Consider the following 48,377-nt stretch of genomic DNA (forward strand, 5'->3'; position numbering starts at 1 on the left):
CTTATTCCGACGGGAAGCTTCGGAGACGGTATTTCGCGACGATTTTCGTTTCGTGACACCGGCCCCGGGGAAAGGGATAAGCTGCTGAACATGTTGGATGCGGGCCTTTGTCAGCCTGCAAGGAAGGGACAATCCAATGCAAGGTGCCGGCTCCGTTCGGCCGGTCCCCGCAGGTGACGCTTCGGGGCGCTTTGTTGGGTTGAGAATCACAGGTCCGGTGTTCCCGGTCGAGATGGGAAATCGCCCTTGGGCGTTTCAATGGAGCATTCGGATAAAAATACGAGCACTGTCGGGGCAAGGGTCCCGGGTGCTGCCAGATACTCGGGGGGTCGTGCCTGGCATGATGTTTCGGGAAAAGAGGTCAGCAACGATGAACAGTACAGAACCCATTCGTATAGAGGCGGGCTTCATGAATGAAGTCACGGAAAGAAGTGGACAGATGTTCAGCTCCTGCTTTCAATGTCGCAGCTGTTCGGGTGGATGTCCCATGGCTGAGGAGATGGATTACCTGCCCAACGAAATCATTCGCATGGTCCAGCTGGGTTTGAAGCAAGAGGTCCTGGAGAGCCGCTCAGTCTGGCTCTGCGTCGGATGCCTTGCCTGTGTGTCCGAATGCCCCAACGGGATCAGTCTTCCGGAAATGATGGATACCCTGCGCCAGATCGCCCTTGAAGAAAAGGCGGAGGTCAGGGAGCCCGAAGTCGTTGCATTTCATCAGGAGTTTCTCGGTCAGGTCAAGCGCTACGGCAGGCTCTACGAGCTGGGCTTCATGGCGCGCTACCGCATGAAATCCCTGCCTGCCTTACGGGATATTCCCAACTATATGAAGTTTATGTTTTCAGGGCGCTTGAGCCTTCTGCCCGAGCGTATCCACAAGCGCGTGGACATGAAAAAGCTCAATGAGGTGTGTCATGTCTAAGGCGGTTAAGCGCACGATTCCCGTAGGGAAAAGACGGATCTGTATCTACCCGGGCTGTTCTCTGACGGCCAGCTCCAGGGACTTTGCCGATGCCCTGTTCCAGATGGCCAAAATGGCCGGGATGTGGGTGGAGGAACTCAAGGACTGGAACTGTTGCGGCGCTTCACCCGCCCACAGCGTCAATCCCGAGTACGCCACCCTGCTGTCCGGCCGCAACCTGATCCTTGCCCAGAAACAGGGGGTGGAAGACCTGTATGTGGTGTGCCCCAGCTGTTACATCCGACTCAAGGAGTCCATGCACAAGCTGGCCAACGACGAGTCCCTTCGCGACAAGCTGTTTCAGGCCTACGGCACCCGGTACACCGGCGAGGTAAGGGTGCGCTTTTTCCTTGAGGCCCTGGAGCCCGGGGACGAAGCCATCTTCAAAGACCGGATGAACCACTCCCTGGAAGGGCTCAACGCCGTCATCTACTACGGCTGCCTCATGTCCCGCCCCGAGCGTGTCACCGGCTTCGACCTCAAGACCTACGAGTCCAGCATCATCAAGTTCGTTGAAAACACCGGGGCCAAGGTGCAGGACTGGGGCGCTTCCAGCCGCTGCTGCGGGTCCCACCTGGCCGTCTCCCGGCCGGACCTGGCCGACCGCCTTGTGGACCGCATCCTGGAGCAGGCCAACCAGGCCAAGGCCAACTGCGTGGTGACCTTCTGTCCCCTGTGCCAGGTGAACCTGGAGATGCGCGGCACCGCCAAGAACAGGCTCCCCGTCTTTTTTATCCCCGAGCTGGCCGGATTTGCCTCAGGGGAGGAGAAAGCCGAAAAGTGGGCGCGCCGCCACCTGGTGAACCCCATGCCCCTGCTCAAGACCAACCGGATCCTCTGATCCGTTGCGATACCAAACCGTAAAGGAGGTGTCGCCTGGGCGGCATCTTCTTTTATGTACCATGGTTTGAAAGAGACAGACTTCAAGGACCGCTCGTGTCTTTTCCGGATGCCGCCAGGGCTCCGGAAGGCCTCTGATGCGATTTTCTCACCCATATACGCATGCAGCGCCCTGGTCTGTTTTTTTTAAAAAAGCCCCCGGTTTTTAACCGGGGGCTTTTTTGCGTTTGGGTAAAGGGTGCGATGGGGCATGGGGGTGTTGTATGTGGCCTGAATAAGACGGGGTTTACTTGTGCGACATACGGGGAAATGCACGCGAATACGTGATACCTCTCAGAAAACATAAAGGAATTACAGGGGGATTTCCCGGTTTTTGGTGTTGTTTGTTTTTAAGGGGAAGTATTAAGTTTTGCGGCGCGATGCCGATAAGAGAGACATACGACGGGTTTGTTGACGACGACGCAGTGTGTACTGTCCCCGTTTTGTTTATTCTGTGATCGATGTTGTGGTGCCTGAACGGTTGTTCAGTGCGGAGTGCTCGCATTGACAGGGGCATCAGGAGACCGGTGATGCGCCGTCGCCGACAACCCACCTTGGGAACGCTGCAATGGAGGATCATGGATGTTTGAGACAGTCGGGCTTAAGAAGAAGTTGATGGCAGGGTTTACGCTGGTTGTCGGGGTGCTGCTGCTGGTGGGTCTCACGGGGTATTTCAGTCTGAACCGGGTGATCCACAAGGCTCGTGAAGGGAGCATGACCCTGGAGCTGGATGTGGCCATGAATGCCCTGAGCGGTAAGCAGAGCGCCTATACGGCAGAGGGACGGCCCGAACAGTACGATGCCCTGAGCAGGGGAATCGAAAGCACCGGAGAAAAGGTGTGCGGCCTTGAGGAGGCCCTCGGCCAGACCGAAGCGGTCAGAAAGCTCAAGGACGGAGGGGATGCCTACGTCACCCACCTTGCGTCCCTGAAGAAGGCCAAGGAGACCAAGGAGGCCCTGCTCCTAGAGCTCCAGAAGAGTGCCGGGGAGGTCCACGCCGTGGTCACCGGTGAGGCCGTGGCCGCACAGGGGGCCATCCGGAAGGAGGTGCTGGAGAGCAGCTCGTATTATCTTAAAAAAATGGCCTTTTCTTCGGTGCGAAACCTCGTGGACGTTGCCCACGGGGCCGTGGAAAACATGCTCATTTCCGGGCGCCCCAAAAAAGAGGCCCTGAACATGATCCGCAACATGCGTTTTGACGGCAACAACTACTTTTTTGTTGTGGACTCCTCGTACACCCTGGTCACCCACGGGGGCAACCGCGCCCTGGAAGGCATGGATTACTCCAAGATCACCGACCCCAAGACCGGCAAGGCCTTTGTGGTGACCTCCGTGGACGGGGCTGTAAAAGATGGGGTTTCGGTCACCGAGTACCATTTCACCAAACCGGGCATGGGGGAGGCGGTGTTTCCCAAGGTGACGGTGGCCAAATACTTCAAGCCCTGGGACATCGTGATCTGCGCCGGGGTGTACGTGGATGACATCGATACCGCCGGGAAAGAGCTGGGCGGGGTCATCGGCGACGGCTTTCAAAAGCTTCAGGAGATTGACCGGGTGGGAGCCCTGCTCAACGAGGCGCGTCTGGCCGTTCTTTACTACATCGTGGGCGATGGCTCTGCGGACAGGGTCAATGCGCTGCTTTCTGAACTCACGGGGCTTCCCTCGGCCACCGAACCCATGAAAATCGCGGTGCAGGGCTACATGGCGCATTGGGACGGGTATGTGGCGGAAGACCTTCTGGAGGCAACGGTGGGCAGCGATGCCCGGGACGTCATCGAAGAACTCTCGGATAAGATGGGTGCCATGGCCTCGGAAGCCGGGAATGATTTTGCGGACACGGCCGCCAGGGGCAAGCTCGTCATCGCGTTGTTTATCGCTCTGGGACTGGGCCTGGCCGTGGGGGCAGCCGCGTTTCTCATCGTGTCCATCACCACCCCGTTGCGACAGGCCAGCGCCATGCTGCGGGACATCGCCGAAGGGGAAGGGGACCTCACCCAGCGCCTCTCCGTTTCAAGCAACGATGAGCTGGGGGACATGGCCCACTGGTTCAACGCCTTTGTGTCCAGGCTCCAGGCCATGATCGGAGAGGTGGCTGCCAATTCCGGCACCCTGGCCCTCTCCTCCGATGGCCTGACGGCCCTGGCAGCCCAGATGGCAGGCGGGGCCGAAGCCACCTCCGGGAAGTCCCACGCCGTGGCCGCGGCCGCCGAGCAGATGAGCGCCAACATGGAAGATGTCTCCAGGGAGACCGTGCAGTCCGCCTCAGCCATCAACTCCATGGCCTCGGCCACCGAGGAGATGACCTCCACCATCGGAGAGATCGCCCAGAACTCCGAGTCGGCCCGAACCATCACCGGGGAGGCCGTCACCCAGGCCAGGCGAACCAAAGAGAAGGTCGGGGCGTTAGGTGAGGCAGCCCTGGAAATCGGCAAGGTCACCGAGGCCATCGCCGAGATCTCCGAGCAGATCAATCTGCTGGCCCTGAACGCCACCATTGAGGCGGCGCGGGCAGGAGAGGCTGGCAAGGGCTTTGCCGTGGTGGCCGACGAGATTAAAGAGTTGGCACGGCAGACCGCCGCCTCCAGCCAGGAGATCAAGGAGCGCATCGGCGGGGTCCAGGCCTCCACCGACGACACGGTGAACGAGATAGACGCCATCGCAGGGGTCATCGACAGCGTCAACCAGATCGTCATCACCATCGCCGCGGCCATTGAGGAGCAGTCCGCCACCACCGTGGAGATCTCGGGTAACGTCAACCAGACCTCCTCCGGTATCCAGGCCATGACCGAGAAGGTGCAGGAGAGCTCCTGCGTGTCCCGGGACATGGCCCGGGAGATTGCCGAGGTCAACCATACCGCAGGCGAGATGACCGAGGTGAGCGCCAAGGTCAACACCAACGCCGAAGAGCTCAAAGGCCTTGCCGACGAGCTCGGGGAGCTGGTGGGGCGGTTTAAGGTGTGATGTAAGGGGGAGGCTTAAAGGCTAAAGGCTGAAGGGTAAAAAAGCGAAAGGCGAGGGGCGAAGGGATGCTCTTCGCCTTTTGTGTTTTGTGGCAAAAACAGTTGACCCGTGAGGGGCCTTGAAAATAAAGTGGCCGTCATGGAATGAGGCACGGCGAAACAGCCTTTATATAAGGAGATGTTTCACCTGGGAACGATGACAGGAAATCTGGGTGGTAGCGATAACGATGGGTTCGATTTTAACACTGGCTGTCATGCCCGACGGGGGGCTTCTCCTGGAGTGGGCCGAGGCGAAACGATCTGTCCCCAAAGCCGTGGAACGGTTCCAGAAGGACCTTTACCGGCGCTTTGAGGAGGCAAAGGAGAGCTGGCTCTTTACACTGGGGTGCCTTGAGGTCCCGGCCGGGGCCGATCCCTCCCTTTCCTGGGGGGCTGCCGTGGCCAAAGACTATGTGGGAGGGCTGGTGCGCCTTTCCGATCTGGAGACGCTTCGCGAAGCGGCCCGGGTGCCCGCAGAGGCCCATCGCATGGCCGCCCATCTGGCCTCTGTGCCCATGATGGTGGGGGCGGACCGGGTAAACGAGGGCCTGCTGGCGTCCATGTGGGACGAGCTGGAAGCCGGTTTTTCCTCCCTGATGGCTTCCCATGATGGGAGCGTGGCAGAGTTGTTTGCGACCCTCAACCCCGGGATTCACCTTGCCGGCCGGGTCTTTTTCCACCTGGTGGAGAACCGCAACGGCGACGCCCCCTTTGCCTTTATGGCCACCTATTCCCAGGCCGGTGAAAACGGCACCCGTCATTTGCCCATGTCCCGCGCGTTGGATGAGTTCGAGGACGAGGCCCTGGTCTCCCTTCTGACAACCGTCTACCGGGCGTCGGACAAAAGCGAGCTGGTGGCGGACCTCGTGGACAGCGGGGAGCTCTTTTATCCCCTGGCCTGGGGGCCGGACGAGGCTTTCGCGTTTTTAAAAGAGGTCCCCTTGTGCGAATCCTGCGGGGTGATCTGCCGCATCCCGGACTGGTGGAAGCCGTCGTCGTCCCGCGTGGGGGTTCGCCTCTCCCTGGGGGACAAGGCCCCGCCCATGGTAGGGAAGGGGGCGCTCCTTGCCTTTTCGCCGGGCATCATGATGGGAGAGCTTGCCCTCACCGAGGAGGAGGCCCGGGAGATCCTTTTGGAGAGCGAAGGCCTGGCTTTCTTGAAAAATCGCTGGGTGGCCGTGGATCATGCCAGGCTGGCCCAGGCCATTGATGCCTGCGAGCGTGCCCGGGGCCTCGTGGAGAGGGGGCTCACCATGTCCGAGGCCATGCGCCTCCAGCTTCGCCCCGACAGCCTCCTGGGCGATGCCCTGGGCCAGGTGCCCTGCGAGGTCTCCCGGGGGGAGTGGCTGGACGCCACCCTGGCAAGGCTGGAACATCCTGCTCGGGCCCCGGAAACTTCGGTGACGAAAGGGTTTAAAGCCACCTTGAGGGGCTACCAGCAGCAGGGGTTGAACTGGCTGGGGTTTCTGGATCAGCTTGCCTTCGGCGCCTGTCTTGCCGATGACATGGGCCTGGGCAAGACGGTCCAGCTCCTGGCATTTTTGTGCAGCCGAAAAGAGAAAACCGGGCCGTCCCTTCTGGTGCTTCCAGCATCCCTTGTCACCAACTGGCTGAACGAGATCCGCACCTTTGCCCCGGACCTCCGGGTGTTCACGGCCCACCCCGATTACGTGACCGCGCAGGAGGGCCGCACCCTGGCAGCCGAGAAAAAACGGCTGGCAGCAGAAGGGCCGGATGATTTCCACGGCCTGGATCTTGTGATCACCACCTACACCCTGGTGCAGAAGTATGCCTGGCTCAAAGAGCACGCCTGGGACTGCCTGATTTTAGACGAGGCCCAGGCCATAAAGAACCCGGCCACCCGTCAGACCCGGTCCGTCAAAGAGCTCAACGCCCGTCAGCGCGTGGCCATGACCGGTACCCCGGTGGAGAACCGCCTGGGGGATCTCTGGTCCCTCTTTGATTTTTTGAACCCCGGCCTTTTGGGCACGCGCACCGAGTTTGCCGAGTTTTCCAAAAGCCTGAAATCAGACCCCGAGGGCTACGCCCGGCTGAGAAAGCTCATCTCCCCCTTTGTCCTGCGCCGCCTCAAGACCGACACTTCCATTATCTCGGATCTTCCCGACAAGGTGGTGATGAAGAGCTACGCAGGTCTTTCCAAAAAACAGGTGGTGTTCTACCGCAAAGGCGTGGCGGATCTGGCCCATCGCCTGGAGACAGCCACGGGCATCGCCAAGCGGGGTTTGGTGCTCTCCTCCCTGATGAAATTCAAGCAGCTCTGCAACCACCCGGACCAGTACGTGGGCGAGGGGGCCTTTAAGGAGAGCGAGAGCGGCAAGTTCCAGCGGCTCCGTGAGATCTGCGAGACCATCCTGGAGAGGCGGGAGCGGGTGCTGGTCTTTACCCAGTTCAAAGAGATGACCGAACCCCTTCGGGCCTTTCTGGAAGGGGTCTTCGGCCATCCGGGCCTGGTGCTCCACGGCGGGGTGCCCGTGGGCAGGCGGGCCGAGCTCATCGACACCTTCCAGGCCGATGCCTACTGCCCCTTTATGGTGCTCTCCCTCAAAGCCGGGGGCGTGGGTCTCAACCTTACCCGGGCCAACCACGTGGTCCACTTCGACCGGTGGTGGAACCCGGCCGTGGAGAACCAGGCCACGGACAGAGCCTTCCGCATCGGCCAGACCAAAAAGGTGGTGGTGCACACCTTTGTTACCAAAGGCACCGTGGAAGAGAAAATCGATGCCATGCTCGAATCCAAGCGCGATCTGGCCGACCAGGTGGTCTCTCCATCGGGCGAGGCCCTGGTGACGGAAATGTCCCGCGAGGAGCTGGTGGAACTTTTTACATTGGCATCGTAATCTGAACAAAATGGGTACAAGGCAGCTACTCAGCTTGCCTTCTATGGCTAACGCAGGGTCAAGAGGGCTCAGGAAAAACAAAAACAATGCCTCTGGCGGCGAGGTGTGCCACCTCGAAAGCAGGTTGCGAATGTGATGAAACCGAAATTGTTCTTGAAGCCTGTTTATTAAACTTTTTAAAAGTTTAGCCCCCGGCAGGGATGCCGGAGGCAACAGTGACGTGAATAATTACACAAGGGGTCCCCATGGGATACTACGGATTTCCAAAATACGTGTCGGTGGCCGAGAAACGGGCCAAGGCCGAAAAGAAACTCAAGCAGCTGAAGCGCAAACACCCGGATATCTCCCCTGTGGTTATCCAGGGAAAGGCCCTGGCGTCGAGCTGGTGGGGCAAGGCGTGGAACCAAAACCTGGAAGGGTACGCCGATTACGCCAACCGCCTGGGAAGGGGCAGGAGCTACGTGCGGCACGGGGCGGTTCTGGACCTAAAGGTTGAGGCCGGCAAGGTGACGGCCCTGGTCATCGGCAGCGAGCCTTACCCTTATAAAGTGAGCGTCCGCATCCGGGCCATCTCCGTGCCGAACTGGCTGGCCCTGAAGGAGGCCGCCGTGGGCACCATGGACTCGGTGCAGGACCTCATGGCAGGGCGCATGCCCAAGGCTGTAGGGGAACTGCTCACCCAGAAGGGCAAAGGGCTTTTTCCCACCCCCAAAGAGATCTCCTTTACCTGCAGCTGCCCGGACAGCGCCTCCATGTGCAAGCACGTGGCCGCCTGCCTCTACGGGGTGGGGGCTCGCCTGGACGAGGACCCTTCCCTTCTGTTTCTGCTCAGAAAGGTGGAATTGCAGGAGCTCATCACCGAAAAGATGACCCGGGCCAGGGGTGCCCTGCGTCGCAAAGCCGTGAAAAAGAGCGACAAGGCCCTTAAAAAGACCGAAGGGCTCTCGGATCTTTTTGGCATCGATTTAGGCGATGAAGAGGCTCTTCCGGCAGCGAGCAAAAAAACAGCAGCGGCCAAGGCCGGGGCCAGGGTCAAAAAACTGAAGGCCGCATCCGGGAAAAAGACCGCTCCCAAAAAACGTCCGGCCAAAAAGACCACGCTGCCCGACGGCATGACCGCCCCCATGAAGAAGCTGGCAACCCTCTTGCAAAAAAAGACGAACGGCGTGCCCGTGGCCGAGATGATCACCGCCTCGAAGATGGAGCCCCAGAAAGTGCGCAACACCTTGTATCAGATGAAACAAAAAGGGTGGGTGACGTGTCCGTCCCGCGGGGTGTATCGGCTGGTGTAGGGGGATTGATAAGAACAAAAAAAGCCCGGAAGAATAACCTTCCGGGCCTTTGTATTTTTTAGTGGTAGCGGGAAGCGGATTTGAACCACTGACCTTCGGGTTATGAGCCCGACGAGCTACCAGACTGCTCCATCCCGCAACAACGAGGCAGACACTACATGGGGGGCTCTTTGAAGTCAAGGCATTTCGTGGGCACACGGAAAAAAAAAGGTTATCACCCCGGTCGTGGTGTGTCGTCCGTAGGATGGGCAAAGCGGAGCGTGCCCATCTTTTTCACGGAGACCCCGTAGCTTCCCACCCCACAGACCCTTTTCGGCACACGTGATGGGCACGGCACCAAAGGCGTCGTAATCCCAACAGGTGCTGGCTTGCCTTTGCCCATCCCACGCCCCCCGGGTTATTATCCTTATTTGCCGGGTGCCACCCGTAGGATGGGCAAAGCGGAGCGTGCCCATCTTTTTCACGGAGACCCCGTAGCTTCCCACCCCACAGACGCTTTTTGGCACACGTGATGGGCACGGCACCAAAGGCGTCGTAATTCCAACAGGTGCGGCCTTGCCTTTGCCCATCCTACGCCCCCCGGGTTGTTATCCTCTTTTGCCGAGTGCCACCCGTAGGATGGGCAAAGCGGAGCGTGCCCATCTTTTTCACGGAGACCCCGTAGCTTCCCACCCCACAGACCCTTTTCGGCACACGTGATGGGCACGGCACCAAAGGCGTCGTAATCCCAACAGGTGCTGGCTTGCCTTTGCCCATCCCACGCCCCCCGGGTTATTATCCTTATTTGCCGGGTGCCACCCGTAGGATGGGCAAAGCGGAGCGTGCCCATCTTTTTCACGGAGACCCCGTAGCTTCCCACCCCACAGACGCTTTTTGGCACACGTGATGGGCACGGCACCAAAGGCGTCGTAATTCCAACAGGTGCGGCCTTGCCTTTGCCCATCCTACGCCCCCCGGGTTGTTATCCTCTTTTGCCGAGTGCCACCCGTAGGATGGGCAAAGCGGAGCGTGCCCATCTTTTTCACGGAGAACCCGTAGCTTCCCACCCCACAGACGCTTTTTGGTACACGTGATGGGCACGGCACCAAAGGCGTCGTAATCCCAACGGGTGCTGGCTTGCCTTTGCCCATCCTACGCTCCTCCGGTTATCGCTCCCGGTGGCTGTGTGTCATCGGCCCTAATTTGCTGTGAGGTAACTGCTGCACCCCAAACCGTAGGCAACGCTTGTAAAGGCGTCCTGGCTGTCGATTTTTTGGGTGCCGAAGCGGCGCACGAAGAGGTCCCGGATCTTGAGGATATGGGAGGACCCCCCGGTGAGGAAGACGGTGTCGATGTCGTCGGGGCCGAGGCCTGCCTGGGCCATGACGGAATCCACGCAGGCCTCGATTTTTTCCACGTCCCCGTGGATGATTTCATCAAACTCGCCGCGGGCAAGGGGCTCGGAGATGGCCAGCTGACCTTCCTTGAACCGGATCAGGGCGGACTCGTCCGTGGAGAGGCTGCATTTGGTCTTTTCGATGGCCCGGAAAAGCAAATAGCCGTAGTTGTCCTCGATGAGGTTCTGGAGGTTTTCGATGAGCCGGGGATTGTCCGCCCGGTGGCGGATGTCTTTCAAAATGGCCTCGATCTTCGGGTGCCTCAGGTGGGGGATCTGGTGCCATTGCTTGAGCTTGGAGAGAATCAGGGACGAGACGGGCAGGGTGAAGTCGTCGTAGAGGGCCTTGACCCGTACTTCTTTGCCGAAATAGGGGGCCACCTTGTGCCACATGATGGCCGAGTCAAAGGTGTCGCCGCCGATGTAGACTCCGCCCAGGCCCAGCACGTCGTCGCGCCGGTTTTTGTTTTTTCCGGTGTTGCCGCCCCTGGCCCTGATGATGGTAAAATCCGAGGTACCGCCCCCGAAGTCACCGACCAGCACGGTTTTTTCCTCGCCGTCTGCCAGAGTGTTCTCGTAGGCAAGGGCCGCTGCAATGGGCTCCAGCTGGAAACGCACGTCCGTAAACCCGGCCAGCTCTGCGGCCTTTAAGAGCCTGCGGTTGGCCAGTTCCTCGCACTCTGGGTCTTCGGAAAAGACCACCGGGCGTCCCAGCACCAGGCTGTCGGCGGGTTTGCCCACGGCTTTTTCGCCACGCTCCCGGATGGTGCGCAGGATCATGCCGATGAGCTGCTCCAGGGTGTAGGTCTTGTTGCCCACCTCGGTTTTTTCAAAGCTGGCGTCGGGTAAAAAGCTTTTGATGGACTGGATGTAGCGGCCGAAGGCGTCGTTTTCAATGTACTGGTTCACCGCCTCCTGGCCGGAGAAGAACTGGCGTTCTTCGTCATCGTAGTAGATGACCGATTTCAAGGTGTTGCCGGTTTCGTTGTACCGGTCGATGTCGATCATTGAGACCTTGCCGTCGACATTGGCCGAAAGGGCCGAGTTGCTGGTTCCAAAATCCAGTCCGAATACCACAGACGTCATACGCTTCACCTCGAAACATAGGCGCGGGGCTGCCCTGGGGGACGTGCCGCAGGCCTTATCACAAAAAACCGGTGCGCAAGGGAACTTGTGCACCGGCCGGGGGCTTCTTCTTAAATTGAAGATCGGGAATTTACACCAAGCCATGGCAAATGGCAAGCCTTCCGGGGCAAACGCATTTAGATTTTGCCTCCGGCAGCCCTGCCGGGGGCCAAACTTTTGAAAAGTTTGACAAACAGGTTTCGTTTTTACCGAAACGTTTTTGCGGAGCTTTTTTCAAAAAGCGACCCGCCGGAGGCAACTGAATTGTTACATGCGTTGGCCCTGACAAGTCTTCCCTTGTGTGTGCGATACATTACAAGCCCTGTGGCGGGGAACGTGATATGGTGATCCCTCGTATGTGCCTTGTTTCGGACCCTATTGAAAAAATTCATGGAGCCCCCTATGAGACGTGTCAGCCTCGTTGTCTGTCTGTTGTGCCTGTTGGTCTGTTTTCCGGCCCTTTGCCTTTCCGCCCCGCCCGGGGATTTGACCGGCCAGGAGAAGGCCGAACGCCTGGCCGGTGTCATGGCCCCTGTGTTTGATATCCATTTGAGCCAGGATTTTTCCACCATTGAAGAGGGCGGGGCGTTTTCAGACCTTGTCCTGGACGAGGAGAACGAAGAGGCCCGGTTTGAGGCCCGTGAATTTTTCGAGTCCACGGGCTTGAAGCTCTCCTGCACGGTGGGACGGGAGGAAGCGTTCCTCCACCTGCCCGAGACCTGGGACGGTGCCGACCGGGACGTGGTGAAGGCCATCCACAAAGGCCTGGCGTTTTACCACAGGGAAGAAACCATTGACGGTGGCGTGCGCGTCCTCTTTCGCCACGCACGCTTAGAATCCAAAGACGCTTATTATGTGGTGCAGCTGGACATCCGCAACCGGGACAAGGCCACGCCGTCCCTAACCCTTGGCTGCTACCGAAAAGAGCGGAGCCGGTCAACTGCTGTGTTTACGGTGCCCGACGCCGCCTGGAAGTCCTGGAAGCCGGAGGTCAAAGAAGGCGAGACAGCAGCCAAGACCCGTGTGGCGGTGGCCATGTATCGTGCCAAGGACGCTGAAGGGGATGTCTTCGGCACCCACCTGCTGGAGGTCTCCTTTCTCAAGGGGATGCCCTGGCTCTCCTTTCGGCCCCGGCTTTATCCCATGTGGGAAAAGGCAAATCCCGAATCCGCCCAAAAAGGATTTATCAGGGAGCTCACCGGGGTCTTTGTGGACGATACACCCTTTGCAGCCTTTGTCCGGGCCAAAGAGCGGCGTCCGTCATTTATCGGGGACCCACGGCAGCCCTTTTTTCCCCTGGGCCCCGAGGATTTTGCCGCTTTGAAACAAGGCAGTTTTATCCAGTTTGACCTGGTGAGCGTTTTCGGCGAAAAGATGCAGGTGCGCTTTCCCCTCAACGGCTCCATGGAGACCCTCACTCTTTTGGATAACCTGCCGGAAAACAAGGGCAAGCCCACTTTGGACGGGCTGGTCCTGGCCGGGGACCTTTCCGGAGTGGAGGCGGCCATGGCCTCTGGGGCGTCCGTCAACACCAAGCCGTCAGGCGGCATGTCCCCCCTGGCCCTTGCCGTGAAGATGGATGACACGGCCATGGTTCGACTCCTGGGGAAGGCCCCGGACCTTGATACCGAAGAGAAAAACAGCGAAGGCGACGGGTTCCTCCACATTGCGGCCCACTACAAACACGGCAACGCCATGCTTGATGCCCTTTTGGCCATCGGTTGCGACACCGAAATCCGGGACGAAAACGGCCGTACCCCCTTAAGCCGAACGGTCTGTTACGACGGCATGGGCAAGGTCGACAGCCTCCTTGGGGCCGGTGCGCGTATCGACGCCCCGGACGAGGACGGGTACACCGCCCTGCACCACACCGTGAGAAACCGATTCTCTTCCGAGGAGGAGACCGAGTACCTCATCAAGCACGGAGCCGATAAAAACCGGCGAACCGGCGACGGGCATACTCCTCTCATGGTGGCCATTGAGAATCAGTGCTGGGGACATATCCAGAAACTCCTGGCCTTGGACGTCGCCCTTTCTCCCACAAACAACAAAGGCCAGACCGCCCTGGCCATGGCCGAGGGGTACCGGGACAGCAGTGACCTCACCGAGATGATCCCCACCCTGATCCTGGCAGGGGAGGAGGCCGTGAAAAAGACCCATGAGGCCTACACCAACCTGGCCACGATCCTTGAAAACAAGGGGCTGTACCACATCGGGTTCCACAACACCACGAGCGAGACCGTCATGGTAGCCGTGCGCATCAAGGACACGGACGGAGACTGGGTGACCCGATCCTGGGCCAAATACACCCCAGGGGAAAAGGGGATTATGACCCGCAGCCCCAACAGCATCTTTTACTTTTTTGCAGAATCCGAGAGCTGGGTGTGGAAGGGCACGGACAACTATCGGACCATCTCGGGCAAAAAGGTGGGTATGCGTGAGGTGAAGCTGAAGTCCCGGTACAAGGGCGAATCGTACTATTATACGCTCAAATAAAGGTCCCTCAGCCAGGGGGGCCGGCCAAGGCATTTCCATCTATTTCAATTGAAAATCAACGGAATTTAATATAGAATTTCTTCCACATATCTTGGGAATACGACCTGCGTACCCGTCACCGCAACGGTGACCCCGACAAGCATCCGCAAGACGGCGGACTGCTTATGCCCATCTTTTATGGAGGACACTATGATTGAACGAAACCAGATTTTTAAATGTGATTTGTGTGGAAATATCGTTGAAGTGATGGTGGGGGGCGGACCCATCCCCGTCTGCTGTGGTCAGGACATGGCCCTGCTTACGGAAAATACCGAAGACGCTGCCGTTGAAAAGCATGTCCCCGTGGTTGAAAAAATCGCCGGTGGCTTTCGCGTGGTCGTAGGCGAAGTGGCCCACCCCATGCTGGACGCCCATTACATTCAGTGGATCGAGATCCTTGCCGACGGCAAGGTCTACCGCCAGTACCTGAACCCCGGTGACGCCCCTGAGGCGACCTTCATGATCGACGCAGACACCGTCACCGCCCGGGAGTACTGTAACCTCCACGGCCTCTGGAAGAAGTAGGCGGCCGTGACCTTTGGCGGGGGACGCCGCCTGGCTGTCCCCCGCATCAGTATCCCACCCGTTACAAAGGGAGGATGACCCATGGAAAAAAGCTGGAAATGCACGGCATGTGGCTACAGCCTGAAAGACAAGGAGCCCCCTGAGGAGTGTCCGGCGTGCAAGGAAAAATGCACGTTTGTGGACAACATCGACTACACCCAGAACATCGGAGACAAACGACCCGACGAGCGGATTTGATGCGGAGGCATTGGAAGGAGCGAGGATGAGAAGGGTTGGGAGTGTGCTGGCAGCCGTTCTGCTGGTTGGTGTATGCTGCGCGTTTGCCGGACAGGGGAGTGAGTCCCTTGTTCTGCCTGTGGAGGGGAAATACGGAGAGGTGGCCTTCCCGCATTGGAACCATCAGGCAACCCTGGGGGACTGCAACACCTGCCATGGGATGTTTCCCCAGGAAACCGGCGCCATCCATCGGCTCATCGCCGATAATGGCCTGAAGAAAAAACAGGTGATGAACAATTGCCGCGCATGCCATCGCACGACGGCAAAAGCCGGAAACCCAAGTGGCCCCGTCAAGTGTTTTGACTGCCACGCCAAAGGGTAGACAATTTTAAGAACGAAAAACCGCAGTGCCACGCGCTGCGGTTTTTTTGTAGCTATTCAGTTGCCTCCGGCGGCCAGGTTAGCCCGGATATTTCACGAGAACAGCCTCTATTAACACTCTATTACCTCGGTCTGGCCGTTTTCTCATGAAATATCCGGGTTAGGGCAGTTCCACCAGTAGACGCAGATAGCTTTTCATATATGTTAACGGTTCATCACACAAAGCGAGACGCACTGAAACGGAGCGCCGCACTCCAGGGATCAAGGGGATCGAAATGGTGATGAAAATACGCTGATGGTTGAAACGATGATCAGGGCCAAAAAGAAACCTGTCCGGTGGAGGCGTATTGGCACCAGCAGGCGCAGAAATAGACCCCTTTGAGCGGTTAACATTCAAGGCTCCCGTTGGACGGGAGGGGATGACTCGTTCGTAAGACCTGTTTGTCAAACGCTATAAATGTTTGGCCCCCGGCAGGGCCGCCGGAGGCTTTTTTTATGCAAAAACTGATGGGGGAGAGACCATGGTACTTGAGAGCCTGCACGCCGGTGGCGTCGCCTTGCCCGTCCCTGCCTGGATCGTTCGGGGACTTCACCTTGCAACCCTCACCGCCCACGTGGCGGTCATGACCCTTCTTCTGGGAGGCGCCCTCATCTATGCCGCCGGTTTTTTCAGCGGCAAAGGCGAGGCACCGGAGGCGCCCCGCCTGCCTGTGTGGACGGCCTTTGCCGTCAACACAGGGGTTGCACCTCTGCTCTTCTGTCAGGCCCTTTTCGCCCACTTTATCTACACCAGTTCCATCCTCATGGCCGGATGGTGGATCGGCGTGCCGGTGGTGGTCATGGCCGCCTACGCCCTTTCGTACCTGGCCATCTCCCCCGGAACCGCCTCCAATGCCCGGGCAGGGGCCGCCGTTGCCGTGGCCCTGCTTCTCCTTTTTGTCTCCTTTGTCTTTGTCTGCAATATCGACCTCATGGCAAAGCCTGATCAGTGGGAACGGTATGCGGACTCCCCCCACGGCTGGATTCTTTTTGCGGGCGGGGCAGACACCCTGCTGCGATGGGGGCACGTTGTGCTGGCGGCCCTGTTCCATGCCCTGCTCCTCAGCCGGTTACTGGGCAAGGCGGGCTCTTTGAACGGGCGCCCGGGGCTTTATCTGGGGGTAGGTTTTTTTATCTTGTTGGCGGCAACGGGCCTTTCCCATTTTGTCTCCCTGCCCGAGGCCGTGAGGCAGGGGGCGGAGAGCGGCGCGCTCTCAGTTTATCTTTTGGTGGCCTCGGCCCTTGTTCTGGCAGGGCTTCTTCTTGCAGGGCGTCTAAAGGCCTGCGCCGCCTGGGCCCTGGGGAACCTGACCCTCATGATCTGCTACCGCGAACAGGTGCGCACCGGTTTTTTGGCGCCCGTCACCACAACAGGGCCCGCCGACTACGGTTCGTTTTGGATGTTTGCCCTGGCCCTGCTTACGGGGGGCGCTGCCTTTGTATACATGCTGGGCCTTCTCGGCAAAGGAGGTGAGGCATGAGCTACCCGGTACTCGACTTTTTTGCAGGGGGCGGAGGCCTTCTTATCGCCGTCATCGCCGTGACCCATGTCTACGTGGCTCATTTTGCCGTGGGGGGAGGGCTCTTTCTGGTGCTCACCGAAGCCCGGGCGCGAAAACGCGAAAGTGCGCCCCTTCTGGCCTATGTGAAAGGGCACACGAAGTTTTTCCTCCTGCTCACCATGGTCTTCGGCGGCCTCTCCGGGGTGGCCATCTGGTTTACCATCGGCATCCTGAGCCCGGATGCCACGGGCAAGCTCATCGAGGTGTTTCTTTTTGCCTGGGCAGCCGAGTGGGTCTTCTTCTCTGTGGAGATCACGGCCCTTCTTATCTACTGGTATCGCTTCGACTCCCTGTCGCCCACAGACCATCTCCGGGTGGGGTGGATCTATTTCGGGGCGGCCTGGCTCTCTCTTTTCATCATCAACGGGGTGATCAGCTTCATGCTCACCCCCGGGGCCTGGGCCGCCACCGGCCGGTTCACGGACGCCTTCTTTAACCCCAGCTTCTGGCCCTCCACCCTGTTTCGGACCTTTCTGGCGATCTGGGCCGCAGGGCTTTTCGGGTTTGTCACTGCAGCTTTTTCAAAGGATGAAGAGGTGCGGGAAGAGGTGCTGGGCTTTTACACCCTCTGGGTGGTGGGCATGGGGCTTGCCGTACTCGGCTCAGGGCGCCTCTACCTTGCCTGGGTGCCCGAGGCCCACCTCCAGGGACGCTACGAATTTGCCGCCGCCGTTCCCGGCCTTATTTCTGGGTTCAGCGGCCTGACTCTTATCATCATGGCCCTTGCCGCCTGCATGTGGCTTCTGAAACACCGGGGCTTAAGAAAGCCCCTTGCCTTGGGTGTTCTGGCCCTGGGGCTGCTCCACATGGGCCTGTTTGAGATGGTGCGGGAGCACGCCCGCAAACCCTGGATCATCCCCGGGGTGCTCTACGCCAACAACCTCTCGCCCCAACATGCAGGCGAGCTGAACCAAAGCGGGCTCCGAAGCCGCTCCCCCTGGCTTGCCGGCGACCAGCTCACCGGCCGGAACCTCTTCAAAGCCCAGTGTCTTTCCTGCCACAGCGTGGGGGGCCCCATCAACGACATCCGGCCCCTCACCGAGCGCTACACCCCCCAGGGTTTGGGCCAGGCCCTGGCAGGCCAGGGTGTGCTTCACACTTACATGCCCCCGTTTTTTGGGGATGCCCGGGAACGCCAGCTCCTGGCAGACTGGCTGACCCAGGGGCTCCACGGCCCACATACAGAAGCGGCAACGCCGCAAGGGGCTTCAACCGTTTCGTCTCCCCTACCCGAGCCCCGGACCCGAAAAGAGCCTGTGCTTCTGGCCTGGCGCCGGACCCAGGGCAACGGGCGTCTGCAAAGCCCCCTCTTTGTCTCGGCAAAACCCGTGCCCCAGCGCATCCAGGCTGCCATGGTGATGCCCGGGGATTTCCCGGAGGTGGTCCTTGACGGGGCCGAACTCTCCGTGACCTCGGGTGGGGATGCCTATCCCATGGCTTTCGACGATGACCTCGGTACCTGGGTGGCCGAAGCAGGGCAGGGGCGCTTCAACGACTCCTGCCTGGTGACGGCCACCGCTGACGGCCAGGAGCTGAACACTGTCCTGTTGCCCCCAGAACCCGATGCCCCCCGGGGCTGCTATCATTGCCACGGAGGTTCCCCGGACCCGGCGGGCATTGGAGAAGAGACCGCCGCGCAGATCCTGGCCGCCCACGACAAAAACAGCGGAACGTCTCTGGCGACACGGGCCGCGAAAGGCATGTCCATAACCTGCCGAAGCTGCCACAGTGGAAACCGTCCCTCACCTTCGGCTGCCCTCCACGGCTGGCACAACCCCTACATGGCCGACAAAGGCGAGGCCTCCTGCCGCTTCTGCCACGACAGCGGCCCAGAGTATGTCCCCGCTTTTTTCTCCGGTCGTCACAGGGAGCCCCTTGACTGCACCCGGTGTCACGGCACCCTCACGGTTCATACGGCCCGACTTCTCAAGGATCAGCGTGCCGCCGAAGCCGTTCCTTTAAAGGCACCCCTGCAAGCCACCCTGGAGACGGTTTCCCCACGGCAGGCCCACGCCCAGCTTCCCGACTGCCTCTCCTGCCATCAAGACTTTGAACCACCTTCGGAAGGCGCCACCGCCTCCATGACCTCATCCCCGGATGAGCGGTTCAGCGCCATGAAAGACGAGATGGAGGCCCTCTCCTGCGCTGCCTGCCACAGCAGGGCCCATGAACTGCTCCCCGCATCCCGCAAGGGCACCAACAACCAGGCCATCGCATACATGGGCGAACCCGGCGTCATCGGGCGCATCACTTGCACCGTCTGTCACGCCGAAGAACCCGAAGATGAAGGCCATCATCCGGGGATGTTGAAAAACAGATAATTTTTTTGGTAGAAATAGTACCCGCGATTCGGTTATGAACTCTATGGTCAAAGAGAAGGAAAAAATGCCTCCGGCCACCCTGAAACCCTATGGCGAATGCATGGAAGCTCTTCTTTTGCCAACGGTATCAAAGCATTCGCGTGATGTGTGACATCTTGCAATGCTCTTTGCCGGAGAGGCCTGTTTCACTTTTCTTGAAAAACGAAGCACGGGTGCAAAAATGTCGGAATTGTTTCGGCGGAGCCTGTGAACGATTACTTGAGACCTGTTTATCAAACTTTTTAAAAGTTTGGCCCCCGGCAGGGCCGCCGGAGGCTTTTTTGATCTGAATAGTTACAAAAAATGTAACCCATTCGAGAAAACTGGCTCCCCAAGTTCGGCTCGCCCGAAGGGAGAGACAATCGAGCAGAATACAGTGGATGACATGTTGTATTTTGAATTGTCTCGAATTTTCCTGGTAACCCATTGTAATGAGAAAATATATATTTGGTATGGTCGTTTTTTCATGAAATAGTCGGGCAAGGGAGTCCACAAGGATACTTAATTAATAACAATACCAATATTGGGAGATACAGATGCAGAGAATCGTCATTGTCGGAGGAGTTGCAGGGGGTGCCACGGCTGCGGCCAGGGCACGCCGCCTGGAAGAAGACGCGGAGATCATTATTTTTGAACGGGGTGAGTACATCTCCTTTGCCAACTGCGGGCTGCCGTATTATATCGGCGGGGTGATCACGGAGCGTGACGCCCTTCTGGTAACCACCGAGGAGTCCTTCTCCAGCCGCTACAACGTGGATATCCGCAGCATGACCGAGGTAACGGACATTGACCGTGAGAAGAAAGAGGTAACGGTCCGGGACGTCAGGACCGGCAAGACCTCCGTGGAAGGTTACGATCGCCTGATCCTCTCCCCCGGTGCCGAGCCTTTCCGCCCGGCCATCAAGGGCATCGACCTGCCCGGGGTCTTTACCTTGAGGAACATCCCGGATACCGACCGTATCAAGCGCTACGTGGACGCCAAGGCCCCCAAGACCGCCCTGGTGGCAGGGGCCGGGTTCATCGGCCTGGAGATGGCGGAGAACCTTGTGGAGCGCGGGGTGGAGACCACCGTGGTGGAACTCACCGATCAGATCATGCCCCCCCTGGACGTGGAGATGGCCGCCGCCGTTGAAACCCACGTAAAGAGCAAGGGCACCACGGTCTTTACCTCCACATCGGTGCAGGGCATCGAGGCCACAGACGGTGCCTACGATGTGGTTCTCCAGAACGGTAAAGGTTCTGAAACAAGGCGATACGACCTGGTGCTTCTGGCCACGGGCGTGCGCCCGGAAACAAGCCTTGCCAAGGCCGCTGACCTGGCCATGTCCGACAAGGGCGGGGTGCGCGTGGACGCCTCCATGATGACCTCGGATCCCGCCATCCTCGCCACCGGCGACGCCGTCACCACCCTGGACTACGTCTCCGGGGCCGAAGTGGTGATCCCCCTGGCCGGTCCCGCCAACCGCCAGGGCCGTATCGCTGCCGACAATGCCTCCGGCAGGCGCTCTGTCTACAAAGGCACCCTCGGCACCTCCATCGCCAAGATTTTCGACATGAACGCTGCCTCCACCGGTATGAGCGAAAAGCGCCTGAAAGCCGACAATATTCCCTACAAAGCCAGCTGGACCCACTCCGGCTCCCACGCAGGCTACTACCCCGGCGCCGAGATGATGGCCATCAAGCTTCTCTTCGCCCCCAACGACGGCAAGGTCCTGGGTGCTCAGATCGTGGGCGGTAAAGGCGTGGACAAGCGCATCGACGTCATCGCAACGGCCATCAAGGCGGGCATGACCGTTTTCGATCTCCAGGAGCTCGAACTGGCCTACGCTCCCCCCTTCTCCTCAGCCAAAGACCCCGTGAACATCGCAGGTTACGTGGCCGGCAACATCCTCATGGGTGACGTGGAGATGATCGACTACACGGAAACCCTCGCAGCAGACCCGGAAAAAGACCTCATCCTCGATGTGCGTACCGACGAAGAGATCGAAGAAAACGGCACCCTGGATCACGTCCTCCACATCCCCGTGGACCAGATCCGCAACCGTTGCGATGAAATCGACAAGTCCAAGCGTGTCCTGGTTCTCTGTGCCATCGGTCTCCGCGGTTACCTCGGCTACCGTATCCTCAAGCACCGAGGTTACGACGTCAAAGCCGTGGCAGGCGGATACGCCACCTTGCGACACATGCGATAAGGTGCCAGGCAATAGATAAAAGCAATGCCTCCGGCGACAAGGTGTGCCACCTTGAAAGCTGGTTACCGCTGGGCTTTGACCCTTGTTCCTCGGGTTAAAGCCCGGCGGTCTTCTGGCGAACCACTGTATAGTGTTGGGCTTAGGAGATCAGCATCGCTTGATATCCCCGTTTTCGACTTTACCGAGGCGTTCGGGGCATGAGGACGTTGATTTTGGTGCACGGAATATCCCCACGAGATACTGGTTCCGGCATAATCAAATCAAACAAAACCGAACCAAAACCCGCCTCACAGCGGAGGTACCCTGGCTCCATTCGTCGTTTTCCCCCTCTCCTTCATTCTCTCCTGCTCTTCCCGGTAAATGGCCACCATGCGGTCAATCTTGGCGTATTGTCGGGCCAGAAGATCCTCGGTGATGGTTCGGATTCCCCACCGCTTGAAGTCCAGTTGCAGGCCGTTGCCACCCGGATCTTCGGCTCCCTCCAGCTCGGTAAAAAAATCACCCACCGATTTCAACAACCGGTGAACGTCCTTGATGGAATCACACAGCTCGGAAATCTCCGACCCGGAAAACATGCCGGGTGACGAGTGGCTGTTCAATGAGGTCATGATGAAGCCCCCAGTTTTTTGGTGGATAATGGGATCAGTTAATAGGGAATAGGTAAGAGGGCATACAAGGACACAGCCCGGTTTGCTAAGGCCCGGTACGTTGGTAAATGGTGCCCGTGATGAGGAAAAAAAAGCCAATAAGCCACCCATCGCAGGGTGCACTCCGCGCACCAGAAGAACCAAAAAACACCAATGCATCAATACCGCATCGCGTAACGCGTAAACGGTGATCAGCTTATGACCTATAACCTGTTTTCCCTATGACCTTCTTCCCCTGCTTTTTCGGATCAAACACCCCCCGGAAACACTCAAGAGGAAAAGAGACGCAGCTCAACCATTACCCAAAATAGCTTGAAGAGCAAAAAGACATCCGAAGGGCGTTTGACTCCCGTCAATCAGAACCGAGCGTGTTTATAGGGCCATTTGAAACGGCTGTAACGTCGGGTGAATGAGCGCAATGTTGCTCGTGGTGGGGAAAATACGACTTGAAAAGGGGGTGGGTGTGGTGTAAAAAACCGTGTAGCCATGACGACCTCCGTACAAGGTTGTTGTGGTCAGGCCTGGCAGGATGCTCTAACATCCTGTCGGGTCGCTTCATGAATTCCATGATTGCCGCAATAACTAGTTATTACGACCCACCCTAATGCCATCTTTTTGGTGTGTCAATACTTTTTTTATCGAAAAATCCAGCCCTTATTCATTGCCGTTTCCATTGAATCGTCATTTCAAATCCCCATCATGCCCAGGCACCTGTTGTGATCACATGGACCGGCCCGGACGCTTGCCACGTATTTTCAAATATACAAGGCCTTCATCTTCCATTTACACCAATGACAAGGCAATGGCATGGATATCTCCAGAATGCAAAGACCAGCAACCTGTTTGACATCTGGCGCCAAAAATCAGAGAAGAGTGCCATACGTCATTGCCCAGAATTACAAACTGTTGCCAAATGTCCTCTCTCAGGTATCAATTGTTTTTTGCGTTGAAAAACAGAGATTTTATGCGTATGACTAAACCGGCTGTTTACGGATTTCTCATTTAAGGCAAAGGCTGTAAGGGGGATGGGCCGTGACTTAGGCGGTGAATATCTGATACCCCGTTTATATAACCTTTTTATACAGGTGGTACAGGGAAATTTATTATTTATTAGGTATGTTCTTTTTGATCTGAAAATTGATCTTAGCAAAAAAAGAGGATTAAGTTGTCTGAGTCTCAAGCTATTATTGAATTTTTGGCTATGTCTGGTCTCCTGTATATTATCATCGGAGCTATAATACTAATCAGTGTCATTGTGGCAGTGGTCCTATTGATTATTGGGCTTTCAAAAGTCGGTAATAAAAACAAGAAACCCGTAGCAATGCTCGATTTTCAGGAGATTCAGGCGCTTTATTCCAGGAAGAAAGCTTAAACAGTTAAAAAACGATAACAATAAGAAGCCTCGAGCAAGTCGATGCAATTTAACGTTGGTATTTAGTTTGGAGGAACTTTAATTGTGAGCTTTGAATCAGAAAAGAAATATGCTTATGAACGGAAAATAGGCGACAGCCTTCTGTGTGCGATTGGCGGATTTGGGCTTATTGTACATATTTGTAAGGGTTTAACAACAAAACAAATGATAGGTTTTAATGGGGTTTTTTTGATTGTAGTATTCATAATTCACTGTATTTATGGCCTTTACGGTCTATCAACAAGGATTACTGGGCATCGATATATTTATTAGAAGAAGTTGGTGTGACGATACCTCAAGTTGGCTTGAGGAAAAAAGCCACTTATTATTCCTATGAAGCGGTCCATGATTTAGAATTAGAATTAGAATTACCTAAAAAACGCTCATTATCACTACAGATTCCAATTCTATATGCGTTTTTCCCAAATGCTTTTTTAATGTTTATTTATTTCACGATTTTTGTAATAGAATCTCTAAAGCTTCGAATATTGAGATATCTAAAGTTACGTAATGTGTATAATGCAGTGCGTACTGATTTTATGACAATAAACCAATTTGTTATGTGTTGCTGACACCTCATCCTGCATGATTGGTGTTAAGAGATCGCCTGTCCGACAAAGACCTCATCTCAATGGTGATGTTTTGGCTCCATATCTCACGGAGGAAACTAAAGGAGCATGAAAGAAATCAAATTTGGAGGAGATTCAAAAATAAGTTAACAAATGAAGATGCATGGGGTCAGCGATTACCTTTAAACTTGAGAAAAATGGAAATCGCCTGGGAAGCTTCTTCGTGGAGAGCAGTTAGGCTTTAACTATTTCATCAAAAGTATACGTAAACTATTTAGAGAAAGGTATATCCAAAGATGCGGGAAACCGACAATCTGCTATTTATATGCAGCCGAAACAAATGGAGAAGCCCAACGGCTGAAGAGCTTTGGAGAAAGCATCCTGATTTTAATGTAAGGTCTGCTGGTACCAGCCCGAAAGCAAAGAAAACTGTCAGTTCGGCGGACATACACTGGGCTGACATCATTTTTGTCATGGAGAAAAAACACAAAATCAGGTTGGTAGCAGAGTTTACCAGAATACTTGAATATAAGCCCATCCATATACTTGATATTCCCGATGAATATAAGTTTATGGATTCAGAATTAATTTCTGAACTTGAATCCAAGGTAAATGAATGCCTTAAGGTGCAAGTAATGCGTTCCTGACAGATCTCCAAATTCGGTTCGGGCTATGCAATCCCGCCCTTGTACGATCATAGGTTTCAGGCCGGTTCGTTTTGAGCCGCGAGGTCTCTGAAAAATGCGTTATAAACTTATTCGGGGGGTAGTTTTTTCAATGGACTCTAAAGAAATATTTGCTATTCCAGATGAATATTTTATTCAAATGTGGGATTCAGGTTTGGGGATTGACTTTGTAAAAGCAAACCCCCAAAACATGAAAATAAATAAAATTCCTTACTATACTGATAAGTATTTGAATGGGGTTAGGTCAAATTTGACAATCGCAATACTGCTTTTTATTTCAATCATTATTGTTGTTTTGGCCTTCGTTTGTGTTCCCAATCATCATATGAACCACTTTCAAGTAAAGTCACTGGCATCAATCTTCATACTTCCTCTCGCAGATTATTGCTGGAAATCACAGAAAGAATTTAAAAAAAATTATAAAGCATACAAGAAGCTTAAAGAATTAGACCTTACGGCTTTCTATGTTGAAGATTATGCCCCAGAAATTAATGAAATTAAATTTGCATCTCTTGAATGGGCATGTAAAAACAATTTGCTATCATATGAAAATAATTCTTACTGTTACTGCAACAAAAGATTATAAAAAGTCACTCAATTCGGATCGGGTCGCGCTACAACTGCCCATTTCCCTCATGATATTGAAAGATTAACCTTCTCGATTTCTGGTTTGTTGCGGTATGGGGGGGGGGCCACTTGAGCAGGCGTTGTGCAATTGTCGTCGATGAATTTTTCAATCGGAATTTTACGTTTTAGAATTATAACATTTTAAATGTGGGAATTTTTATGCTTTAAAAAGTTATTTGCTGGTATCAATTTTACGGTAGGCATTTTATCGGTTTTAGCCGGCATGTTTTTCTTTGTTGTTATGGGGATAAAGAGCCTGACCCCATTACCTCCATCGTAGCTTTAACCGCTGCCCTATAAGCTTTCTGGGTCGGCATGCCCGCGTTATGTGCGAGACGAAGTCGCTCACATAGCTGTTCTATCAGAGATGAAAAAATGCTTCATGATTTTTCTAAAATACTTATTTTTATTGCTGTTTTGGCACTCTTCGGTTGCACTGAACTAAACGATGTCATGGAACTGCAGAATGAATATGCCTCCAACTTTTCAAATGTCTATGGTTCAACAATATTCCTCGATAAGGGATATACTCCGGCTGTAACCCGAGGGATTATTTCTACCGAGTTTTCCGCTTTGCTGCCTGAAGGGGTTTATGTGCCTATTGCCGGTTCTGCCAGGCGGAATTTCTATCAAGCACCCTGTGGTTTTGCATATATGAAAAACGGGCACATTGAATCAAGGGTTGGTGGGATTGTGCAAGTTGCAGAACATGACGATTCTGCATATTATGTCTGGTACTTTCCCAAGCAAAACAAATACTATGAGATCGAGCCAAATGGCCCGTGGGTTTCTGATGTTAAATCCGGTTTGGCTCATATCAAGAATAGGCCTTGGGTGGAAAGTGGCCTGAAAATATACAGATAGTATCTCTCGAAAATCTACAGCGGCAAAGCTTGCAAAGCAAAGGGTGGATAAAGAGTCTGTCCCCATCAAATCAAAATTGCCTCGTGCTATGGCATATGCTAAACCATCGCTTGGGCAACAGAGTAAATAAAGAGCCTGTCCCCAACGACTCCCAACGAGTTACCCACCAGTTACGTTGAACCAGCTCCAATCCATTAAATTAAAGGTCGTCACAACAGCATGAATGAAACACCCAAAACGCTTCTGGATGAGTATATACCACTGATTATCCCGAGTGTTGAGATTTCCATAGACGAAGAGAAGGGGCTTGGCCTTTCGTACAGCCACTTTGAATGGTGCCGGACCGAAGATGCCAAGCGGGATTCTGATTACATGCAGGCTTTTGGGGAGGGCGATTCCCTCGAACTTATCGGCTATACCAACGGGTACGATACCGATATTGAACCCTATCTTAAAGGCAGGCCGTTTCGCTTGCCCGATGTAAGCTTCGCCTTTGGCGATGAAACCCTGGTTTTATCTGAAAAGGCTCAGTCTGTTCTTACACTGAATAAAAAAATGGGTATCACAAAAGGTTCCGCAGTGTTGACGGACCCAACGGGCAAGAGTCATCCTGGCTACCATTTTGTTTCGTTTTACAATCCGCTTCCTGTGGATCGTGCGGTAAAGCGGTTTCAAAAAATCCCGGAGCTGGAAAGACCCTTTATCTACCTTGAACTCAAAGAATACCATGAAATGGTCATGGTTCATCAGTCCGTCTGCAAAAAATGGCATGATTTAGGCATTGACTGTTTTCTGAGCGAACTCCCGGAAGAGTACCATGACCTTGAAAAACTCCAGTCGGATTCCCTCTACTACAGCAACCATGAAATGTGGTTTGACTCTCTGGATGACTGGCAGAATAATATCTATGAATACAGCACTTACTAAGGGGGGCGTTTGGATACCCATGGCCTGATAAAAAGGTTTTCATCCGGCGAGATCCCTGTGCACGAAAAAGTGGCAGATGCCGCTACGTATCTCAATAGCCTTTCCAAACGTGAGGCTGGTATAGCGATAGATGATATCAAGATACTTGAAGCCTGTGTCCGGATGGTGATCAGTTGTGATGTTGAATTAATTGAAACGTCCCTTTTCGAAGTAATTGGAACGTATCTGAAAACGTCCCCGGCGTTTCAGAGTGCAGATTACCTCGAAGATTATTTTGATCTTGATTTTGAAAACGAGAACCCTTCTTTTGTTGTCGACTACACAGGGAATTATACCTTTGTCCCTGACTCCATGCTACCCGCTCAACTTGCTGCTGAGCGTACATACGCCTTGATGCTGGCCAGGTACTTTTTTCAACATGTTTATGCAAAAACATCTGCCCGGCAGAATCTTGAAAGCGTAGCGCTTCCGGGGCTTGATCTCGACTCGGCAACCATTCACGAGACAAGGATGGCCGGGTCGGTTTATATGGGGGCTGACTTTACCGATTGCCATTTTCAATCGGTGGGAATGGGAAGATCAAACCTTAAAAAGTGCACATTTACTGGATGCCACTTTGATAACGTGGGGTTAAACGAATGCGAGCTGGAAGGGGCGACGTTTGACAGGTGCATATTTCATGGCGCTTCTTTAAGGGCCGTGGCCTTTGGGAAGGCCTCATTTACCCATTGCCAATTTGTCGAAACGGAGCTGTGTTTCATTGATTTCGGGGCATCTGACCTGAGCTGTTGCACCTTCGACAAATGCTGGATTTCCCATGCAGGGATGGGGCAGGTGAGCGGGCTTGCCCAAAAACAGCTTGATAGCTTTTTCGGTGACGATTCAACACGGCTCCCGGCGCATCTTGAGGAAATTGGGGACAGGCTCTTTATGCTGGACATTCCCTGTGCGCTTGTGAGATAGTTGTCTGGCTCGATATCATGCCTTAATAACACTGAAAATCATTTCCAAATCAAACCCACATCAGATTCTGTAAGACCGGGAAGGAGGGTGTTATGCCGCGAGTTCCCCGTATGGTCGTGACGGATTCAGGCCAAAAGGCCGCCTACCATGTGATCAGCCGAACCGCATTGGACGGCCTTCCGTTCGGGAAGGTCGAGAAAGACGAGATGGTCCGGATCATCCAGAGGTATTCTGCGATTTACAGCGTTGAGGTTCTGGGGTTTGCCATCATGGGAAATCATTTCCATCTGCTGGTGGAGGTGAGTCCTGCGGACAGCATGTCCAATGACGAGGTGCGAAGGCGTTTTCAGCTGCTCTATGGAGAAGAGACGGAATTTCCTGAGGGGTTGCTTGATGAGTACCGCGAGCGGTTTTGCAGTTTGTCGGCCTACGTCAAGGATATCAAGCAGCGGTTTTCTTGTTTTTACAACAAGCGCAGAAAGCGGAAAGGGACCCTGTGGGGAGAGCGTTTCAAGAGCGTCATCGTAGAGCAGGGAAACACGTTGATCCACTGCCTTGCGTATATCGATTTAAATGCCGTGCGGGCCGGTATCGTGAAACGGCCGGAAGATTATCGGTGGTGTTCAATCGGGTACCATATCCAGGCGGGAAACAAGGACGGTTTTCTCTCAACGGATTTGGGTATGCCGTATTTCGGTGTTAATGATGCCGCCACGCAGCTCAGGACATACCGTGAGTACCTGTATCATATCGGGGCTATCGAAAAGAGAGGTAAGGTCAAGATTTCAAAGAGGGTGCTGGATGAGGAGACCGTGGAAGGGTTTGATATGAACCGGCTTCGGAGGTTACGTTATAAGTCGCGCTATTTTACGGATTCAGGGATCATTGGTTCCAGGGCCTTTGTCGAGGCACGGTATGAAACCTTTAAGGATCTTTTTGGATCAGCACGTGAGAAAATCCCAAAACGCGTCAAAGGAATTGAGGGAATGTATTCTTTAAAACGGTTGTCCGATGCATGATTTCTTAGGGTGGGATTGCATTTTTACCAATCTATAACCCTTCGCCTTGGCACGTTGTGGGTCGATACCATGGCTTCAGGGTTGGGTATGCGTTTTCCCTTTTTTGACCCCACCCTGAAGATTGAATTCGATTTTTTTTCTTGAGAAGCTTTTTTTGGTGGTCGCCTTGGTTTGATTCGGGGACATCTACGAGCCTATTTGTTAAATCCGTTTTGAGGATTAAAAAAAAAAGCCTGTCCCCTATAACTATAAACTATTTAAAGATCTCTTCGGGTCCACACGTGAGAGAATCCCAAAGCGTGTCAAAGGCATTGAGGGGATGTACTCCTTAAAATGCCTGGCTGAAGCATGATTTAGCAGGGTGTTTTCTCTTTTTACCGGATCAGAACACGTCTCCACCGCGTGGCGTTGTCAAAGGCATGGGGTTGGGATGGTTTATGTAGGATAAAGAGCCTGTCCCCATCAATCATCAAATCAAATTTTGAAAAAGGCAAAGCTCCAAATGCAAATTTATAACATTGAGTTTCAATGGAAAAGGGGGGTAGGCTTTTTATGCTATACACCCCATGCTTGCCTGTGAGATAATCCATTTGGTTTGTATGGTGTCTTAATAACACGGAAAAATAATTATCAAGACAACCCCGTATCAGCTTCTGCAAGGCTGTGATCGTGACTGATTAAGGCCAAAAGGTCGCCAGCCATGTGATTGGCCGGACGGAACTGGACGCTCTTCCGTTCGGGAAGAGCGATAAATACGAATTGGTGCAGAGCATTCAAGAGTAAGCCGGTAAAGAGCCGGCAGGCTTTTTAGGCTACCTTTCGGTAAAATGACATGCTGCGCTCTCAGATTTTCAGTGAGCAAAGCGATACACATTCATATCGGAGCCAAGAATGATAATCCAAATTATTGCACTGTTTTGTTGTGGTACTTTTTTTGGGGCGGCGTTCTATATCTCGATAGCACAACACCCGGCGACTTTAGAAGCCGGAGTGTCCGTTGGTGGTCGCTTTTTCCCTCCCATGTATAAACGTGCAGCGCCACTGCAAATTACACTTGCAGTGGCTGGGTTCATTTCAGGCGTAGTCGTTTGGTTCAATGGGATGAGTCTACTCTGGCTTATTGGTGCACTCTTTCTTATTTCCGTTGTACCCATAACCCTCATTGTGATTAAGCCAATCAACGACGTGCTGCTAAATTCAGATAACGATCCCGATTCTGAAAACACTCAAGGCTTGCTATCATCTTGGGGACCCAAGCATTGGCTGCGCACCATAGCAAGCGGAGTGGCATTCTTGCTTTATTTATTTGCGGTTGTTGGGAACAATATCTAACGAATGAGGATAGATCGTGTGGAGAACGAAGCAGAGTGTTTTTTCAGTTTGTTGAACCATCGCAACTTTTTACAGCGCTGTCTGTGATAGTGGTACATCGGACAGGCTTTTATGAAACAGGGACAGATTCCATCTGCTGGACACCCTATGCTCGCCTGTGAACTATGTCGTGGTGTTGGTATCATACATTAATAATTCAAAAAGTATTCCCAAACCAAATTCACATCACATTTATCAAGACCGGGAAAAGGGTGTTGTGCCGTGAGTTCCCCGTATGCCTGACAGATTCAGGGCAAAAAGGCGCGTACCATGTGATTAGCCGGATACCTGTCCCTATTTGGTCCATGCTGCGAGGTGGGATGGTCTTTTTTTGTGGCTGGTGTGATCTCTTTTATGGTACAAATCCCTAAAATTAGAAAATGTTCGTAAAAAAAAACAGGATTTGGGTTGTCAAAAGCTGCGCGTTTCGTTCTGCAATGTTTGGCAACCGGTTGGCTCACTCACTGTGAGTCTTCTTTTTTTATCGGTCCATGGTTTTGATGATGTCTCTTTTTCTTTATGTATGGTGAGGTCATGGCTCAATCAATGATTTATGAAGAACAGCAGATAATGATTGGTCAAGAGACTGTTGTTGAGTGCCGTTCACCCAAGAATGGCTTTATGGTTGTTTTTGAAGATGATGGCAAAACAGGTTATTTTTATGGGTTGGATATGGCTCTTCATGGCAATCCAATTCTTGATGCGTTGCATATTTACGATGCCGAAAATGTCTCAGATGCGCATTTGCCTTCAACCGTTCAGGTCGTATGGTCGGGTGATGGACTGAAATCGCTTCTGCTGATTAATAACTACCCACATGCTGTCTTTGACTTTGAAAATAAAAGAGGCTATTGCAAGTCCAATTTTCCGCCTGCGGATCTACGATGGTCTAAGTTTTCGCACGAATGGAGTGATTCGGCTCTTGAGCTTTTTGATTAGCTTCATAACAAACCGCTCATACCCGATGGCCAAAACCATGCTTCGGTTACCACGCGTTGACAGGCGGAATCGTTTTATCGATACATTTAATGAACGAACCAGAATACAGACAGAATATGATCTGGATAACATGGTTCATAACATACTGAGAGTTGAAAATGGGTAGATGGCGTCCTCCAAAAGAACAAGGGTCAAAGTATATCACGCGGGAAGGTGCACAAAAGTTAACGGATGAAGTTCATTACCTATGGACCGTTGAACGACCAGGTGTGACCGATAGAATCGCGAAGGCTGCCGCACAAGGGGATCGCAGTGAAAATGCCGAATACATTTATGGCAAGAAACGCTTGCGGGAAATTGATGGAAGGCTTCGATTTCTAACGAAACGTCTCGATGGGATGACTGTAGTCAGTCATATCCCTGAGGACCAGGAAAAAGTCTATTTCGGTGCTTTTGTTACCCTTGAAGATGATGAGGGGGAAGAGGTCGAATATCGTATCGTTGGACCCGATGAGCTTAATGTTGCCGAGGGAAAACTGAGTATGGATTCGCCTTTAGGTAAGGCAATACTAGGAAAACGGGTGGATGACGAAATCAAGTTTTCATCGCCAAAGGGTGTGAAGGTTTTTTGTATATCCAAAATCCGTTATGCTGAAAAATAATCACTTTAACTCACTGTTGTCCAAAATAGGATTTGACCGGAAGTAAACCGGTGAGAATTTGAAAAGAAGCTCCTTATAAGGCATGGTTAAGTTTGCCAACAAAGACCTCGCCAAACAAGGAGCATATCAATGGTACGTCATGCCAGCCTTTTCAGTCAAATCGTAGGTTTTTTTGATCGTAACCAGTTTGCCCGCTTAGTCTCAAACCACGACGCAGAAAGAAACGCAAAAGGCTTTAAATGCTGGGACCATTTTGTTTCCATGCTTTTTTGCCAAATAGCTCAAGCAAAAAGCCTCCGAGAAATATCTGGTGGTCTGGCCTCGGCCAATGGCAAGTTGAGGCACCTTGGAATGAAACAACCCCCAAGCAAGTCGACACTGTCATATGCAAACCAGAAACGGCCCTGGGAGATGTATCGAAGTCTCTTTTATGAAACCCTTGTCAAATGTCAGGCTCTTGCACCGACCAGGCATAAGTTTCGATTTAAGAACAAATTATTGTCACTTGACAGCTCAACGATCTCACTTTGCCTGGGCCTGTTTCCATGGGCTAAATTTCGAAGAACAAAGGGTGCGGTTAAACTGCATCTCCTTTTAGACCATGATGGCTACCTTCCAAGTTTTGTGCATATCACAACAGGTGGCACGCATGATGTCACCGTAGCGAGAAATTTGAATATCGCCCCAGAGTCAATAGTAGCTATGGACCGAGCCTACAACGACTACAAGCTGTTTTGTCGGTGGACTGAGGATCATGTCCATTTTGTAACGAGAACGAAAAACAATGCCGCTTATCGAGTGGTCGCAACAAGGGCGGCCCCAAAAAATCGAAATATTATCAGTGACGAAGAGATTGAGTTCACAGACAAAAAGTCTTATGAAAAATGTCCCCATCGGCTTCGAAAAATTGTCGTCTTCGATAAGGACAATGACAGGCACATTGAGCTGCTGACCAACCATATGACATTTGGGGCGACAACGGTTGCAGCCATTTATAAGGACCGATGGCAAATTGAGCTGTTCTTCAAAGCGATAAAGCAGAATCTGCGGATCAAAACATTCGTTGGAACCGCTGAAAATGCCCTGATGATACAGATTTGGACAGCACTTATCGCAATGTTGATCATCAAGTTCCTTCAGGCCAAATCAAAGTTTGGCTGGTCACTGTCAAATCTGGTTGCCTTTTTGAGGTGGAACCTGTTTACACACAGGGATTTGTGGGCCTGGATAGATCAGCCATATGATGTGCTGCCACTTGAGCCTATGTCAGTACAGTTAATGCTCCCATTTACGTGAGTTGGACAGCAGCCAGAAAATGGGGCCTGTTTTTTAAGAATTGAACAACATCCAGTAACCACAGGGGTCTCTCGAAGAAAATCCCCTTTCTTTGGGGAGGCTATTTTGGACAGTAGTGACTTTAACTCACTCCCTTCTCTCTTCTCTCTTTTGGGGACAGGCTCTTTATACTGGACATCCCATGTCTACCTGTGAAACAGTTTGTTGAGCTTGTATCATGCCTTAATAATTCAAAAAAATATTTTCAAACCAAACCCATATCAGATTCTGCAAGACCGGGAAGGAGGGTGTTATGCCGCGAGTTCCCCGTATGGTCGTGACGGACTCAGGTCAAAAGGCCGCGTACCATGTGATCAGCCGGACTGCACTGGACGGTCTTCCGTTCGGTAAGGTCGAGAAAGACGAGCTGGTACGGATCATTCAGAGGTATTCGGCGGTTTACAGCGTCGAAGTTCTGGGGTTTGCCATCATGGGAAACCATTTCCATTTGCTGGTGGAGGTGAGTCCTGCTGACAGCATGTCCAATGAAGACGTGCGAATACGTTTTCACCTGCTCTATGGAGAAACGATCGAGTTTCCCGAGGAGCGGCTGGAAGAGTATCGAGAGCGGTTTTGCAGTTTGTCGGCTTACGTCAAGGACATCAAGCAGCGGTTCTCCTGTTTTTACAACAAGCGCAAAAAGCGGAAAGGGACCCTGTGGGGAGAGCGCTTCAAGAGCGTCATTGTGGAGCAGGGAAGTACGTTGATCCATTGCCTCGCGTATATAGATTTAAATGCCGTGCGAGCCGGTATCGTGAAGCGCCCGGAGGATTATCGGTGGTGCTCCATCGGGTATCATATCCAGACGGGCAACAAGGACGGGTTTCTTTCATCGGATCTGGGAACACCGGAATTCGGCGAGGATGATGCCGCTACGCAGCTTAAGACATACCGTGAGTATCTGTATCATATAGGTGCCATCGACAAGAGGGGCAAAGCGAAGATATCCAGAAAGGTACTGGATGAGGAGGCGACCGAAGGGTTTGAGATGAACCGGCTGCGCCGATTCCGATACAGGAGCCGCTATTTTACGGATTCAGGGATCATTGGTTCTCGGGCCTTTGTTGAGACGCAGTATGAAACCTTCAAAGATCATTTCCAATCCACACGGGAAAAGATCCCAAAGCGCGTCAAAGGAATTGAGGGGATGTATTCCCTGAAACGGCTGGCCGAGGCCTGAGGGTTTTCTTATCCACTATTTTGAAACCGATGCTCGTGCCGTATTGTGTTGATTCTTTGAAGGAATATGCCTTTTTTTTTCTCTCTCTCATATTCCAAGTTGATGATCAGACTCGATTTCCTTTCACCTTTGTTTGACCATTCCACCCCTAAAAAGCTGTTTATGGTGCACTGCTATGCTTGATCCTGGGCTCTAACGGGCATGTTTGACGGATAGTTGCTTGGGTAGATAAAGAGCCTGTCCCCATAATAATAATTGAATCTAACGTATGTCTTTCATATGAATAGCAAATAGGATCTAAATTAAACTGGGGCAGGCTCTTTTTCTTATAGGCTCGGAGCGGTTTTATGACGTCGCCGAGTTAAGAAGGTAGTGCCTGTCTTTTTTTTGATCTTTGGCCAACGTTTTAAGGTGGGGATGAAAAAAGAGAATTGCTTTCCGTCGGTTCGGTGCGTGTGCGTGAATGTGCATCGATTATTGACGGTATGACTTAAAGATAGTTATTCTTCCTATTTTGAAAATGTTCTTTCCTAAGTATCGGTAAGTTTTTTCAAATTGATAAAAATCGTTTTTAGGCGTATGAGGAATCAATGCATGGCTCTTTCTTCCCCTACGGACGGCTCTGTATGCTATGGGGTATGGGTATGAATGACTAATTAATAAGAAGTTTGTTTTGATAAGCCAATGGCTTGATAAATTACTTTGTTTTAATTTGATGAGTAGGCAGTTGAGGCCGGTCGGTGGCAAATTTATTCGTCATTTTGATGCATAAACGCTGTCGGATGGGTTTAACCTCCATTCCGGTTTTTTTTGCGTACGTGGCCATGCAGCGTGCCGACGGGTTCGGCTGTTGGGTGTTTGGAATCCATACGATGGGTTGGAAACGATTAAAGTTTTGAGACGTTTATTGAGGGTATGGGGATGGATAAGATTCTGAGTTTGTTGACGTTGTGGATCGTTCGTTTTGTGTTTGTCAAGGAAGGGACCAATGTCGTTATCACAAGGTTTGGAAAATACGTCAAGACACTGACACCTGGGATGCAGTCGTTTGTTTCGTTGTGGGGATTGTTGGGGAACGTGTATACTTTTAAGATTACTGACCCGATGACCTCTAATGTGATTTCGACCAATGAGGTGGATATCAAGGAGATTGTTTACGATTATCCTAAGGAGCGCGTTATATCTAAAGATAATGTGCAGTTCGAGGTTAATGCCATCATTTACTTCAACGTCTTTGATCCTTACAAAGCCCTATTCAAGGTGACGGATTATACCAGTTCTCTGCGCAAGTTGGTCCAATCGATTTTGCGGGCGGAAATCGGAAACCATGTTCTCGAGGAAACGTATTCCAACAGGGCCCTTATTTCCGAATCACTCACACAGGAAGCCGACAAAGCAACCGACGAGTGGGGAATTCGAGTTGTCAGGCTTGAGATAAAAGAATTTGAGCTGGGCGCCTTTGCAGAACAATTATTGCACCAAAAACAGCAGGATATCGAGAAGAGACAGCAAATCCTCCATGCAGAAGGATTACGTGAAGCAAAGATTAAAGAAGCCGAGGGCCAAAGAGAGTATGAGATAACCATTGCCGATGGTAAGAAAGTTGCTGCTGCCGCCGAGGCCGAGGCCATCATCATCAAGGCAAAAGCAGATGCGGATGCGAAAAAGATGGAGTTCGATGCGGAATCGTATGGGTATGAAGTTATCGCCAAGGTGATCCAGGCGCACCCGGACATAGCCTATTACCTCAAGCTTCATGCCGGCAATACGATCAGCAAGAATTTGAGTGAAGGCAAGGCGACGAAAATATTCCTTCCAAATTCATCGGAACATCTTATTAATTCGTTTTCATCTATTTCCGAAGCACTGGATGCCGGCAAGAGCACCCTTAAAAAGGATGCATAAACACGTTTGGTTAGGGGACGGCTTTGGGGCCGATCAGACTAAATAAAACGAGAAAAAAGAAAAAAAGGACAGGTTTTTTTATAGCGGATTCGTCTGTAGATCCGTGTAAAAAGTAAAGAGCCTGTCCGCTTTTGCCTCATGCTTTGAGCATGGTGAGGTTTTTTCTTGTGAAATTGTTATTTAATCAACACACCTCACCAAAAATATTTGTTCTGTATCTATTTATTTGGGAGTCATTTATGAAACGGGTGCTCTTTGTCATTTTTGTTTTTATCATGCCTTTAGCATGCAGTGCGGCTGAGTTTATCCATCCTGCATCGTTTTCTGGTTCGGAAAAAGAGAAAAAGCAAGTTATCGAATATATCAAGGAAAATGTGAATAGGGAATATTCGGCTATCGGCATGGGGAACCCCTCGACCCTGCGCATGATGGAGAATCAAGAGCTAAAATCCTTCAAGCAATTGACGAAGGTGACAGATGCCTCATTGTTGGACCGCGTCATTGACCAATACTGCGGGATCGGAATGTGCAATTACCAAACTCTTCTTATGATGTATAATCAGGAAAAGAAAGCCGCGAGCCAGTCCCTTACCTGGTAAATTAATGGACGTTTCGGAAGGTATGCTTGAAAAGGGGGCCCTTTTGCTGATCTTAAGAGCCCCTTTGGTTATGCCTCCGCCGAATCATACAGTTTGTTTCCTCGTAAGGATAACTTTTTACGACGATTTTATTCGATAAAGCGACCCGCCGGGGAACGCAGAATCGTGACCAAAAAGAGCTGCTAAAACCTTCCCCATATCCCTTTCTCTTCCATCCCCAATTTAGCTATACGAGTCGAACCGACCTTCCGAATCGCTTTTATTTATATTGGTGGTGGCAGATGAGTGAGCCTTCGCGGGGAGCGTCTTGCGAATCGAAATGTATTCGAAAATATGGTGTGTTAATTTTTATTGGATGGCTTGGTCTGCAGCGAAAGCCTTTGGCCACGCGAAACGTTTATCGGTGCGGGAGGTGTACCCTGTGTGCCGTGGGTGGGATGCTGCATTCATGGTGGGGTCTCACGGGCAAAGCCCGTAAGGGAATGCGACGAGCCCGAGGAACGAGGGCTCGAAGCATTCCCGAAACTGTTAGGCTCCGTAGCTGTGCAGGCCGGGAAGCAGGTTTACGCCGAAGTAAGTGAACATGACGGCGGCAAAGCCGATGATGGAGAGGACGGCGGTTTTCTTGCCGCTCCAGCCGCGGACCAGGCGCACATGGATGAGGGAGGCGTAGATGAACCAGGTGATGAGGGACCAGGTCTCTTTGGGGTCCCAGCCCCAGTAGCGGCCCCAGGCAGAGTTGGCCCATACCGCGCCGGTGATGATGCCGATGGACAGGAAGAGAAAGCCCAGGAGGATCATCTGGTGGGAGGCCTCGTCGATGTCGAAGGACCCCTCCTCGGACCGGGCCGCGTCGGGCCGGAAGAGGAAGAGAAGGCTCAGGGCAAAGGAGAGGGCAAAGGCGGCATAGCCCACAAAGCAGGTCATGACGTGGGCGCTGAGCCAGTTGCTCTTCAGGGCGGGCATCAGGGGGCGGATCTGTGAGCCCACGCTGGGGGAGAGGGAGGCGTAGGCCAGGGCCAGAAAGGAGAAGGTGAGGGCAAAACCCCCTGCGATGCGGATGTTCATGAGCCGCTCCAGCACCAGGTAGAGGGCGGCGATGGCCAGGCCGTAAAAGACAAGGGACTCATAGAGGTTGGATAGCGGAATGCGCCCGATGCCCAGGGCGTAGGACTCGGACCACCGCAGCAGGAATCCCGCCGTGTTGATCCCAAGGCCCACGGCTGCAGTGGCCGTGGCAGGCAGGTTCAGCCGGGTTGACTTGAAAATCCACGCACAAAAGTAGAGGAGGCCGGACAGGCCGTAGACAAAGGTTGCAATGGATATGAGCAGGGAGCTTGTCATCTCTGTTCTCCGAATCTGTTAAGTGTCATACATGATCACCCCATGCGCCAAGGCAAGGGGTGATCTTATCGTGTTAACCCAGCCTGTTTAGAAGCTGCCGGGCGTAGCGTGTGGCCCACACCTTGTTTTTCGGGGCTGCCCCCGAGACGGTGACGGTGCTGCCCAGGGCCGCCGGGGTAAGGGTGACGCGGATCTTTTTATGGCCCGTGAAAAAGGCCACGAAGCAGCCTGCAATCATGAGGATAAAACCGGTGTAGACCAGACCCACGCCGGGGTCGTACGTTACCTGAAGCCCGGTGTAGTAGGCGTGTTCATGGTCTGCGATGGAGAGGATCCAGTCGCCCTTGCGCATTTTGTCGAAATTGGAGAAGCGGGAGAGGAGCACCACCTCGGTTTTTGAGCCGTTGTCTGTGAGGGTGCCGATGGCGGCCTCACCCACAGACCTTCCGTTGAAGGCGTGGTTGGATGCGTAGCGGTCGAAGGTGAAGGTCTTGCCCGGGGCAAAGGGGACGGTTTCTCCGATGTCCACCGCCTTGGTCACGGTTTGACCGGTGGCTTTTTCCATAAAGGCAAAGGAGAAGTCCTTGGCCCCCATGGTGCCGTAGCTGGACTGGTAGAAGGTCACCCCGTTGTGGGTGAGTGGCTTGTTGACGATGATGTCCCGTGTGAGGACCTCCTTGTCATTTTCAAGAACCGTGAGGCTGGACCGGTACTCCTTGACGCTGCCCGTGTCGTAATGGCTGATGCTGAAGGTGTTGCAGCGCACGGAAAAGCCCAGGGGCTTTTTTTCGTTGGTGTTTCTGAGGATGATGGTATCGACGGTTTCGCCCTCGGGTACGTTCACCGCTCCGTCGAACCCGAAGAGGCTGCCCACCAGGGCCCCTGCCAGCAGGATGAGGATGCCTGCGTGGACCACGTCCGCTCCCATGCGGGTCCAGCGGCCTTTTTCGGCGTCAAAGGCGACCCCGTTCGGGAGGGCGACCTTCCGGGTTGTGGCAAATCGGGCGGAAAGGGCCGATTGAACGGTCTCTTCAAGGGTTCCGGGGGATTTGGGGCTGGTGCCTTTAGCCAGGGTCGGAAGCGAGGAAAACCCTTTAAACCCCTTGCCGAAGGAGAGCTTCAGGGTGGTTCGGAAGCGGGTCACCGTGCATACCACGATGTTGACGGTCAGCAGGATGATGAGCAGGACAAACCACCAGGAACCGTACATGTCCGTCAAATCCAGGATGTGGAAGACCCGGTAGAGGGGCTCGCCAAAGGTCTGGATGTAGTCGGCGGCGTGTTTGTTCTGGGGGATCAGGGTACCCAGCACCGAGGTACCCGCCAGCATGAGCAGCAGGGCCACGGTCAGGCGGACGGATTTGAAGTGATCCGTCACCGTAGAAAGGAGATTCTGGGACGCGCGCATTATTGGTTTCCTTCCTTGTCATGCCCCTCTTTGAAATGGGCGATGAATTCATCGATGGACTGGTTACCTGCCATGGCAAGGGGGTTGATCTCCCGCAGGGCCTCCCAGGAGGCGATGGCCTCATCGCGTTTGCCCAGGTCGTAGAACAGGACGATGCCTTTGTTGAGGTAGGCGCTTTCCTGTTCTTTGTTGACGGCAATGGCCGCGTCAAAGGTTTCAACGGCTTTTTGCGGCTGTTTGTTTCGCCGGTACATAATCCCCAGGTCGGTGAGGACGTTGGCATTGTCGGGTGTGATGGCAAGGGCGCGGTTGTACGCGTCGATGGACTTGGCGTACTGGTCCGTATCAAAGTAGGTGTTGCCCAGGCGGATAAGCAGGTCCGCGTTATTCGGGTTCTCGGCAAGTTGCTGCTCCAGGGCCTGGGCCATCTGTGCCAGCTTGGCGTTGCCCTGGGGCGCGGTGGTGGCGTAGCCCGGGGCTTTCATTTTCCAGGCCGATAAGGCAACCCCGGCGAAAAAACCGATGGCAAGGGCCAGAATGAGGAGGAGAGGCGAGGTTCGGGTGACGACCTTGCCTTCTGGTCTGTCAAGTTTATCCGTCATGGGATGTGTTCCTGTTTTTTGGGTACGGGTGTCTGTAAGGTGGTACGGCCGAGACGGAACGGATACCTGTGTTGATGCGTCACCTGAGTATGATGTTCTTGAATGTGTCAATTCCATCGCGTTAGCCGTGTTCCGTCTCGGCCGCGTTCGTACCATAGCGAAGTCGTGTTGCCGAAACCTTTCCGGGACATTACAATGATGAAAGGAACCTCCGCTCCGTTGACAGGGGAAGGGGGCTTTTTTTAGGGTACGCAGATAGAATGATTTTTTTTGTAACTATTCAGTTCAAAGCTGCCTCAGGCGGTCCTGCCGGGGGCTAAACTTTTAAAAAAAGTTTAATAAATTAGGTCATAAAAAACAGTTAGATGAATGCCGTTTTAAAAGCAGACGTGATTTGACCCGAGGAACGAGGGGCAAATTACATCTGCTATCTGCTATCGAGGTGGCACACCTTGCCGCCGGAGGCTGGTTTTTGGATCTGAATAGTTACCTTTTCTTAAGAGAACCTCACGTCGAGGATGTACATGCGGATACTCATTATTGAAGATGACATAGAGATTGCAGGATTTATCGCCAAAGGGTTCAGGCAGGAGGGTTTTGCCGTGGACACGGCCCATCGGGGGGACGACGGCCTGGTGCTTGCCCTGGAGGAGTCTTACGATGCGGCTGTCATCGACATCATGCTGCCCGGGTGCAACGGCCTGGAGATCATCGAGGCCATGCGGGAAAAGCGGGTCAACACCCCGGTGCTCATCTTGAGCGCCAAGCGGTCCGTGGACGACCGGGTACGTGGCATCCAGCGCGGCGGGGACGACTACATGGTCAAGCCCTTTGCCTTCTCAGAGCTCTTGGTGCGGATCCAGGCCCTGATCCGGCGTTCCGGCGGGGTGGCCGAGGCCTCCACCCTCACCGTGGGGGACCTGTTCATGGACCTGTTAAAACGGGGGGTAAAGCGCGGGGACACCGTGCTGGAGCTTCAGCCCAGGGAGTTCTCCCTTCTGGAATACCTCATGCGAAACGCGGAGAGGCCCGTCTCCAAGACCATGATCTTGGAGCATGTGTGGGACCTTCACTTCGACCCCCAGACCAATGTGGTGGATGTGCTGGTCTGCCGCCTGAGAAACAAAGTGGACAAAGCCTTTGATGCCAAGATGATCCACACCATCCGAGGGGTGGGCTATGTCCTTAAAGCGCCTGCGTAACATCACCCGTACCCTGGGGTTCCGCGTGGGGGCCTGGTATTCGGCGATCTTTATCGGAAGCTCGGCTCTGATGTTTGTCCTGGCCTACCTTTTTCTCGGGGCCACCCTGAGGTCCCAGGATTACGAGGAGATTCGCCTGGAGCTGCGGGAGGTACAGACCCTCTACGACATCGGTGGTGTCTCCGCCCTCAACCGGTACGTGGACCAGCTGGGAAGCGAGCGCAGGTCGCGCCCCCTGTTTATCCGGGTGGCGGATCGGGACAATCACACCCGGCATATCTTCTCCCAGGGCAGCTGGGAAGATTTTGATCTCACCCTTCTTTCCCACGGCTGCAGTGATTGCCAGGGCTGGCAGACCCTTTCCTGCCGAAAAGGAACCTACGTGCTGGACGTGCTCTCAGGCCCCTTGACCAAAAGGGGCAACCGCGTGCAGGTGGGCATGAGCAGCCAGCGCCGTCAGGAGATCCTCAGCCAGTTCCGCCGAATCTTTCTTGTGGTGATGATTCCCCTTTTTGCCCTGGGGCTCGGTGGCGGTCTCTTTCTTTCACGCCGGACCCTTCGGCCCATCCGCGATATCATCAAAACGGTTCGATCCATAGACGCCGGGACCATGGAAGCCCGGGTCCCGCGTACCCGCACAGGTGATGAACTCGACGAACTGGCCGGGCTTTTTAACAGCATGCTGGACAGCATCCACGGGCTTATCATCCGTATGGAGAACTCCCTGGACGACGTGGCCCATGATCTCAGGACCCCCATGACGCGCCTGCGAAACGTCTCGGAGATGGCCTTACGGGAAGGGGGCGACCCCGAGCTGCTTCGCCAGGCCCTTGAAAAGGGCATCGAAGAGTCCGATCGCATCCTGAGCCTTCTCACCACCCTTATGGACGTCTCCGAAGCCGAGACGGGCATGCTCCGCATCACTCCCCGCGAAACCGACCTCACCGAACTCATTGAAACCATCGTGGAGATGTACCGGTTTGTGGCCGAAGAAAAGACCGTGGAAATCGACGCCACCATCGAACAGGGGCTTGTGGCCTCTGTGGACCCCCACCGCCTGAGTCAGGCCCTTGCCAATATCCTGGATAATGCCGTCAAGTTCACCCCCGAAGGCAAGCGTGTTGGCATCACTGCCCGCAGAGACGCCGACACCGTTCGCATCGACATCCTTGACGCCGGGCCAGGCATTCCCTCCGAAGACATCCCCCGGATCTGGGACCGCCTCTTCCGCGGAGACAGAAGCCGTTCGGAAAAAGGCCTGGGCCTTGGGCTCAGCCTGGTCAGGGGCATTGTGGCCGCTCACCACGGCGAGATCCATGTGGAGAGCCGGGAGGGCGAAGGGGCAACATTCACCGTGATTCTTCATCCATAAATATTATGGGTGTTGCTTCGTCGGGTGCGTTGTTCGTACCGTTATCTTCTCAAAAAAGTGGATTGGTTGTGGTCGCTCGGGATGATGTGGGCTGCGGCCAAATCCGTTGGCTTCGCGTAACGTTTGCGGTGCGGGGGCCGCACCCTACGCTTCGTCGGCCGGGCGGTATTGGCGTGGGCGCGCATTTACCCTTTTGGCTTTGCCCGCTCCATGAGGAGAAGAGTCTCCTGATTTCGTTCTTTGTTGGTGAATTCGTAGGAGGCGATGCGGAATTCGTCGTAGGGGACGGCTGCGGCCCAGGCTTTGATCCGTTGCTGCTCGATCTGGCCCTGGGGGTGACCGCCGTAAATGGCGATGGAGATGACGCCCCGCCTGTGGAGAAGGCCCATGGCGGTGCGGATGGCGGATAGGGAGGTGTCGGCCTGGGTGGTGACGGGTGATTCGCTTGCCGGGAGGTAGCCCAGGTTGAAGCTTACGGCCTTGATCATGCCGTGGGTGTCGCCGGGCAGGTGGTCGGTCATGGTTTCGTGCCCGGCGTGGAAGAGGGTGACCCTGTCCATGAGATCGGCTTTGGTGAGGTTTTCCGTTGCCCTGTCCAGGGCTTCTTGCTGGACGTCAAATCCGTAAACACGGCCCTTGGGCCCCACGGAGCGGGCAAGGAAACCGGTGTCGTAGCCCGCTCCCACGGTGGCGTCTACGACGATGTCGCCGGGGCTGAGAAAACGTTGCATGGTCTGTTGGGCGATATGGACAATGCCTTGAAGGGACATGGGAATCTCCGGAATGGTCGGGGTACATCAAGGGGGGACAGGTTTCCAAAAAGGGAACCGGTCCCACAAACATTCTGATCTGCTGGGTTGGGCTTATCACGGGCCGACAGCTCAGTAAACCATGAAGGCGCATTCCATTCGGATGCGCCTTTTTAACTGTTCAGGTGCTTACGGCGGGTCGCTTTTTTAAAAAAGCTCCGCAAAAACGTTTCGATTACATGCCCGATACGTTCACAAGACCTGTTTGTCAAACTTTTTAAACGTTTGGCCCCCGGCAGGGCCGCCGGAGGCTTTTTTTGATTACCCTTTTGTCTCCATCCATCGTGCCACGGCATCGGCCACATTCAGGCCGTCCATGGCCGCGGAGACAATGCCACCCGCGTACCCGGCCCCTTCTCCAGTGGGGAACAGGCCCGGGGTGTCCGGGTGCATGAAGCTCCCTTTGTCCCTGGGAATGCGCACCGGGGAGCTGGTGCGGGATTCCACGGCGATGAGGGTGGCGTCCGGGTGAGCAAAGCCTCTGTACTTTTTTCCGAAGGTCTGAAGGCCTTGGGCGAGGCTCTCCGCCACAAAGGATGGCAGGAGTTCGTGAAGGTCTGCCGGGTAGAGTCCGGGGATGTAGGAGGATGCCTTTAAGGTTGTGGAGGGGCGCTTATCAAGGAAATCCTCCAATCGCTGTGCCGGTGCTTTTTGTGTGATGCCGTCTCCGGCGGTGAAGACTTTTTTCTCCACCGCCTCCTGAAACTCAAGGGCCGCCAGGGGATTGGCCTCGGCGTCTTCCCCGAGGTCGTCCAGTCGCACCTCGGCCACGAGACCGGCGTTGGCGTACTCCGCGCTTCGGTAGGAGAGGCTCATGCCGTTTAAGACCAGCTCGCCGGGGGCGGTGGCCGCGGGCACCACAAACCCGCCGGGGCACATGCAAAAAGAGAACACGCCCCGGCCATTGGCCTGGCAGGCGATGCGGTAGCTCGCCGCGGGCAGGTTGGGGTGGCGGGTTTGGGTGCCGTAGAAGATGTTGTCGATGAGGGCCTGGGGATGTTCGATGCGGACACCCATGGCAAAGGGTTTGGCCTCAACCCGGATGTGTTGGGCGTGGAGCTGCCGGTAGATGTCCCGGGCCGAATGGCCGGTGGCAAGGACCACGGCGTCGGCGGTGAGGCTCTGGCCGTTTGCCAGACCGACTCCGGTCATGCGGCCTTGGTTCACCGTAAAGGAGGTGACGTGGGACTCAAAGCGAATCTCGCCCCCGGCGTTTAAGATGCTTTCCCGCATGGCCCGGACAATCTTGGGCAGGACGTTGGAACCCAGGTGGGGATGAGCATCCACGCGGATGGAGTCAGAGGCCCCGTGGTCAATGAACAGGTCCAGGACCCGGCCCACATCCCCCCGCTTGCTGGAGCGGGTGTAGAGCTTTCCGTCGGAGTAGGTGCCTGCCCCGCCTTCCCCGAAACAGTAGTTGGAGTGGGCATCGACTTTGCCTTCGGAGTAGATTTTTTTGAGGTCGAACCGCCGTGAGCGGACATCTTTTCCCCGGTCCAGCACCACCGGCCGGATGCCCAGCTCAAGCAGGCGAAGGGCGGCAAAATACCCGGCAGGCCCGGCTCCCACCACGATGACCTCTTTGCCGGTGGGGGCGCAAGGGGCAAAAGGGCGAAGCGAGGGCTCGGCAAGGGGGCCTTCTCCTGCCTCGGCGCGGACGGAAAACCGGGGCGTGCGCCCCCTGCCGTCAATGGAGCGTTTCAGCACCCGGTAGAAGAATGTTTTTTCATTGCACGGCCCGTAGGCTTCCATGAGCTTTTTTTTGACGGCCTCGGGGCTGTCGATTTCGTCAGGCGTGAGGCGAATGTCGATGATTTTTGAATCCATGGGGCTCCATATGGTCAGCAGCGGGAAAAGTTCTGTCCTGCCTGCCGTTTGGTTGAGTAAGAATCAATGGGGTTATCAGGGTTTTGGAACCGATTGTCAAGGGTGGGGTGAATGCATGTGTTTTTTGTCTTTTACAGTCACTTGAGGGTGAGAACATAAGCCCCCCGGATTCATCATCGCCACCGGTCTTCGTCCCCCAGGCCCACCACTTTCGCTCAAGGGCTGGGCTTTTGTCTGTTCTGCGGCTGCCCGCTTGCTTAAAACAAAGGGGCATGCTTGTATGTCCCAAGTGTGCGTGTTTGCTTGATGAGCCGAACTGTTGCGAGGGATTCTTTCTTATGATGAGGCAAAAGATCACATGGCCGATGGCGGTGGGCATGGTGTGGCTGTTGGCGCTGACCGGATGTGCAGGGAAGTCTGCGACCTACCCTGAGGGGCACCCCTGTGCCGGAACGGGCCAGCCCCGTCCCACCTGGGTGCATGACGGCGGTACCCTTGACGGGACCTTCGTGGGGGTAGGGAAGTCAGGACCCATGGAGGGCAATTTTTTTCTGCAGAAGATGAGTGCGCGGCAGATGGCCCTGGTAAACCTGCTGGATCAGGTCCAGGTGACGGTGGAGAGCAGCATGGAACTCATGGAGAGTCAGGCGCAAACCACGGACGGAGACCTCTCGGCCACCCGTCTTGCCACCCGTCGTCTTCGGGTGGCCTCCTCCCTAACCATGAACGACGTGACCTTCGCCGGAAGTTACATGGACCCTTCTTCCTGTACCCTGTGGGTGCGCTACACGATCAGGCGGGACACGGCGGAAAACCTGGTGGCGTTGAAACAGGCCAAGGCCCTTCACCAGATGACCTATGACGAAGAGGCTGCTACCCCGGCCCAGAAGCTTCGCTGGATCATTGATGCCCTGGCTCGTTTGAATGATGTCGATTTTTCCGTCCTGCCCAAGGACGCTGGCAACAGGAACCATTTCATCTCCGTTTTTACGGCGCGAAAAGCCGAACTGGAACAGCGCGTGAACCCGGGCATGGTCTGGATGCTTTCAGCCCCCGAGCCGCTTCGTTCCACCCTTGCCCCTCGAATCTCCAGCCTTGCCGAAGCCCACGGCGCCGTTTTTGTCGGCGCGCCCTGCCGTGAAGCCAATGATTGCCTGGGCCAGGCACGGGAGTATGCAGGGGACAGGCTCCTTTTGATCAAAGCCGCGTCCCGGATGCGATCGGGAACCCTCGGGATGCTTCAAGGGACCTTGCGGCTGGGGTGCACGCGTTTTGATGTCGGCACCGGGGCTCCTGTGGCCACCCACACGGCTGAAGGAAATGTGTTTGGGTTTCATGACAAGGTGTTGGATTGGGCCAACCTCGCTGAGACGCTTCTTGATGACGAAGGAATGAGCCCTGTTCTGAAATAAGCGCATATTGCGAGGGACAATGACTGGCCGAAAGGCCTGTGGCCCGCGTTACGCCAGTCGGTGCGGGAGCCGCACCCTACGCTTCGCCCCGGGCGGTGGGGTAAGCCGTGAAGATAGCGAATACCCGGTGTTTCGAAGGGTGCGCCGTGCGCACCGAGGGTCGTCCGAAAAGCCGGTATCGGTTATGGCGTGCGAGATTCCATTGGACGCAAAAGGCGATGGCTTGCGTTACACCTGGCGGTGGAGTAAGCCGTGAAGGTAGCGAAGAACCGGTGTCTCGTAGGGTGCGCCGTGCGCACCGCAGAACGTTCCGAAAACCGCCACCATCATCAGCAAAAATAACGTGTGCGATAAGACGAACGAGGTCGCGTATGCCCAATTACCGACGCGTATCAACCGCTGGTGCATCGTTTTTTTTTACGGTTGTTACCCACCACAGACAGCCCGTTCTCTGCGATGAGCCGGTACGGGTTGCCCTTCGAAACAGCATTGAGCGTGTCCGTGCCGTGGCCCCGTTTTCCATTGACGCGTGGGTGCTTTTGCCGGACCACCTCCATTGCATCTGGACGCTTCCCGAGGGTGACGCCGATTACAGCAGCCGGTGGTCCCGCATCAAGCGGTATGTGACGACCTGCTGCGGAGATCGCTTATCCCGCGAAGGCTTTTCCACAGAGTCCCGCAAGGCCCGCCAGGAAGGTACCTTGTGGCAACGGCGATTTTGGGAACATCGGATCCGGGATGAGCGCGACTTTGAAACGCATATGGATTACATCCATTACAACCCGGTAAAGCATGGGGTTGTTGAGCGGGTGGGGGACTGGCCGTGGTCTACATTTCATCGGCTTGTGGTCCATGGGGTCTACGATGGCGACTGGGGTGGGTGTGGGGAAGTCTCCGGCAATTTTGGGGAATGGTAGGGGTGCCGTGCGTGTTGAGGTACGCCCGATAAGCCGGTGGTTTGCGTTACGCCAGTCGGTGCGGGAGCCGCACCCTACGCTTTGCGCCCCGGGTGGTGGGGTAAGCCATGATGGTGACGAGGGACCGGTGTTTTCTGGGGTATCATGGGAACAAAAGCCGGTGGGTTGCGTTACGCCAGTCGGTGCGGGAGCCGCACCCTACGCTTTGCGCCCCGGGTGGTGGGGTAAGCCATGATGGTGACGAGGGGCCGGTGTTTTCTGGGGTATCATGGGAACAAAAGCCGGTGGTTTGCGTTACGCTTGGCGGTGCGGGAGCCGCACCCTACGCTTCGCATCCCCGGTCGGTGGGGTAAGCCGTGAAGGTAACCGGTGGCTGTCAAGATAGTTGTCGCCTATACACATCAAGCCGCGACCAATCCGAGGCCCTCAGAAACAACCTTTTCAGGGTTAAGGTAAACGTGTTTTTTGTGTTCCATATCCTTAC

The 48,377-nt window shown here is 54.3% G+C and carries 36 protein-coding genes and 1 tRNA gene; 29 read left to right on the top strand and 8 right to left on the bottom strand.

Translation table 11 applies throughout. The features are described from left to right. Positions 1 to 439: 439 nt before the first annotated feature. From MSL71_RS12040 to MSL71_RS12060, 5 genes are all read left to right on the top strand, one after another. A complete protein-coding gene (locus MSL71_RS12040; RefSeq protein ID WP_281374487.1) occupies positions 440 to 919 on the top strand; it encodes a 4Fe-4S dicluster domain-containing protein in 480 nt (159 codons plus the stop codon). Next, positions 912 to 1,799, top strand: a complete 888-nt coding sequence (locus tag MSL71_RS12045; protein ID WP_180140570.1) for a CoB--CoM heterodisulfide reductase iron-sulfur subunit B family protein — start codon at positions 912 to 914, stop codon at positions 1,797 to 1,799. The genes MSL71_RS12040 and MSL71_RS12045 overlap by 8 nt, the downstream gene beginning before the upstream one ends. A gap of 620 nt (positions 1,800 to 2,419) precedes the next feature. Continuing rightward, positions 2,420 to 4,798, top strand: coding sequence for a methyl-accepting chemotaxis protein (locus MSL71_RS12050; protein WP_180140572.1), 2,379 nt, complete (start codon positions 2,420 to 2,422; stop codon positions 4,796 to 4,798). A 211-nt stretch (positions 4,799 to 5,009) separates the two neighbouring features. Further along, on the top strand, positions 5,010 to 7,694 hold the full coding sequence (locus MSL71_RS12055) for a DEAD/DEAH box helicase (RefSeq protein WP_246317775.1): 2,685 nt from the start codon (positions 5,010 to 5,012) through the stop codon (positions 7,692 to 7,694). Positions 7,695 to 7,939: 245 nt separating this feature from the next. Next, positions 7,940 to 8,986, top strand: a complete 1,047-nt coding sequence (locus tag MSL71_RS12060) for an SWIM zinc finger family protein (protein ID WP_180140574.1) — start codon at positions 7,940 to 7,942, stop codon at positions 8,984 to 8,986. Between the two features lie 62 nt (positions 8,987 to 9,048). Here MSL71_RS12060 and MSL71_RS12065 read toward each other — a convergent pair. Together MSL71_RS12065 and MSL71_RS12070 are read right to left on the bottom strand one after the other, a co-directional pair. Then, positions 9,049 to 9,125, bottom strand: a tRNA-Met gene (locus tag MSL71_RS12065). Positions 9,126 to 10,163: 1,038 nt separating this feature from the next. Then, positions 10,164 to 11,447, bottom strand: a complete 1,284-nt coding sequence (locus tag MSL71_RS12070) for an Hsp70 family protein (protein WP_180140576.1) — start codon at positions 11,445 to 11,447, stop codon at positions 10,164 to 10,166. 441 nt (positions 11,448 to 11,888) lie between these two features. Here MSL71_RS12070 and MSL71_RS12075 point away from each other — a divergent pair, with 441 nt between their 5' ends. The 7 genes from MSL71_RS12075 (at position 11,889) to MSL71_RS12105 (ending at position 21,296) form a co-directional block, all read left to right on the top strand. Then, positions 11,889 to 13,982 (top strand): ankyrin repeat domain-containing protein, encoded by a 2,094-nt coding sequence (locus MSL71_RS12075; protein WP_180140578.1) that lies wholly within the window; start codon positions 11,889 to 11,891, stop codon positions 13,980 to 13,982. A gap of 189 nt (positions 13,983 to 14,171) precedes the next feature. After that, positions 14,172 to 14,546: a desulfoferrodoxin gene (locus MSL71_RS12080; protein ID WP_180140580.1), complete on the top strand. Its 375-nt coding sequence runs from the start codon at positions 14,172 to 14,174 to the stop codon at positions 14,544 to 14,546. 81 nt (positions 14,547 to 14,627) lie between these two features. Next, the gene (locus MSL71_RS12085) at positions 14,628 to 14,783 is read left to right on the top strand and encodes a rubredoxin-like domain-containing protein (protein WP_175469652.1); all 156 of its coding nucleotides are present in this window, start codon (positions 14,628 to 14,630) and stop codon (positions 14,781 to 14,783) included. Between the two features lie 25 nt (positions 14,784 to 14,808). After that, positions 14,809 to 15,144: a cytochrome c3 family protein gene (locus tag MSL71_RS12090; protein WP_180140582.1), complete on the top strand. Its 336-nt coding sequence runs from the start codon at positions 14,809 to 14,811 to the stop codon at positions 15,142 to 15,144. A gap of 520 nt (positions 15,145 to 15,664) precedes the next feature. Beyond that, the gene (locus MSL71_RS12095) at positions 15,665 to 16,663 is read left to right on the top strand and encodes a hypothetical protein (protein ID WP_180140584.1); all 999 of its coding nucleotides are present in this window, start codon (positions 15,665 to 15,667) and stop codon (positions 16,661 to 16,663) included. Then, positions 16,660 to 19,065 carry a cytochrome ubiquinol oxidase subunit I gene (locus MSL71_RS12100; RefSeq protein ID WP_180140586.1) on the top strand — a complete coding sequence of 802 codons (2,406 nt, stop codon included), beginning with the start codon at positions 16,660 to 16,662 and terminating at the stop codon, positions 19,063 to 19,065. Before MSL71_RS12095 ends, MSL71_RS12100 begins: the two co-directional genes overlap by 4 nt. Before the next feature lie 575 nt (positions 19,066 to 19,640). Next, a complete protein-coding gene (locus MSL71_RS12105; protein WP_180140589.1) occupies positions 19,641 to 21,296 on the top strand; it encodes an FAD-dependent oxidoreductase in 1,656 nt (551 codons plus the stop codon). 287 nt (positions 21,297 to 21,583) lie between these two features. Here MSL71_RS12105 and MSL71_RS12110 read toward each other — a convergent pair whose 3' ends face one another. Continuing rightward, the gene (locus MSL71_RS12110) at positions 21,584 to 21,904 is read right to left on the bottom strand and encodes a hypothetical protein (protein ID WP_180140590.1); all 321 of its coding nucleotides are present in this window, start codon (positions 21,902 to 21,904) and stop codon (positions 21,584 to 21,586) included. A gap of 2,315 nt (positions 21,905 to 24,219) precedes the next feature. On the opposite strand from MSL71_RS12110, the gene MSL71_RS12115 reads away from it, so the two are divergent. From MSL71_RS12115 to MSL71_RS12175, 13 genes are all read left to right on the top strand, one after another. After that, positions 24,220 to 24,570 (top strand): low molecular weight protein tyrosine phosphatase family protein, encoded by a 351-nt coding sequence (locus MSL71_RS12115; RefSeq protein ID WP_180140592.1) that lies wholly within the window; start codon positions 24,220 to 24,222, stop codon positions 24,568 to 24,570. A gap of 130 nt (positions 24,571 to 24,700) precedes the next feature. Continuing rightward, positions 24,701 to 25,195 carry a hypothetical protein gene (locus tag MSL71_RS12120; protein ID WP_180140594.1) on the top strand — a complete coding sequence of 165 codons (495 nt, stop codon included), beginning with the start codon at positions 24,701 to 24,703 and terminating at the stop codon, positions 25,193 to 25,195. Positions 25,196 to 25,611: 416 nt separating this feature from the next. Continuing rightward, positions 25,612 to 26,100, top strand: coding sequence for a hypothetical protein (locus MSL71_RS12125; protein ID WP_180140596.1), 489 nt, complete (start codon positions 25,612 to 25,614; stop codon positions 26,098 to 26,100). 219 nt (positions 26,101 to 26,319) lie between these two features. Further along, the gene (locus MSL71_RS12130; RefSeq protein ID WP_180140598.1) at positions 26,320 to 27,027 is read left to right on the top strand and encodes a hypothetical protein; all 708 of its coding nucleotides are present in this window, start codon (positions 26,320 to 26,322) and stop codon (positions 27,025 to 27,027) included. Positions 27,028 to 27,036: 9 nt separating this feature from the next. After that, positions 27,037 to 27,990, top strand: a complete 954-nt coding sequence (locus MSL71_RS12135) for a pentapeptide repeat-containing protein (RefSeq protein WP_180140600.1) — start codon at positions 27,037 to 27,039, stop codon at positions 27,988 to 27,990. Positions 27,991 to 28,082: 92 nt separating this feature from the next. Continuing rightward, entirely contained in the window at positions 28,083 to 29,009 is a 927-nt protein-coding gene (locus tag MSL71_RS12140; RefSeq protein WP_180140602.1) for a transposase, read from the top strand. A gap of 891 nt (positions 29,010 to 29,900) precedes the next feature. Further along, on the top strand, positions 29,901 to 30,341 hold the full coding sequence (locus MSL71_RS12145) for an anthrone oxygenase family protein (RefSeq protein WP_180140604.1): 441 nt from the start codon (positions 29,901 to 29,903) through the stop codon (positions 30,339 to 30,341). A 573-nt stretch (positions 30,342 to 30,914) separates the two neighbouring features. Beyond that, positions 30,915 to 31,319 carry a DUF2251 domain-containing protein gene (locus tag MSL71_RS12150; RefSeq protein WP_246317776.1) on the top strand — a complete coding sequence of 135 codons (405 nt, stop codon included), beginning with the start codon at positions 30,915 to 30,917 and terminating at the stop codon, positions 31,317 to 31,319. A gap of 158 nt (positions 31,320 to 31,477) precedes the next feature. Further along, positions 31,478 to 31,981 (top strand): transcription elongation factor GreB, encoded by a 504-nt coding sequence (greB, locus tag MSL71_RS12155; protein WP_180140606.1) that lies wholly within the window; start codon positions 31,478 to 31,480, stop codon positions 31,979 to 31,981. A 129-nt stretch (positions 31,982 to 32,110) separates the two neighbouring features. After that, on the top strand, positions 32,111 to 33,277 hold the full coding sequence (locus tag MSL71_RS12160) for an IS4 family transposase (protein WP_180140607.1): 1,167 nt from the start codon (positions 32,111 to 32,113) through the stop codon (positions 33,275 to 33,277). Between the two features lie 292 nt (positions 33,278 to 33,569). Further along, positions 33,570 to 34,496, top strand: a complete 927-nt coding sequence (locus MSL71_RS12165; RefSeq protein WP_180140609.1) for a transposase — start codon at positions 33,570 to 33,572, stop codon at positions 34,494 to 34,496. Between the two features lie 921 nt (positions 34,497 to 35,417). Then, positions 35,418 to 36,401 carry an SPFH domain-containing protein gene (locus MSL71_RS12170; RefSeq protein ID WP_180140611.1) on the top strand — a complete coding sequence of 328 codons (984 nt, stop codon included), beginning with the start codon at positions 35,418 to 35,420 and terminating at the stop codon, positions 36,399 to 36,401. A 239-nt stretch (positions 36,402 to 36,640) separates the two neighbouring features. Next, on the top strand, positions 36,641 to 37,000 hold the full coding sequence (locus tag MSL71_RS12175; protein WP_180140613.1) for a hypothetical protein: 360 nt from the start codon (positions 36,641 to 36,643) through the stop codon (positions 36,998 to 37,000). Positions 37,001 to 37,528: 528 nt separating this feature from the next. Here the strand turns inward: MSL71_RS12175 and ccsB are convergent. The 3 genes from ccsB to MSL71_RS12190 all read right to left on the bottom strand — a co-directional run bounded on the left by ccsB (position 37,529) and on the right by MSL71_RS12190 (position 40,354). Continuing rightward, entirely contained in the window at positions 37,529 to 38,344 is an 816-nt protein-coding gene (ccsB, locus tag MSL71_RS12180) for a c-type cytochrome biogenesis protein CcsB (RefSeq protein WP_180140615.1), read from the bottom strand. Between the two features lie 73 nt (positions 38,345 to 38,417). Further along, on the bottom strand, positions 38,418 to 39,752 hold the full coding sequence (locus MSL71_RS12185; protein ID WP_180140617.1) for a cytochrome c biogenesis protein ResB: 1,335 nt from the start codon (positions 39,750 to 39,752) through the stop codon (positions 38,418 to 38,420). After that, positions 39,752 to 40,354 carry a tetratricopeptide repeat protein gene (locus MSL71_RS12190; protein ID WP_218951012.1) on the bottom strand — a complete coding sequence of 201 codons (603 nt, stop codon included), beginning with the start codon at positions 40,352 to 40,354 and terminating at the stop codon, positions 39,752 to 39,754. The genes MSL71_RS12185 and MSL71_RS12190 overlap by 1 nt, the downstream gene beginning before the upstream one ends. A gap of 524 nt (positions 40,355 to 40,878) precedes the next feature. Here MSL71_RS12190 and MSL71_RS12195 point away from each other — a divergent pair. Continuing rightward, positions 40,879 to 41,556 (top strand): winged helix-turn-helix domain-containing protein, encoded by a 678-nt coding sequence (locus MSL71_RS12195; RefSeq protein ID WP_180140619.1) that lies wholly within the window; start codon positions 40,879 to 40,881, stop codon positions 41,554 to 41,556. Next, entirely contained in the window at positions 41,534 to 42,928 is a 1,395-nt protein-coding gene (locus MSL71_RS12200; protein ID WP_180140621.1) for a sensor histidine kinase, read from the top strand. The genes MSL71_RS12195 and MSL71_RS12200 overlap by 23 nt, the downstream gene beginning before the upstream one ends. Before the next feature lie 185 nt (positions 42,929 to 43,113). On the opposite strand, the gene mnmM is transcribed toward MSL71_RS12200, so the two are convergent. Both mnmM and MSL71_RS12210 read right to left on the bottom strand, forming a co-directional pair. Further along, complete coding sequence (gene mnmM, locus MSL71_RS12205) at positions 43,114 to 43,698, bottom strand: tRNA 5-(aminomethyl)-2-thiouridylate-methyltransferase MnmM (protein ID WP_180140623.1); 585 nt, start codon at positions 43,696 to 43,698, stop codon at positions 43,114 to 43,116. Between the two features lie 300 nt (positions 43,699 to 43,998). Then, positions 43,999 to 45,564 carry an NAD(P)/FAD-dependent oxidoreductase gene (locus MSL71_RS12210; RefSeq protein ID WP_180140625.1) on the bottom strand — a complete coding sequence of 522 codons (1,566 nt, stop codon included), beginning with the start codon at positions 45,562 to 45,564 and terminating at the stop codon, positions 43,999 to 44,001. A 533-nt stretch (positions 45,565 to 46,097) separates the two neighbouring features. On the opposite strand from MSL71_RS12210, the gene MSL71_RS12215 reads away from it, so the two are divergent. Together MSL71_RS12215 and MSL71_RS12220 are read left to right on the top strand one after the other, a co-directional pair. After that, positions 46,098 to 46,976 (top strand): hypothetical protein, encoded by an 879-nt coding sequence (locus tag MSL71_RS12215; RefSeq protein WP_180140627.1) that lies wholly within the window; start codon positions 46,098 to 46,100, stop codon positions 46,974 to 46,976. A gap of 371 nt (positions 46,977 to 47,347) precedes the next feature. Then, positions 47,348 to 47,893 carry an REP-associated tyrosine transposase gene (locus MSL71_RS12220; RefSeq protein WP_180140629.1) on the top strand — a complete coding sequence of 182 codons (546 nt, stop codon included), beginning with the start codon at positions 47,348 to 47,350 and terminating at the stop codon, positions 47,891 to 47,893. The last annotated feature ends 484 nt before the right edge of the window (positions 47,894 to 48,377 follow it).

This window comes from Desulfoluna butyratoxydans, from assembly GCF_900699765.1.
GTDB classification, from domain to species: domain Bacteria; phylum Desulfobacterota; class Desulfobacteria; order Desulfobacterales; family Desulfolunaceae; genus Desulfoluna; species Desulfoluna butyratoxydans.

Coding starts and splice junctions, on each gene's coding strand:
- MSL71_RS12050 (WP_180140572.1), top strand. CDS start 2,420: ATGTTTGAGACAGTCGGGCTTAAGAAGAAGTTGATGGCAGGGTTTACG.
- MSL71_RS12105 (WP_180140589.1), top strand. CDS start 19,641: ATGCAGAGAATCGTCATTGTCGGAGGAGTTGCAGGGGGTGCCACGGCT.
- MSL71_RS12185 (WP_180140617.1), bottom strand. CDS start 39,752: ATGCGCGCGTCCCAGAATCTCCTTTCTACGGTGACGGATCACTTCAAA.
- MSL71_RS12200 (WP_180140621.1), top strand. CDS start 41,534: ATGTCCTTAAAGCGCCTGCGTAACATCACCCGTACCCTGGGGTTCCGC.
- MSL71_RS12165 (WP_180140609.1), top strand. CDS start 33,570: ATGCCGCGAGTTCCCCGTATGGTCGTGACGGACTCAGGTCAAAAGGCC.
- MSL71_RS12215 (WP_180140627.1), top strand. CDS start 46,098: ATGGAGGGCAATTTTTTTCTGCAGAAGATGAGTGCGCGGCAGATGGCC.
- ccsB (WP_180140615.1), bottom strand. CDS start 38,344: ATGACAAGCTCCCTGCTCATATCCATTGCAACCTTTGTCTACGGCCTG.
- MSL71_RS12080 (WP_180140580.1), top strand. CDS start 14,172: ATGATTGAACGAAACCAGATTTTTAAATGTGATTTGTGTGGAAATATC.
- MSL71_RS12095 (WP_180140584.1), top strand. CDS start 15,665: ATGGTACTTGAGAGCCTGCACGCCGGTGGCGTCGCCTTGCCCGTCCCT.
- MSL71_RS12150 (WP_246317776.1), top strand. CDS start 30,915: ATGGCTCAATCAATGATTTATGAAGAACAGCAGATAATGATTGGTCAA.
- MSL71_RS12085 (WP_175469652.1), top strand. CDS start 14,628: ATGGAAAAAAGCTGGAAATGCACGGCATGTGGCTACAGCCTGAAAGAC.
- mnmM (WP_180140623.1), bottom strand. CDS start 43,698: ATGTCCCTTCAAGGCATTGTCCATATCGCCCAACAGACCATGCAACGT.
- MSL71_RS12140 (WP_180140602.1), top strand. CDS start 28,083: ATGCCGCGAGTTCCCCGTATGGTCGTGACGGATTCAGGCCAAAAGGCC.
- MSL71_RS12160 (WP_180140607.1), top strand. CDS start 32,111: ATGGTACGTCATGCCAGCCTTTTCAGTCAAATCGTAGGTTTTTTTGAT.
- MSL71_RS12125 (WP_180140596.1), top strand. CDS start 25,612: ATGCTTCATGATTTTTCTAAAATACTTATTTTTATTGCTGTTTTGGCA.
- MSL71_RS12220 (WP_180140629.1), top strand. CDS start 47,348: ATGCCCAATTACCGACGCGTATCAACCGCTGGTGCATCGTTTTTTTTT.
- MSL71_RS12100 (WP_180140586.1), top strand. CDS start 16,660: ATGAGCTACCCGGTACTCGACTTTTTTGCAGGGGGCGGAGGCCTTCTT.
- MSL71_RS12120 (WP_180140594.1), top strand. CDS start 24,701: ATGGACTCTAAAGAAATATTTGCTATTCCAGATGAATATTTTATTCAA.
- MSL71_RS12130 (WP_180140598.1), top strand. CDS start 26,320: ATGAATGAAACACCCAAAACGCTTCTGGATGAGTATATACCACTGATT.
- MSL71_RS12190 (WP_218951012.1), bottom strand. CDS start 40,354: ATGACGGATAAACTTGACAGACCAGAAGGCAAGGTCGTCACCCGAACC.
- MSL71_RS12060 (WP_180140574.1), top strand. CDS start 7,940: ATGGGATACTACGGATTTCCAAAATACGTGTCGGTGGCCGAGAAACGG.
- MSL71_RS12110 (WP_180140590.1), bottom strand. CDS start 21,904: ATGACCTCATTGAACAGCCACTCGTCACCCGGCATGTTTTCCGGGTCG.
- MSL71_RS12045 (WP_180140570.1), top strand. CDS start 912: ATGTCTAAGGCGGTTAAGCGCACGATTCCCGTAGGGAAAAGACGGATC.
- MSL71_RS12210 (WP_180140625.1), bottom strand. CDS start 45,564: ATGGATTCAAAAATCATCGACATTCGCCTCACGCCTGACGAAATCGAC.
- MSL71_RS12145 (WP_180140604.1), top strand. CDS start 29,901: ATGATAATCCAAATTATTGCACTGTTTTGTTGTGGTACTTTTTTTGGG.
- MSL71_RS12195 (WP_180140619.1), top strand. CDS start 40,879: ATGCGGATACTCATTATTGAAGATGACATAGAGATTGCAGGATTTATC.
- greB (WP_180140606.1), top strand. CDS start 31,478: ATGGGTAGATGGCGTCCTCCAAAAGAACAAGGGTCAAAGTATATCACG.
- MSL71_RS12170 (WP_180140611.1), top strand. CDS start 35,418: ATGGATAAGATTCTGAGTTTGTTGACGTTGTGGATCGTTCGTTTTGTG.
- MSL71_RS12040 (WP_281374487.1), top strand. CDS start 440: ATGTTCAGCTCCTGCTTTCAATGTCGCAGCTGTTCGGGTGGATGTCCC.
- MSL71_RS12175 (WP_180140613.1), top strand. CDS start 36,641: ATGAAACGGGTGCTCTTTGTCATTTTTGTTTTTATCATGCCTTTAGCA.
- MSL71_RS12075 (WP_180140578.1), top strand. CDS start 11,889: ATGAGACGTGTCAGCCTCGTTGTCTGTCTGTTGTGCCTGTTGGTCTGT.
- MSL71_RS12090 (WP_180140582.1), top strand. CDS start 14,809: ATGAGAAGGGTTGGGAGTGTGCTGGCAGCCGTTCTGCTGGTTGGTGTA.
- MSL71_RS12115 (WP_180140592.1), top strand. CDS start 24,220: ATGCGGGAAACCGACAATCTGCTATTTATATGCAGCCGAAACAAATGG.
- MSL71_RS12070 (WP_180140576.1), bottom strand. CDS start 11,447: ATGACGTCTGTGGTATTCGGACTGGATTTTGGAACCAGCAACTCGGCC.